62 protein-coding genes, 6 pseudogenes and 2 riboswitches (2 of these 70 running past the window's edge) are annotated in these 54,009 nt (G+C 69.8%); of the genes and pseudogenes, 39 read left to right on the top strand and 29 right to left on the bottom strand.

What is annotated here, in order from left to right; all coding sequences use genetic code 11:
* From OHO83_RS06635 to OHO83_RS06620, 4 genes are all read left to right on the top strand, one after another.
* Window positions 1-203, top strand: partial view of a fumarate reductase/succinate dehydrogenase flavoprotein subunit gene (locus OHO83_RS06635; protein ID WP_266677905.1) — the 3' portion only. The gene continues 1,747 nt to the left of window position 1, outside the view; the window shows 203 of its 1,950 coding nt (coding positions 1,748-1,950); the start codon falls outside the window, past its left edge; it ends in the stop codon at window positions 201-203.
* A complete protein-coding gene (locus OHO83_RS06630) occupies window positions 200-946 on the top strand; it encodes a succinate dehydrogenase/fumarate reductase iron-sulfur subunit (RefSeq protein ID WP_266677921.1) in 747 nt (248 codons plus the stop codon). The genes OHO83_RS06635 and OHO83_RS06630 overlap by 4 nt, the downstream gene beginning before the upstream one ends.
* Window positions 947-1,052: 106 nt before the next feature.
* Entirely contained in the window at window positions 1,053-1,886 is an 834-nt protein-coding gene (locus tag OHO83_RS06625) for a hypothetical protein (protein WP_330278868.1), read from the top strand.
* The gene (locus tag OHO83_RS06620) at window positions 1,883-3,193 is read left to right on the top strand and encodes a nucleotidyl transferase AbiEii/AbiGii toxin family protein (RefSeq protein WP_330278867.1); all 1,311 of its coding nucleotides are present in this window, start codon (window positions 1,883-1,885) and stop codon (window positions 3,191-3,193) included. The genes OHO83_RS06625 and OHO83_RS06620 overlap by 4 nt, the downstream gene beginning before the upstream one ends.
* A gap of 108 nt (window positions 3,194-3,301) precedes the next feature.
* Here the strand turns inward: OHO83_RS06620 and OHO83_RS06615 are convergent, their stop codons facing one another.
* Together OHO83_RS06615 and OHO83_RS06610 are read right to left on the bottom strand one after the other, a co-directional pair.
* Window positions 3,302-5,686 carry an excinuclease ABC subunit UvrA gene (locus OHO83_RS06615; RefSeq protein ID WP_330278866.1) on the bottom strand — a complete coding sequence of 795 codons (2,385 nt, stop codon included), beginning with the start codon at window positions 5,684-5,686 and terminating at the stop codon, window positions 3,302-3,304.
* 70 nt (window positions 5,687-5,756) lie between these two features.
* On the bottom strand, window positions 5,757-6,764 hold the full coding sequence (locus tag OHO83_RS06610; protein WP_329432490.1) for an LLM class flavin-dependent oxidoreductase: 1,008 nt from the start codon (window positions 6,762-6,764) through the stop codon (window positions 5,757-5,759).
* A 62-nt stretch (window positions 6,765-6,826) separates the two neighbouring features.
* Here OHO83_RS06610 and OHO83_RS06605 point away from each other — a divergent pair, with 62 nt between their 5' ends.
* Entirely contained in the window at window positions 6,827-7,324 is a 498-nt protein-coding gene (locus OHO83_RS06605; protein WP_329432489.1) for a phosphatase domain-containing protein, read from the top strand.
* An 88-nt stretch (window positions 7,325-7,412) separates the two neighbouring features.
* On the opposite strand, the gene OHO83_RS06600 is transcribed toward OHO83_RS06605, so the two are convergent.
* Complete coding sequence (locus OHO83_RS06600; RefSeq protein ID WP_227298938.1) at window positions 7,413-7,628, bottom strand: dodecin; 216 nt, start codon at window positions 7,626-7,628, stop codon at window positions 7,413-7,415.
* A gap of 212 nt (window positions 7,629-7,840) precedes the next feature.
* On the opposite strand from OHO83_RS06600, the gene OHO83_RS06595 reads away from it, so the two are divergent.
* Window positions 7,841-9,145, top strand: coding sequence for an extracellular solute-binding protein (locus OHO83_RS06595; RefSeq protein WP_330278865.1), 1,305 nt, complete (start codon window positions 7,841-7,843; stop codon window positions 9,143-9,145).
* Between the two features lie 36 nt (window positions 9,146-9,181).
* Here the strand turns inward: OHO83_RS06595 and egtD are convergent, their stop codons facing one another.
* The 4 genes from egtD to egtA are packed head-to-tail and all read right to left on the bottom strand — an operon-like array spanning window position 9,182 to window position 13,519.
* Complete coding sequence (egtD, locus tag OHO83_RS06590; RefSeq protein WP_330278864.1) at window positions 9,182-10,144, bottom strand: L-histidine N(alpha)-methyltransferase; 963 nt, start codon at window positions 10,142-10,144, stop codon at window positions 9,182-9,184.
* Window positions 10,141-10,896 (bottom strand): ergothioneine biosynthesis protein EgtC, encoded by a 756-nt coding sequence (gene egtC / locus OHO83_RS06585; RefSeq protein WP_330278863.1) that lies wholly within the window; start codon window positions 10,894-10,896, stop codon window positions 10,141-10,143. Before egtC ends, egtD begins: the two co-directional genes overlap by 4 nt.
* Window positions 10,896-12,230, bottom strand: coding sequence for an ergothioneine biosynthesis protein EgtB (gene egtB / locus OHO83_RS06580; protein ID WP_330278862.1), 1,335 nt, complete (start codon window positions 12,228-12,230; stop codon window positions 10,896-10,898). The genes egtC and egtB overlap by 1 nt, the downstream gene beginning before the upstream one ends.
* A complete protein-coding gene (gene egtA, locus OHO83_RS06575) occupies window positions 12,227-13,519 on the bottom strand; it encodes an ergothioneine biosynthesis glutamate--cysteine ligase EgtA (protein WP_330278861.1) in 1,293 nt (430 codons plus the stop codon). Before egtA ends, egtB begins: the two co-directional genes overlap by 4 nt.
* Window positions 13,520-13,735: 216 nt before the next feature.
* Between egtA and OHO83_RS06570 the strand changes: the two genes are divergently transcribed.
* Complete coding sequence (locus OHO83_RS06570) at window positions 13,736-14,593, top strand: TIGR02452 family protein (protein WP_330278860.1); 858 nt, start codon at window positions 13,736-13,738, stop codon at window positions 14,591-14,593.
* Here OHO83_RS06570 and OHO83_RS06565 read toward each other — a convergent pair.
* Both OHO83_RS06565 and OHO83_RS06560 read right to left on the bottom strand, forming a co-directional pair.
* Window positions 14,568-15,026, bottom strand: a complete 459-nt coding sequence (locus OHO83_RS06565) for a type II toxin-antitoxin system PemK/MazF family toxin (protein WP_266677946.1) — start codon at window positions 15,024-15,026, stop codon at window positions 14,568-14,570. The two genes, OHO83_RS06570 and OHO83_RS06565, sit on opposite strands and share 26 nt — an antisense overlap.
* Window positions 15,027-15,160: 134 nt before the next feature.
* Window positions 15,161-16,582 (bottom strand): amidase, encoded by a 1,422-nt coding sequence (locus OHO83_RS06560; protein ID WP_330278859.1) that lies wholly within the window; start codon window positions 16,580-16,582, stop codon window positions 15,161-15,163.
* A gap of 155 nt (window positions 16,583-16,737) precedes the next feature.
* On the opposite strand from OHO83_RS06560, the gene OHO83_RS06555 reads away from it, so the two are divergent.
* A complete protein-coding gene (locus tag OHO83_RS06555; RefSeq protein WP_266677950.1) occupies window positions 16,738-17,781 on the top strand; it encodes a LacI family DNA-binding transcriptional regulator in 1,044 nt (347 codons plus the stop codon).
* 113 nt (window positions 17,782-17,894) lie between these two features.
* Window positions 17,895-19,331 carry an aldehyde dehydrogenase family protein gene (locus OHO83_RS06550; RefSeq protein ID WP_266677952.1) on the top strand — a complete coding sequence of 479 codons (1,437 nt, stop codon included), beginning with the start codon at window positions 17,895-17,897 and terminating at the stop codon, window positions 19,329-19,331.
* Window positions 19,332-19,412: 81 nt separating this feature from the next.
* Here the strand turns inward: OHO83_RS06550 and trxA are convergent, their stop codons facing one another.
* Complete coding sequence (gene trxA, locus OHO83_RS06545; protein WP_266677954.1) at window positions 19,413-19,817, bottom strand: thioredoxin; 405 nt, start codon at window positions 19,815-19,817, stop codon at window positions 19,413-19,415.
* A gap of 127 nt (window positions 19,818-19,944) precedes the next feature.
* Here trxA and OHO83_RS06540 point away from each other — a divergent pair, with 127 nt between their 5' ends.
* On the top strand, window positions 19,945-21,369 hold the full coding sequence (locus OHO83_RS06540) for a dihydrolipoyl dehydrogenase family protein (RefSeq protein ID WP_266677956.1): 1,425 nt from the start codon (window positions 19,945-19,947) through the stop codon (window positions 21,367-21,369).
* Between the two features lie 71 nt (window positions 21,370-21,440).
* Here the strand turns inward: OHO83_RS06540 and OHO83_RS46900 are convergent.
* A pseudogene (locus OHO83_RS46900) lies at window positions 21,441-21,620 on the bottom strand (2-hydroxypropyl-CoM lyase); the annotation flags it as partial.
* A gap of 101 nt (window positions 21,621-21,721) precedes the next feature.
* Window positions 21,722-21,919, top strand: a riboswitch (cobalamin riboswitch).
* A 71-nt stretch (window positions 21,920-21,990) separates the two neighbouring features.
* Between OHO83_RS46900 and OHO83_RS06530 the strand changes: the two are divergent.
* From OHO83_RS06530 to OHO83_RS06505, 6 genes are all read left to right on the top strand, one after another.
* Window positions 21,991-23,058 carry an ABC transporter substrate-binding protein gene (locus tag OHO83_RS06530; protein WP_266677958.1) on the top strand — a complete coding sequence of 356 codons (1,068 nt, stop codon included), beginning with the start codon at window positions 21,991-21,993 and terminating at the stop codon, window positions 23,056-23,058.
* A gap of 149 nt (window positions 23,059-23,207) precedes the next feature.
* A complete protein-coding gene (locus tag OHO83_RS06525) occupies window positions 23,208-24,176 on the top strand; it encodes a FecCD family ABC transporter permease (RefSeq protein WP_266680168.1) in 969 nt (322 codons plus the stop codon).
* Window positions 24,173-24,985 (top strand): ABC transporter ATP-binding protein, encoded by an 813-nt coding sequence (locus tag OHO83_RS06520; protein WP_266677959.1) that lies wholly within the window; start codon window positions 24,173-24,175, stop codon window positions 24,983-24,985. The genes OHO83_RS06525 and OHO83_RS06520 overlap by 4 nt, the downstream gene beginning before the upstream one ends.
* 91 nt (window positions 24,986-25,076) lie before the next feature.
* A riboswitch (cobalamin riboswitch) is annotated at window positions 25,077-25,221 on the top strand.
* A 38-nt stretch (window positions 25,222-25,259) separates the two neighbouring features.
* Entirely contained in the window at window positions 25,260-25,481 is a 222-nt protein-coding gene (locus tag OHO83_RS06515; RefSeq protein WP_266677960.1) for a CbtB domain-containing protein, read from the top strand.
* A 20-nt stretch (window positions 25,482-25,501) separates the two neighbouring features.
* Window positions 25,502-26,260, top strand: coding sequence for a CbtA family protein (locus OHO83_RS06510; RefSeq protein WP_266677961.1), 759 nt, complete (start codon window positions 25,502-25,504; stop codon window positions 26,258-26,260).
* Window positions 26,261-26,359: 99 nt separating this feature from the next.
* Window positions 26,360-26,752 carry a hypothetical protein gene (locus tag OHO83_RS06505; protein ID WP_266677962.1) on the top strand — a complete coding sequence of 131 codons (393 nt, stop codon included), beginning with the start codon at window positions 26,360-26,362 and terminating at the stop codon, window positions 26,750-26,752.
* A gap of 22 nt (window positions 26,753-26,774) precedes the next feature.
* Here the strand turns inward: OHO83_RS06505 and OHO83_RS06500 are convergent, their stop codons facing one another.
* From OHO83_RS06500 to OHO83_RS06490, 3 genes are all read right to left on the bottom strand, one after another.
* The gene (locus OHO83_RS06500) at window positions 26,775-27,365 is read right to left on the bottom strand and encodes a histidine phosphatase family protein (protein ID WP_266677963.1); all 591 of its coding nucleotides are present in this window, start codon (window positions 27,363-27,365) and stop codon (window positions 26,775-26,777) included.
* A 76-nt stretch (window positions 27,366-27,441) separates the two neighbouring features.
* Window positions 27,442-28,626, bottom strand: a complete 1,185-nt coding sequence (locus OHO83_RS06495; RefSeq protein ID WP_266677965.1) for a methyltransferase — start codon at window positions 28,624-28,626, stop codon at window positions 27,442-27,444.
* Window positions 28,627-28,869: 243 nt separating this feature from the next.
* On the bottom strand, window positions 28,870-29,220 hold the full coding sequence (locus OHO83_RS06490) for a tetratricopeptide repeat protein (RefSeq protein WP_266677967.1): 351 nt from the start codon (window positions 29,218-29,220) through the stop codon (window positions 28,870-28,872).
* Window positions 29,221-29,344: 124 nt separating this feature from the next.
* Between OHO83_RS06490 and OHO83_RS06485 the strand changes: the two genes are divergently transcribed.
* Window positions 29,345-30,310 (top strand): pirin family protein, encoded by a 966-nt coding sequence (locus OHO83_RS06485; RefSeq protein WP_266677968.1) that lies wholly within the window; start codon window positions 29,345-29,347, stop codon window positions 30,308-30,310.
* Between the two features lie 395 nt (window positions 30,311-30,705).
* Here OHO83_RS06485 and OHO83_RS06480 read toward each other — a convergent pair whose 3' ends face one another.
* Window positions 30,706-30,879, bottom strand: coding sequence for a hypothetical protein (locus OHO83_RS06480; protein ID WP_266677969.1), 174 nt, complete (start codon window positions 30,877-30,879; stop codon window positions 30,706-30,708).
* Window positions 30,880-30,955: 76 nt separating this feature from the next.
* Between OHO83_RS06480 and OHO83_RS06475 the strand changes: the two are divergent.
* Window positions 30,956-31,776: pseudogene (locus tag OHO83_RS06475) on the top strand (IS5 family transposase).
* Window positions 31,777-32,272: 496 nt separating this feature from the next.
* Window positions 32,273-32,719, top strand: a complete 447-nt coding sequence (locus tag OHO83_RS06470; RefSeq protein ID WP_266677972.1) for a hypothetical protein — start codon at window positions 32,273-32,275, stop codon at window positions 32,717-32,719.
* Between the two features lie 242 nt (window positions 32,720-32,961).
* On the opposite strand, the gene OHO83_RS06465 is transcribed toward OHO83_RS06470, so the two are convergent.
* The 4 genes from OHO83_RS06465 to OHO83_RS06450 form a co-directional block, all read right to left on the bottom strand.
* Complete coding sequence (locus OHO83_RS06465) at window positions 32,962-33,318, bottom strand: histone-like nucleoid-structuring protein Lsr2 (protein ID WP_266677974.1); 357 nt, start codon at window positions 33,316-33,318, stop codon at window positions 32,962-32,964.
* Window positions 33,319-33,453: 135 nt separating this feature from the next.
* Window positions 33,454-33,861, bottom strand: coding sequence for a hypothetical protein (locus OHO83_RS06460; RefSeq protein ID WP_266677976.1), 408 nt, complete (start codon window positions 33,859-33,861; stop codon window positions 33,454-33,456).
* Entirely contained in the window at window positions 33,858-34,541 is a 684-nt protein-coding gene (locus tag OHO83_RS06455; RefSeq protein WP_266677978.1) for an Asp23/Gls24 family envelope stress response protein, read from the bottom strand. The genes OHO83_RS06460 and OHO83_RS06455 overlap by 4 nt, the downstream gene beginning before the upstream one ends.
* A complete protein-coding gene (locus OHO83_RS06450; protein WP_266677980.1) occupies window positions 34,532-35,164 on the bottom strand; it encodes an RNA polymerase sigma factor in 633 nt (210 codons plus the stop codon). The genes OHO83_RS06455 and OHO83_RS06450 overlap by 10 nt, the downstream gene beginning before the upstream one ends.
* A gap of 147 nt (window positions 35,165-35,311) precedes the next feature.
* On the opposite strand from OHO83_RS06450, the gene OHO83_RS06445 reads away from it, so the two are divergent.
* The 5 genes from OHO83_RS06445 (at window position 35,312) to OHO83_RS06425 (ending at window position 37,850) form a co-directional block, all read left to right on the top strand.
* Entirely contained in the window at window positions 35,312-35,800 is a 489-nt protein-coding gene (locus OHO83_RS06445; protein WP_266677982.1) for an Asp23/Gls24 family envelope stress response protein, read from the top strand.
* 62 nt (window positions 35,801-35,862) lie between these two features.
* Entirely contained in the window at window positions 35,863-36,054 is a 192-nt protein-coding gene (locus tag OHO83_RS06440; protein ID WP_266677984.1) for a hypothetical protein, read from the top strand.
* Window positions 36,051-36,458, top strand: coding sequence for a hypothetical protein (locus OHO83_RS06435; RefSeq protein WP_266677985.1), 408 nt, complete (start codon window positions 36,051-36,053; stop codon window positions 36,456-36,458). Before OHO83_RS06440 ends, OHO83_RS06435 begins: the two co-directional genes overlap by 4 nt.
* A gap of 82 nt (window positions 36,459-36,540) precedes the next feature.
* Window positions 36,541-37,221, top strand: a complete 681-nt coding sequence (locus tag OHO83_RS06430) for a DUF6286 domain-containing protein (protein ID WP_266677986.1) — start codon at window positions 36,541-36,543, stop codon at window positions 37,219-37,221.
* 20 nt (window positions 37,222-37,241) lie between these two features.
* Entirely contained in the window at window positions 37,242-37,850 is a 609-nt protein-coding gene (locus OHO83_RS06425) for an alkaline shock response membrane anchor protein AmaP (protein ID WP_266677988.1), read from the top strand.
* A 63-nt stretch (window positions 37,851-37,913) separates the two neighbouring features.
* Here the strand turns inward: OHO83_RS06425 and OHO83_RS06420 are convergent, their stop codons facing one another.
* Complete coding sequence (locus OHO83_RS06420) at window positions 37,914-38,069, bottom strand: DUF6131 family protein (RefSeq protein WP_199841846.1); 156 nt, start codon at window positions 38,067-38,069, stop codon at window positions 37,914-37,916.
* 451 nt (window positions 38,070-38,520) lie between these two features.
* Here OHO83_RS06420 and OHO83_RS06415 point away from each other — a divergent pair, with 451 nt between their 5' ends.
* Complete coding sequence (locus OHO83_RS06415) at window positions 38,521-38,907, top strand: hypothetical protein (protein ID WP_266677990.1); 387 nt, start codon at window positions 38,521-38,523, stop codon at window positions 38,905-38,907.
* A gap of 211 nt (window positions 38,908-39,118) precedes the next feature.
* On the opposite strand, the gene OHO83_RS06410 is transcribed toward OHO83_RS06415, so the two are convergent.
* Together OHO83_RS06410 and OHO83_RS06405 are read right to left on the bottom strand one after the other, a co-directional pair.
* The gene (locus OHO83_RS06410; protein WP_330278857.1) at window positions 39,119-39,901 is read right to left on the bottom strand and encodes a DUF1990 family protein; all 783 of its coding nucleotides are present in this window, start codon (window positions 39,899-39,901) and stop codon (window positions 39,119-39,121) included.
* Between the two features lie 7 nt (window positions 39,902-39,908).
* Window positions 39,909-40,085: a hypothetical protein gene (locus OHO83_RS06405; protein WP_266677994.1), complete on the bottom strand. Its 177-nt coding sequence runs from the start codon at window positions 40,083-40,085 to the stop codon at window positions 39,909-39,911.
* A 254-nt stretch (window positions 40,086-40,339) separates the two neighbouring features.
* Between OHO83_RS06405 and OHO83_RS06400 the strand changes: the two genes are divergently transcribed.
* Window positions 40,340-41,023 carry a DUF1990 family protein gene (locus OHO83_RS06400; RefSeq protein WP_266677996.1) on the top strand — a complete coding sequence of 228 codons (684 nt, stop codon included), beginning with the start codon at window positions 40,340-40,342 and terminating at the stop codon, window positions 41,021-41,023.
* Here the strand turns inward: OHO83_RS06400 and OHO83_RS06395 are convergent.
* The 6 genes and pseudogenes from OHO83_RS06395 to OHO83_RS06370 all read right to left on the bottom strand — a co-directional run.
* Window positions 41,012-41,966: pseudogene (locus OHO83_RS06395) on the bottom strand (IS630 family transposase); the annotation flags it as partial. The gene OHO83_RS06400 and the pseudogene OHO83_RS06395 sit on opposite strands and share 12 nt — an antisense overlap.
* A gap of 1,278 nt (window positions 41,967-43,244) precedes the next feature.
* The gene (locus OHO83_RS06390; RefSeq protein ID WP_266677998.1) at window positions 43,245-43,478 is read right to left on the bottom strand and encodes a hypothetical protein; all 234 of its coding nucleotides are present in this window, start codon (window positions 43,476-43,478) and stop codon (window positions 43,245-43,247) included.
* Between the two features lie 146 nt (window positions 43,479-43,624).
* On the bottom strand, window positions 43,625-43,867 hold the full coding sequence (locus tag OHO83_RS06385) for an integrase core domain-containing protein (protein ID WP_266678000.1): 243 nt from the start codon (window positions 43,865-43,867) through the stop codon (window positions 43,625-43,627).
* A 703-nt stretch (window positions 43,868-44,570) separates the two neighbouring features.
* Window positions 44,571-45,583, bottom strand: a pseudogene (locus OHO83_RS06380) (iron-containing redox enzyme family protein).
* A 14-nt stretch (window positions 45,584-45,597) separates the two neighbouring features.
* A complete protein-coding gene (locus tag OHO83_RS06375) occupies window positions 45,598-45,780 on the bottom strand; it encodes a CDGSH iron-sulfur domain-containing protein (RefSeq protein ID WP_266680170.1) in 183 nt (60 codons plus the stop codon).
* 43 nt (window positions 45,781-45,823) lie between these two features.
* A pseudogene (locus OHO83_RS06370) lies at window positions 45,824-46,465 on the bottom strand (HemK2/MTQ2 family protein methyltransferase).
* Between the two features lie 401 nt (window positions 46,466-46,866).
* Between OHO83_RS06370 and OHO83_RS06365 the strand changes: the two are divergent.
* The 12 genes from OHO83_RS06365 (at window position 46,867) to OHO83_RS06305 (ending at window position 53,086) form a co-directional block, all read left to right on the top strand.
* On the top strand, window positions 46,867-47,028 hold the full coding sequence (locus OHO83_RS06365) for a hypothetical protein (RefSeq protein ID WP_266678002.1): 162 nt from the start codon (window positions 46,867-46,869) through the stop codon (window positions 47,026-47,028).
* 24 nt (window positions 47,029-47,052) lie between these two features.
* The gene (locus OHO83_RS06360) at window positions 47,053-47,208 is read left to right on the top strand and encodes a hypothetical protein (RefSeq protein ID WP_266678004.1); all 156 of its coding nucleotides are present in this window, start codon (window positions 47,053-47,055) and stop codon (window positions 47,206-47,208) included.
* A gap of 403 nt (window positions 47,209-47,611) precedes the next feature.
* Window positions 47,612-47,932: a gas vesicle protein GvpO gene (locus OHO83_RS06355; protein ID WP_266678006.1), complete on the top strand. Its 321-nt coding sequence runs from the start codon at window positions 47,612-47,614 to the stop codon at window positions 47,930-47,932.
* Window positions 47,933-47,964: 32 nt separating this feature from the next.
* Complete coding sequence (gene gvpJ / locus OHO83_RS06350; RefSeq protein ID WP_100592665.1) at window positions 47,965-48,429, top strand: gas vesicle protein GvpJ; 465 nt, start codon at window positions 47,965-47,967, stop codon at window positions 48,427-48,429.
* Window positions 48,430-48,432: 3 nt separating this feature from the next.
* A complete protein-coding gene (locus OHO83_RS06345; protein ID WP_266678008.1) occupies window positions 48,433-49,182 on the top strand; it encodes a GvpL/GvpF family gas vesicle protein in 750 nt (249 codons plus the stop codon).
* Window position 49,183: 1 nt separating this feature from the next.
* On the top strand, window positions 49,184-49,438 hold the full coding sequence (locus OHO83_RS06340) for a gas vesicle protein GvpG (protein WP_266678009.1): 255 nt from the start codon (window positions 49,184-49,186) through the stop codon (window positions 49,436-49,438).
* Between the two features lie 7 nt (window positions 49,439-49,445).
* The gene (locus OHO83_RS06335) at window positions 49,446-50,321 is read left to right on the top strand and encodes a histone protein (protein ID WP_266678011.1); all 876 of its coding nucleotides are present in this window, start codon (window positions 49,446-49,448) and stop codon (window positions 50,319-50,321) included.
* Window positions 50,322-50,327: 6 nt separating this feature from the next.
* Window positions 50,328-51,386: an SRPBCC family protein gene (locus tag OHO83_RS06330; protein ID WP_330278856.1), complete on the top strand. Its 1,059-nt coding sequence runs from the start codon at window positions 50,328-50,330 to the stop codon at window positions 51,384-51,386.
* Window positions 51,379-51,723, top strand: coding sequence for a gas vesicle protein (locus OHO83_RS06325; protein ID WP_266678015.1), 345 nt, complete (start codon window positions 51,379-51,381; stop codon window positions 51,721-51,723). Before OHO83_RS06330 ends, OHO83_RS06325 begins: the two co-directional genes overlap by 8 nt.
* 50 nt (window positions 51,724-51,773) lie before the next feature.
* A complete protein-coding gene (locus tag OHO83_RS06320; protein WP_266678017.1) occupies window positions 51,774-52,577 on the top strand; it encodes a GvpL/GvpF family gas vesicle protein in 804 nt (267 codons plus the stop codon).
* 3 nt (window positions 52,578-52,580) lie between these two features.
* Window positions 52,581-52,811, top strand: coding sequence for a gas vesicle protein (locus OHO83_RS06310; RefSeq protein WP_266678019.1), 231 nt, complete (start codon window positions 52,581-52,583; stop codon window positions 52,809-52,811).
* Window positions 52,808-53,086 carry a gas vesicle protein K gene (locus tag OHO83_RS06305; protein ID WP_116501129.1) on the top strand — a complete coding sequence of 93 codons (279 nt, stop codon included), beginning with the start codon at window positions 52,808-52,810 and terminating at the stop codon, window positions 53,084-53,086. The genes OHO83_RS06310 and OHO83_RS06305 overlap by 4 nt, the downstream gene beginning before the upstream one ends.
* Before the next feature lie 112 nt (window positions 53,087-53,198).
* Here the strand turns inward: OHO83_RS06305 and OHO83_RS06300 are convergent.
* Window positions 53,199-53,355, bottom strand: a pseudogene (locus OHO83_RS06300) (DUF6131 family protein).
* Window positions 53,356-53,596: 241 nt separating this feature from the next.
* Here OHO83_RS06300 and OHO83_RS46895 point away from each other — a divergent pair.
* Window positions 53,597-54,009, top strand: the 5' portion of a protein-coding gene (locus OHO83_RS46895) for a cytochrome P450 (protein ID WP_353963513.1). It continues 58 nt past the right edge of the window; only the first 413 of its 471 coding nucleotides appear in the window; its start codon is at window positions 53,597-53,599; the stop codon falls past the right edge of the window.

Here is a 54,009-nt window from a genome sequence, read left to right as displayed (position 1 = left end):
TCGACGCCCTGCACCGCGCCGAGTCCTGCGGCGGCCACTTCCGCGAGGAGTCCCAGACCCCGGACGGCGAGGCCGCCCGCCGTGACGAGGAGTTCTCCTACGCGGCCGCCTGGGAGTTCACCGCCACCGGCGACGCCCCCGTCCTGCACAAGGAAGACCTCGTCTTCGAGTACGTCCACCCCACTCAGCGGAGCTACGCATGAAGCTCACCCTGCGCGTCTGGCGCCAGAAGAACGCCGACGCCGAAGGCGCCATGTCCACGTACGACGTGGACGGAATCTCGCAGGACATGTCGTTCCTGGAGATGCTCGACACGCTCAACGAGGAGCTCATCCTCAAGGGCGACGACCCCGTCGCGTTCGACCACGACTGTCGTGAGGGCATCTGCGGGGCGTGCTCGCTCGTCATCAACGGTGACGCGCACGGCCCCGAGCGGACCACGACCTGCCAGCTCCACATGCGGTCCTTCCAGGACGGCGACACGATCGACATCGAGCCGTGGCGCGCCTCCGCCTTCCCCGTGGTGAAGGACCTCGTCGTCGACCGCACCGCCTTCGACCGGATCATCCAGGCCGGCGGCTACATCAGCGCGCCGACCGGGGCCGCGCCCGAGGCGCACGCGACGCCCGTGCCCAAGCCCGACGCGGACTTCGCGTTCGAGCACGCCGAGTGCATCGGCTGCGGCGCGTGCGTGGCGGCCTGTCCGAACGGCTCGGCGATGCTGTTCACCTCGGCGAAGGTCAACCACCTCAACGTCCTGCCGCAGGGCGCGCCCGAGCGCGAGACCCGCGTCCTCGACATGGTCGGGCAGATGGACGCCGAGGGCTTCGGCGGCTGCACGCTGACCGGCGAGTGCGCGACGGCGTGCCCGAAGGGGATCCCGCTTCCGTCGATCGCCGCCATGAACAAGGAGTGGCTGCGGGCGACGCGCAGGGTCAGCCGCTGATCCACGCGATGACGTCCCGCGACAAGCGCGGGGTGGGCGGGGCCGGGAGTGGTGCTCAACCTCCGGCCCCGTCATCGCGTTGACAGCCCCTTGTACGCTTCGCGGCATGATCGTGAGCCGAAGGGGGAGGGAACGGTCTCCCCTGACCACCGACCTCGTCCTGGATCGGGTGCTCGGCACCGAGGAGACGTACCGGGGTGTGGTGCGTACGCGTCCAGCCCGTGAAGTGATGTCTGAACTCTCCTGCTTCGAAGGTGAGTTGGAGACCCACCTCACCGTCGGAGATGCCTCGCAGCCGTCGGTGGCACGTCTGTCCGACTGGGCCGCCGCCCGCGGTCTCGGCTTCACTCACATCGTGCTCGCGCGTGGACGACACCGTTCCCAGCCGATGGTGACCCTGCGCGGGAACGACCGGGCCGACGCCTGGATCGAAGGCCCGGTGGCCCAAGCGGTGGACGACCTCGCACGGGACGGTTTCCGGGTCGTGCGTGCCAAGGCCGAGGCGGCGCCCTGGGCGCAGGGCGTGCCGCAGCAGGACATCGACGCCCGGCTCGCGCCGCCGCACCTGCACTTCGAGCACCATGTGAAGCTGCGCCTGACGAGGGACGCGGACCTCGACGCCCTCGCAGATCGGGTCACCGGTCACACCGCCCACCTGTCGTGGAACGCCCGCCGTACCCGGGCCGACGGGCACCAGGAGCGCTTCGTGACGCAGCGCTGCCATGGGGTGGGCCGGGCCACCGCCGAGCGGCGGCTCCACGCGCTGGTCGCGGTCCTCGCCGCGACACCCGGCGCGCGGATCCTGGAGATCGAGCGCGAGTACGTCCTGCACGACACGCATCTCGGCCTGGACGCGGGGTGGATCACCGCCCCCTCGGCCGCCGCTCCCGCGTCCACCGCTCCCTGGTCCGCGGCCTGTTCGGAGGGAACCCCGTCATGACCGGATCCACCCGGCCACCGGACGAACCGGTCTGGAGGCGCGCCCTGTTCAAGGGGGGCCACCTGCCGCACACCTCGCCCGCCGAAGAGGTGCGATGGGGACTCGACCTGCCGCGCACGCTGCTGCCCGCGCCCGACGGCCTCGACCAGCCCGCCGTCTTCGAGCCGGCGCTGCTGCAGCATGCCTACGCCTACCGGGCCGGCGACCCCCGCTTCGCCGACGAGACGCAGGCCCGCGCCTGGTTCAGGGCCCGCCGCACCGCCCTCGACCTGGTTCTCTCCGCTGTCGCGGACAGCCCGCTCGCGGGGCGGCTCGTACTGCGGGGCAGCGCCCTCATGGCGACATGGTTCGGCGACGCCGCGCGCGAGCCGGGTGACCTCGACTTCGTCGCGCCGTACGAGTGGGACGCCGACGGACCCGAGGCGCAGGCACTGTTCCCGGAGATCGCGTCCGCGGCACAGTCCGCAGCCGGGGCGTGGCAGGACGGGTCGGTGCGGGTCGAGGCCGCGGGCGCGGTCACGGAGGAGATCTGGACGTACGACCGGGTCCCGGGCCGCCGCATGCTGCTGCCGTGGACCACCCCCGGCACCGCGGGCGGCACCGTGCAACTCGACGTCGTGTACGGCGAGCTCCTGGCGGCCCCCGCCGTCCCCACCGCGCTGCGTCCACTGGGGGACGGGCCCGCCGTGCGTCTCCCCGCGGTCACCCCTGAACTGTCCCTCGCCTGGAAGGTCATGTGGCTGATCAACGACATGCACCCCCAGGGCAAGGACCTGTACGACGCCGTGCTTCTCGCCGACCGGGGGGTGCCCGCGTACGAGGTGCTGCGCGGCGCATTCGTCCTCGCGGGTGACGAGCTGCTCAGGCCCGGCGGGCGGTGGTGGCTCGAGGAGATCGCGTCGTACGCGGATGTCGGCTGGGAGCACTTCCAGCACGAGTACCCGAACGTGACCGAGACCGCAGAAGAGTACGTCGCCCGTCTGTCCGCCGCCCTGGAGCCGGTCGTCGACCAGGCGGAACGGGACGGCGACGCGCCCTCCTACGACCGCTGGGCGCGCTGGCTCACGCCGCTCGTGGAGCAGGTCCGGGACCGCGCGCCGACGGACCCCGCGACGGCCGTCGGCCACCTGGCGACGGCCGGGCTGCACGGGATGCGGGCGGCGGTCGTGGTCGTCCGTGAGGTGCTCGGCCGGGACTCCGTGAGCCTGGCGGAGGCTCTCGGTGCCGTCGTCGCCGGGGACGAGCGCTGGAGCCACTGGCGCTCGAACCCGGAGCTGACGCCCGTGGTGCTGGAGGATCTGACCTGACGGACTCGGGCGCACAGTCCCCGCACACCCCGACGCCCCCGTCACGTTCACGCCCCGATGCCGCCCTCGGGTATCCGGGGGCGTCGTCCGGACTCGGGCAGGCTTCGGTCAGCCGTGCAGCAGCCGCGCCAGATAGAGGGCGGTGCGGCTGTCGGGGGCGGTCGCCACGGCGCTCGGCGGGCCCGCGACGACGATCTGGCCGCCCTCGTCCCCGCCCCCGGGCCCCATGTCCACGACCCAGTCGGCGCCGGCCACCACCGCCATGTCATGCTCGACGACCACGACCGTGTGGCCCGCGTCGACCAGGCCGTGCAGCTGGCGCAGCAAAACCTCCACGTCGGCCGGATGCAGGCCGGTCGTCGGCTCGTCGAGGAGATACAGGGTGTGGCCGCGGCGTACCCGCTGCAACTCACTGGCCAGCTTGATGCGTTGGGCCTCGCCGCCGGAGAGCTCGGTGGCCGGCTGGCCGAGCCGGAGGTAGCCGAGACCCACGTCGAGCAGCGTGCGCAGGCTGCGCAGCACGGGCCGGGCCGTGTCGTCGTCCGCCGCCGTGAAGAACCCGGCCGCGGCCTCCACGGTCAGGTCGAGCACCTCCGCGATGTTCCGCCCCCGGTAGGCCACTTGGAGCGTCTCGGGGTTGTAGCGCGCGCCCGCGCAGTCCGGGCACGGTGTGTACGTGCTCGGCAGGAAGAGGAGCTCGACGCTGACGAAGCCCTCGCCCTGACACGTCTCGCAGCGTCCGCCCGCCACGTTGAACGAGAACCGGCCCACCCCGTATCCGCGCGCCCGCGCCTCCTCGGTGCCCGCGAAGACCTTCCGTACGACGTCGAAGAGGCCGGTGTACGTGGCCAGGTTGGAGCGCGGCGTGCGCCCGATCGGCTTCTGGTCCACGACCACGAGCCGCCCGACCCCGTCGAGCTCCTCCGAGATCTCGCCGATCAGCGTGGACTTGCCGGACCCGGAGACGCCCGTGACGGCCGTGAACGCGCCCAGCGGGAACTCCGCGCGCACGTCCCGCAAGTTGTGCCGGGTCACCGGACCGACCTTCAGCCAGCCCTGGGGCGGCCGGATCTGACGCGCGGGCGCGGGGGAGTCGTCGAAGAGGAAGCGGGCCGTCGCCGAGTCCGCGACGCCGCGCAGAGCGTCCACCGGACCGCTGTGCAGCACCCGCCCGCCGTGCTCCCCGGCCCGAGGACCCACGTCGACCAGCCAGTCCGCGCGGCGCATCACGTCCAGGTGGTGCTCGACCACGAACACCGAGTTCCCCGCCGACTTCAGACGGTCCAGGACGGTCAGCAGCGACTCCGTGTCCGCCGGATGCAGCCCCGCCGACGGCTCGTCGAGCACGTACACGACGCCGAACAGTCCGGACCTCAACTGTGTTGCCAGGCGCAGGCGCTGCAACTCGCCCGCCGAAAGTGTCGGGGTCGGCCGGTCGAGGCCGAGATAGCCGAGGCCGAGTTCCGTGACCGTCTCGATCCGAGCCCGCAGATCGTCCGTGAGTACCCGCGCCGTCTCCGAGGTGTCCTTGCCGGGGGCGAGGATCCCGGCCAGCTCCGCCAGTGGCAGCCGGGCCAGCTCGGCGATCGTGCGGCCCCCGAACGTCACCGCCAGCGCCTCCGCCCGCAACCGCGCGCCCCCGCACGCCGGACACGGCGCGCTGTCCAGGAACTTCTCCGCCTTCGCGCGCAGCGTCTGGCTCTTCGAGTCGGCGAACGTCTTCAGTACGTAGCGGTTCGCGCTCATGTACGTGCCCTGGTAGGGGCGTTGGATGCGCTCCGCGTCCCGCACAGGGTGCACCGTGACCACGGGCTGCTCGTCCGTGAACAGGATCCAGTCCCGGTCCTTCTGCGCCAGCTCCCGCCAGGGGCGGTCCACTTCGTAGCCGAGCGCGTCGAGGATGTCGCGCAGGTTCTTGCCCTGCCAGGCACCGGGCCAGGCGGCGATCGCGCCGTCGCGGATCGACAGCGACGGGTCGGGGACGAGGAGTTCCTCGGTCGTGCGGTGCACCAGGCCCAGGCCATGGCATTCGGGACAGGCGCCCGCTGCCGTGTTCGGCGAGAACGCGTCCGAGTCGAGCCGTTCCGCGCCCGCCGGGTAGGTCCCCGCGCGCGAGAACAGCATCCGCAGCGAGTTCGACAGAGTGGTCACCGTGCCGACCGATGACCGGGAGGTGGGCGCAGAACGGCTCTGCTGCAGTGACACCGCGGGTGGCAGCCCCGTGATCCCGGAGACCTTGGGGGCGCCGATCTGGTGGATGAGGCGGCGCGCGTACGGGGCGACCGACTCGAAGTAGCGGCGCTGCGCCTCCGCGTAGATCGTGCCGAAGGCCAGCGAGGACTTACCCGAGCCGGACACCCCCGTGAACACCGCGAGGACGTCCCGGGGGATGTCCACGTCGACCCCGCGCAGATTGTGCTCGCGGGCCCCGCGCACCCGTACGAAGCCGTCGTGGCGGGGGTCGGGCGAGGCGGTGTCGGACGCGCGGGGCATCGAATGCGGCTCCAGGTCGTACGGCGGTCGGGGCCCGGACCGGGCGGCGGCCGGGGCAAACCCCACCATTCTAGGCCGCGGTCAGGTGCGCGACCCGGGCCAGCCTCCGATAGGACTCCAGCAGCCCCTCGCGGTCGTAAGTGCTGGTCGTGACCAGGACTTCCTGCGCCCCGCTGTCCTTGATCAGGGCCTCCAGCTCGCTCGCGACCTGATGCTCCGTGCCCGCGATGTGGCCTCGCAGCCCGGACTCGTACTCCTCGCGCTCCTTGGCCGTCATCTCCAGTGTCGCGACGCGCTCGGCGGGCGGCAGCGGCGGGAACGTGCCGTGGGTGCGCGCGTACGCCATGGACCAGGCCTCGGGCACGAGCAGCCGACGGGCCTCCGGCTCGCTGCCGGCCACGGCGACGGTCCCGGAGATCACCACGTACGGCTCATCGGCCCAGGCCGACGGGCGGAAATCGGCGCGGTAACGGTCGATGCCGCGCAGCATCTTCTCCCGGCTCCGGAAGTCGCCGATCACCAGGGGCAGTCCCGCGCGGCCGGCGATCGAGGCGCCCTCGCCCATCGCGAGTACGAACGGCGGCACGGTGAGGCCCTCCGCCGGACGGGCATGGACGCGCGTGGCCGACGTACCGGTGAAGAACGCGAGGAGCTCGTCGAGCTGGCCCGCGAAGTCGCCCGCATCGTCCTTGTCCCGGCCCAGCGCCCTGCGGACACCGTCGGTGAAGCCGACGGAACGGCCCAGGCCCATGTCGATGCGGCCCGGGAACAGCGACTCCAGGACCCCGAACTGCTCGGCCACGACGAGGGGTTGGTGGTTGGGCAGCATCACGCCACCGGTGCCCACGCGGATCGTGCGCGTCGCCGCCGCGACCGCCGCCGCGAGGACGGTGGGCGCGGAGCCCGCGACGCCGGGCACACCGTGGTGCTCGGAGACCCAGATCCGGTGGTAGCCCAGGCGCTCCAGGTCCTGGGCGAGCGCGACGGTGTCGCGCAGCGCGTCCGGGCCGGTGTGGCCCTCGCGCGTGCGCGAGCGGTCCAGGACGGAGAAGCGGGTCGGTTCGGTCACGGTACTCACGCCTTCGTCAACGTCGTGGCGCCGTGAGGATTCCCGCCCGGCCCGGCCGGGCCGTCCTTAGGGTGAGACCCATGGCTCAGGACACACCACCTCTCGCAGTGTTCGACCTCGACAACACCCTCGCCGACACGGCCCACCGTCAGCGATTCCTGGAGCGCACCCCGCGCGACTGGTCGGCCTTCTTCGCGGCCGCGCCCGACGATCCGCCCCTCGCGCGCGGCGTCGAGCTGGCGCTGGAGAGCGCCCGCGAGTGCGAGGTCGTCTACCTCACGGGCAGGCCCGAGCGGTGCCGCGCCGACACTGTGGCCTGGCTCGCCGGACAGGGCCTGCCCGAAGGACGCGTCTGGATGCGCCGCAACGACGACCGCAGGCCCGCGCGCCGCACCAAACTGGAGACGCTGCGCAGGCTCTCCCGCGGCCGCGAGGTCCGCATGCTGGTCGACGACGACGAGCTGGTGTGCGACGAGGCCGAACGGGCGGGCTTCACCGTCGTACGCGCCCGGTGGGCGAGCGGGTCCGAGGCGCTGAAGGACGCCCAGGAGCGAGAGGGCCGGACCTGAGCGGACCCGGGACGCGGGTTCCGGGCCGTTCCCGAGCGGATCCGGCCGCGGGTTCAGGGCCGGGCCCGAGCGGATCGGGCGCGCACGCTCAGGCCTCGTCCTCCAGCCGGAAGCCGACCTTGAGGCCGACCTGGTAGTGCTCGATCTGCCCGTTCTCGATGTGGCCGCGTACCTGGCACACCTCGAACCAGTCCAGGCCGCGCAGTGTCTGCGAGGCGCGGGCGATGCCGTTGCGGATGGCCTGGTCGACTCCCTCCTGGGAGGTGCCGACGATCTCTGTGACCCGGTACGTGTGATCGGACATGAAGGCCTCCTCGGCCCGTGCGGTGGACGTCCTTCCACGGTGCCTCAGGTCGCCGCGGACCGCGAGCGAGAGGGCAGACGTTCGACTTACCTGCCGTCACCCCCTTGACCGTTCGATTGGTCCATACCAAAATCCAGCACACCCGTGCGAGCGTCACGCTCATCCCCCACGTCGGGCCGCCCCTCCCTGTCCGCAGGCAGAAAGTGACCCACGTGAAGTACCGCCGCACCGCCGCGTCCCTCATCCCCCTCGCCCTCGTGTCCGCCTCGCTGCTCACGGGCTGCGCCTATCTGCCGGGCGGGGGCGACGAACAGCGCACGGTGACCGTCTGGCTGATGAAGGACAGCGCGTCGGACGCGTTCCTGAAGCGCTTCACGAAGAGCTTCGAGGCCAAGAACCCCGGCCTGCGCCTGGACATCCGTATCCAGGAGTGGACCGGCATCGGCGAGAAGGTGAGCGCGGCCCTGGGCCAGGCGAAGGGTGACCCGGCGAGCGAGGACGCGGCGGACGGACCGGCCCCCGACGTGATCGAGGTCGGCAACACGCAGGTCCCCCAGTATGTCGACGAGGGCGGACTGCTCGACCTCAGTCTGGAGTCCGCGCGCGACTTCGGCATGGACGACTGGCTGCCCGGACTCGCCGAGCCCGGCATGTTCCACTCACGCCAGTACGGCATCCCCTGGTACGCGGCCAACCGGGTGGTGATCTACAACAAGGACCTGTTCGCGAAGGCGGGCATCAAGCGGGCACCCCGCACCCGCGCCGAGTGGCTCGACGTCACGCGGCGCCTGAACACCCAGGGTGACCAGGGCATCTACCTCGCCGGCCAGGACTGGTACACGCTCGCCGGATTCATCTGGGACGAGGGCGGCGACCTCGCCACGGAGGACGGCGGGATCTGGGAGGGCAGCCTCCAGTCACCGGCGGCGCTGCGCGGCATGGAGTTCTACCGGCAGCTCCAGGCGCTCGGCCGGGGCCCCAAGGACGCCGACGAGGAACACCCGCCGCAGTCGGGCGAGTTCGCGAAGGGCGACGTCGGCCAGATCGTCGCCGTGCCGGGTGTCGCCCAGGCCGTCGAGCAGCAGAACCCCGAACTCAAGGGAAAGCTGGGCTACTTCCCGATCCCGGGCAAGACGTCGGCCAAGCCGGGGTCCGTCTTCACCGGCGGCTCCGACCTGGTCGTGCCCGAGAACACCGACGACCGCGACGGAGCCGTCGCGGTCGTCAAGGCCCTGGCCGGCGAGAAGTGGCAGAAGGACCTCGCCAGGACCATGAACTACGTGCCCAACAAGACGACGCTGAGCGACGCCGTCGCCGACGAGCCGGGCGTGGCCGCGATGGCGGCGGGCGCCGCGCGCGGCCGGGCCACGCCCGTTTCCCCGCTGTGGGCGAAGGTCGAGGCCGACAACCCGATCAAGGCGTACATGTCGAAGGTGCTCGCCGGGGCCGCCCCGGCCGAGGAGGCCCGGGCGGCTTCCCGCCGGATCACCAAGGAGCTGGACGCCAGCGGGCCGTGACCCTGCAGCCGGCGGCCGCCCCGGCCGCCCCGGCCGTCAGTCGACGCGGCTGAGGGACAGCGCGAAGCGGTTCTGCGCGTCCGTCCACCAGTGCGTCATGCGCAGCCCAGCGCCCGCGAGTTCGACCCGCACGCCCGCCTCGCGGAACTTCGCCGAGATCTCCGTGCGGATCTCCTCCCCGTCCTCGAAGTCGACCGCGAGGCCGAGCGCCGGGATCTTGACGGTCTGTGCGGCCGTGGAGCGCAGCCGCATCTCGATCCACTCGTTGTCCGCGTCCCACAGGGCGACGTGCTCGAAGGCGCCCGGGTCGAAGTCGGCGCCCAGGTCACGGTTGATGACGCCGAGCACGTTCTTGTTGAAGGCGGCCGTCACGCCCGCCGCGTCGTCGTACGCCGCGACGAGGACCGACTCGTCCTTCACCAGGTCCGTGCCGAGCAGCAGCATGTCCCCGGGCCGCAGCAGGGCGCGTACGGCGGTCAGGAACGCGGCGCGCTCGGCCGGCAGGAGGTTTCCGATGGTCCCGCCGAGGAACGCGGCCAGGCGCGGTCCCGGGGCGTCCGGCAGGGTGAGCCCCAGGGTGAAGTCGGCGATCAGCGCATGGATGCGCAGCCCGGGGCGTTCGGCGCCGAGCGCCTCGGCGGCGCCCCGCAGCGCGCTCTCGCTGACGTCCACGGGGATGTATGTCTCCAGGTCCGGCAGGTCGTCGAGCAGGTGGCGGGTCTTGTCCGACGAGCCGGAGCCCAGCTCGACGAGGGTGCGGGCGCCGGTGGCGTCGGCGATCTCCTGCGAGCGGGCCAGCAGGATCTCCCGCTCGGCGCGCGTCGGGTAGTACTCGGGCAGGGTCGTGATCTCGTCGAACAGCTCGCTGCCGCGCGCGTCGTAGAACCACTTGGGCGGCAGCGTCTTCGGCGTGCCGGTGAGGCCGCTGAGGACATCGGAGCGCAGGGCGGCGCCGGTGGCGTCCTCGGGCAGGGTGCGGGTCAGCTGGTACGGGCTCACGCGGAGGGCTCCTTGAGCGGGGTCAGCAGGACGTCGGTGCGGCTCGCGGCGAGCAGGGTGCGGTCGGGCACCTCGCGCCAGTTCGGGTCGTCGTCGTAGGGCTCGGAGGCGACGACGGTGCGGCGGCCGGGTTCGGTGAGATACCAGAGGCTGTCGCCCCAGGCGGTGGCGGTGATCGTCTCGCCGTCGGTCAGCAGGAGGTTGAGGCGGGATCCCGGTGCGGCCTCGGCGATCTCCAGGACGGTGTCGGCGAGGGCCTGCCCCTGGTCGTCGCCCGAGCGCAGCCGGTACAGCAGCAGCGCCCACACGAACGCCGAGTCGCAGCGGGCCTCCAGGGACAGCAGGTCGACGGGCGGCACCGCGGTGGCCAGCGGGGCGAGCGAGCGCGGCCAGCCGGTCACCGCGCCGTTGTGGGAGAAGAGCCACGGGCCGCAGGCGAACGGTGCCGCCGCGGCCTCACCGTCCGCGCCGCCGAGCGTGGCGTCGCGGACCGCGGCGAGCACGGCCCCCGAGCGCACGACCCGCGCGAGGTCGGCGAACGACTGGTCGCCCCAGATCGGCCCGGCCCTGCGGTAGCGCGCGGGCACCGGGTCCCCGTCCGCGTACCAGCCCACGCCGAAGCCGTCGGCGTTCACGGTCCCGTGCCGCTGACGGCGCGGCTCCCAGGACTGGCGCAGCAGGCTGTGGGGCGGCGTCACGAGTACGTCGCCGAGTGGCGCCGAGGGGCCCAGGTAGGCCAGTTGCCGGCACATCAGGCACCCTCCCCGTCGCGCGCGGTGCGGAAGCCGGCGAAGATCTGCCGGCGCACCGGGTAGTCCCAGTTGCGGAACGTGCCGCGGCACGCCACCGCGTCCACGGCGAACGAGCCGCCGCGCAGCACCTTGTGGTCCGGGCCGAAGAACACCTCCGAGTACTCCCGGTACGGGAACGCCGCGAACCCCGGGTACGGCAGGAAGTCGCTCGACGTCCACTCCCACACGTCGCCGATCAACTGCCGTACACCCAGTGGGGATTCCCCCGCCGGGTAGCTGCCCGCCGGGGCCGGGCGCAGGTGGCGCTGGCCGAGGTTGGCGCGCTCCGGCGTCGGGTCCGTGTCGCCCCACGGGTAGCGCATCGACCGCCCGGACGCGGGATCGAAGCGTGCCGCCTTCTCCCACTCGGCCTCGCTGGGCAGGCGCCGGCCCGCCCAGCGCGCGTACGCGTCGGCCTCGTACCAGCTGACGTGCACGACGGGCTCGTCCGGCGGAACCACCTCGGTCACCCCGAAGCGACGCCGCAGCCACTGACCGGCCTCACGCCGCCAGAACAGCGGCGACCGCAGCCCGTTGTCCCGCACCAGGGCCCAGCCCTCGGGCGTCCACCAGCGGGAGTTGTCGTAGCCGCCGTCGTCCATGAAGGCCAGATACGCGCCGTTCGTGACCGGCGCGGTGTCGATGTGGAACGGCGGGACGAGGCGCGCGTGCGCGGGGCGCTCGTTGTCCAGCGACCACGGTTCGGTGGTCGTCCCCATCGTGAACGGGCCGCCGGGCACCAGGACTTCGGACGGTCCGCGGAACGTCGGCGAGACGGGGTCGGGATCCGGAGCCGTCAGGGCCGGAGCGCCCGCCCGGAGCTGATGGGTGATCAGCATTGTCTCGTCGTGCTGCTGTTCGTGCTGGGCGATCATCCCGAACGCGAACCCCGCCTCGGTGAGCCGGGTACCGTGGAACGGCGTGCTCTCCAGGACATCGAGCGCCCGCCCCCGCACCTCGGCCGCGTAACCGCGGGCCTCCTTGGGCGCGAGCAGCGGCAGCTTCGGCCGCTCGGAGCGCGGGTGCTCGAAGGCGTCGTACAGCGGGTCGATCTCCGGGCGCATCGCCTCACGGCCCGCGACCGCGCGCAGGAGCCACTGCTCCTCCTGGTTGCCGATGTGCGCCAGGTCCCACACCAGCGGCGACATCAACGGCGAGTGCTGCGCGGTCAGTTCCGGCCCCTCGACGCAGCTCGTGAGCAGCGTCGTGCGGTCCCGCGCGGTGAGCAGCGCGGTCCTCGCGCGCTCCCGCAGTGCCTCGGGGTCCGGGGCGGTGTCTTCGCTCTGTGCGGTCATGAGGTGACGGTCCTCCCGGGGGCGGGGGCATCGATGTGGTCGAGCACGTCGTCGGCGGGGCAGCGGCCGCGCACGACATAGCGGTCCATGAAGGCCGAGACGACGGCGAGCACCCCGGGGGATGCGCCGAGCCTCGGCAGCGCGTCGAGCGCCGCCGCGAAACAGGTCACGGCCGCCTCGGCGAGTTCGGGGTCCGAAGGGCCGAGCCGCGCCGCGTCGCGCCACAGCTGATTGTGCGGCGCGGGCAGCGGGCCCGCCCGTTCGGACAGCGGCTTCACGGTGCGGTACGCGGTCTCGGCGGCCTGCGGGTCGTCGAACAGCGCGGTCGTCACGGCGAACGGCACGATCCAGCCGTCGTCGCCGGGCTGGGCGTCGATCATGCGCAGTTCGAGGTGGCCGCGCGGGCGCACCGGCGGGAAGAGGGTGGAGATGTGGTAGTCGACGTCACCGCGCGTGGCGGGCCGCGGCCCACCGGTACGCAGCCACGTCCGCAGGGACATGCCGTCCGGCACGTCCCACGGGCCGCTGTCCTTGCGGACACACATCACCGGCGCGTCCAGGACGTGCCGGACCCAGGCCTCGCGCGGCTCCGCGTCGAGGGGTGGTGCCCCGGACCGGCCGGGGTCGATCTCCTCCCATACGGCCTGACGGGTGGAGCGCCACCCCGTGGGACGCCCGCACAGCATCGGTGAGTTGGCGAACGCGGAGACCAGGACGGCGCCCAGCAGGTGCGAGAGCCGCCAGCGCCTGCCGTGGCCGAGCGGCCCCGGCTCCTCGTATCCGGCGTCGAGACAGACCTGCACGGACGCCGACGAGCACATCATGGCGCGGCCCGCGGACCCCGCCCGGTCGAGCCAGGCCTCCAGGGCGTCGTAGCGCGGCTCGTGCAGCAGCCGCCGCGGCGGGCGCCAGGGATCGGTGCCGAGGCCCGTCAGCGCGAGGCCACGGGCGGCGAGTGCGGTGCGGACCGCTGTCAGGTCGGCCGAGACGGCCGAGACGCAGTCCATGAGAGAGGCGGCTGGCAGGGAGCTGAGCTCCAGCTGGCCGCCGGGTTCGACGGTGAGCGCCGAGCTGAGGGGCAGGGCGCCCAGTGCGGCGTACGCCGCGTCGAGCCGTTCGGGTGGAAGGGGGAGTCGCGGCCTGCGCGGCTCGTGGACGAGCCATTCCACTTCGACACCCACAGTGCGAGGCGGTCCGGTCTTGAAGCAGATCCCGCGGACCAGCGCCTCCACCTCGGGCTCGGTGACCAGGGCCGCCGTGCCGAGCTCCGTACAGTCTCCTTCGGGCATGTTCAGGATCCTCCTGATCCGTACGCCTTCATAGTCCCTGGTGGGGGCCAAGCCGTCGACTCGACGGGGATGGGCCGGGCCGGGGCAGTGCTCGTACCACCCAAAACCCTCACGGCGAATCGCACAAGAGTGCCCCTCCGAGAGGGAAAATCTGTTGCTCGCGGTGTCGCCCGGCGCACATCATGCGTTCATGAGAACGACCACGGGGGAGCGGGCGTGAGCGCCCGGCTGCGGGGGATCGCGCAGCAGACGGAGGAGATCGTCGCGGCGGGGCGGTACACGGCGCCCGGTGGCGCGATCGTGCCGATCGCTGCGGCGGTGGCGGCCGCGCGGGACGCGACACGGACGTACGGACCGGCTCCGGTCGAGGTGCCCGAGCCGGGCCGGCCCGCGAAGACGGCCGTCGAAGTCACCGGCGAGTCCAGCCTGGAGGCCGCGCACCGTCTGGTCACCGCCGGGCAGGACCTCGTCGCCGTCCTGAACTTCGCCTCGGCCCGCAACCCCGGCGGCGGCTATCTCAACGGCGCGCAGGCCCAGGAGGAAGCCGTGTGCCGGGCGTCGGCCCTGTACACGTGCCTGCTGCGGGCCCGCGACTTCTACGACCACCACCGCGAGAACCGCGACGCCTTCTACACGGACCAGGTCATCCACTCGCCGGGCGTCCCCGTCTTCCGCGACGATCGCGGACGGCTGCTCGACGAGCCGTACACCGCGGGCTTCCTCACCTCACCCGCGCCGAACGCGGGCGTCATCCGCCGCCGCACCCCGGAGCGGGCGGACGAGATCGCGGGTGCCCTCGCGTCAAGGGCGGAGCGGGTCCTGGAGACGGCCGTGGCCCACGGCTACCGGCGCCTCGTGCTCGGCGCCTGGGGCTGCGGGGTCTTCCAGAACGACCCGGCTCAGGTCGCCGCCGCGTTCCGGGCGCTCCTCGGCGAGGGCGGCCGGTTCGCGGGCCGCTTCGACCACATCGTGTTCGGCGTCCTGGACCGCACGCCGAACGCGCGGACCAGGACGGCCTTCGAACGGGCCTTCGCGGTGCTGCCGGCGGTCAGCGCCAGCCGTACCGCTCCCTGAGGCGCAGCACCACGAGGTTGAACCGCATTCGGTCCAGGGCGCAGGCCTCGCGCCGCATGCCCCGCTCATGGACCCGCAGGACCCGGTCGATCGCCACCCACGAGTCGCGGCCCGCGGCGTCCCACGGCCCGCTGCCGATCGGCACCCACTCCCTGTCGTGGTCGTGCCGCTTGCTCGACAGCTGTACGGCGAGCAGCGTGCCGGCGTCCTCCCGGGCGACGACGAGCACAGGGCGGTCCTTGCCGCGGCCGTCGTTCTCCTCGAACGGCACCCACGTCCAGACGATCTCACCAGGATCGGGGTCGCCGTCATGGGCGGGCGCGTACTCGGTGCGCACCCGGCCCACCTCGCGCGGCGCGGCCTCGACCGTGGCGGTGGCGCCGGCGCGGCCGGGGTGCTCGTGGGCATGCGGGTCATCGATGAAGGCAGTCACCCGGGTCACGTTATTGCCTGACTGGCCCAACCCGTCGAGCGGGCCCGGCCGGTGGGACACAGGCTCGGCGCATGAAGACCCATATATCCGCCCGAGCCGTACGACGCATACGTAGTCTGTGCCCGCGCGCCGCTCTACGGGCCGCTGCGCGGCGCCTGGTGGTTCTCGGGCCACTTCTCGAACCACCGCTGATCCGCTTCGAGTTGGGCCGCCAGCGAGATGAGCTGCGGCTCGCTGTTCGCCGGGCCGAGCAGTTGCGCGCCGACGGGGAGCCCGTCGCCGGTGAAGCCCGCGGGTACGTTCACGCCGGGCCAGCCGAGGACGTTCCACGGCCACGCGTACGGACACGCCGCGATCATCGCCCGGTCGGTGCGCCAGCCGTTGAGTGACGCCATCGCGCCGATACGGGGAGGGGGAGTGGCCGTCGTCGGCGCGAGGACCACGTCGTACGTGTCGAAGACCGCGCCGACCCGGCGCTGGAGCGAGGCCTCGGCGCGCCGCGCGAGCCGCAGCGGAGCACCGCCGAGGACCCGCCCCATGCGGGCGGACTCCCGGGTCCGCGCGTCGAGCAGCGCGGGGTCGGGAACGTCGCGCAACAGGTCCGCGACGCCTGCCGTGGCGCGCGGCACGAACGCGAGGCCGATCTGCCCGTAGCGCGGGTCGGCCTCCTCCACGTCGTGCCCCAGAGAGGCGAGGCGCTCCGCGAGCGCGACGACCCGGGCCCGCACAACAGGGTCCAGGCGCTTGGGAGTCGCGGTGAACGGCATGCGCAAGGAGAGCGCGACGCGCAGCTTGCCGGGCTCGTCGCGTGCCGCCTGCGCCGCCGCGATCCGCGGCGGACGGTGCAGGTCGCCGTCGTGCGAACCGCTCGCCGCGTCCAGGAGCAGCGCCGCGTCCCCGACGGTCCTGCCGAGCGTGCCGTTCACGGTGATCCCGTGGAAGGACTCCGCCCAGGGCCATGTGGAGATCCTGCCGCGCTGCGGCTTGATGCCGACGAGGTGCGTCCACGCGGCGGGTATCCGGACACTGCCCGCTCCGTCCGAGCCGAGCGCGGCCGGCACGATCCCCGCGGCGACGGCCGCCGCCGAGCCGCCCGACGAGCCGCCGGGCGTGTGCCCGCGATTCCACGGGTTGCGGGTGTCGCCGAACGCGGGCCCCTCGGTGAACGGCCACTGCCCCAGCTCGCACGTGTTCGTCTTGCCGATGACGATCGCGCCCGCCGCGCGCAGCCGGCGTACGGCCTCAGCGTCCTCGGTCTTCGGCGGGAAGTCGCCGGGGCAGCCGAACGCGGTCGGCTCGCCCGCCACATCCATGTCGTCCTTCACGGCCAGTGGCACCCCGAGCAGCGGCCGGTGTCCGCCCGCCGCGCGTTCGCGGTCCGCGGCGTCCGCCTCGGCGAGGGCGGCCTCCCCGCGGACCGTGCGGAACGCGTTCAGGACAGGCTGCGTCGCCTCGATGCGCTCCAGGGCCTTCTCGACGAGGACGCGCGAGGACACGTCCCCGTCGGTGAGCGCGCGGGCGGTCGCGGCGAGCCCGGCGGCACGGTCGGACGCCATGCGGACACCTCCTTGTACGGGACTTCGGAACTCAGGAACTTCGCAACTTCAAGAATTCGAACGGCTTGAGTGCACGCACGCTAGCGGCCGCAAGCCCCAACCGGTATGCCCGGCCGGGAACACGGCCGTACCCGTCTGGAAGGATGCGGTGCGTCATGGTGCAGATACCGAAGCCGCAGTCCGCCCGCACATCACGGGAGCCCGCCGCGCCGAGCCCGGCGCCGACGAGCGCCGACGTCGCCCGCCTCGCCGGGGTCTCGCGCGCCACCGTCAGCTACGTCCTGAACAACACCAGCGCCGTCAGAATCAGCGAACCCACACGGCGCCGCGTCCACGAGGCCGCGAAGGAGCTCGGCTATGTGCCGCACGCGGCGGCCCGCAGCCTGCGCGCCGGACACACCCGCATCGTCCTGATGCCCTCCCCGAGCGTCCCCGCCGGACCGCTCTACAACGCGTTCTTCAACGACCTCCAGTGGGCACTGAGCCGCCTCGACTACACGGTCGTGCAGTACGGCAGCGTCAGCCTGCGCGGCGACGACGCGGCGCGCGCCTGGGCCGAGCTGCGCCCGGTCGCCGTCCTCACACCCCCTGATCTGGGCACCGAGGGCATCGAGGTGCTCCGCCGCTCCGGCGCCAGGGCCGTCATCACGCTCGGCCCGGAGCGCGCCGAGGGCGCCCACGCGCTGCTCATGGACCACTGTGAGGTCGGCCGGAGCGCGGGCACCCACCTCGTCGAACGCGGCCGACGCCGCATCGGCGTCGTCCTGCCGACGGAGCAGGGCCTCGACCACTTCGCGCGCCCGCGCCTCGACGGCGTGCGGAACGCGGTCCTGGGCACCGGCGCGGAGGTCTTCGAGCTGCCTCTCGCGTACGACGAGGAGTCGGCCGTCCAACTGGTGCCGGAAATCCGCGAGTTGGGGCTCGACGCCGTGTTCGCGTACAACGACGAGTACGCGATGCTCCTGATGCGGGCGCTCCAGGACGCGGGCGTCGGCATCCCGGAGGAGACCGCTGTCATCGGGGCCGACGACCTGATGCTCGGGCGGCTGCTGCGGCCCCGGCTGAGCACGGTCCGTATCGAGTTGCCGTCCGGGCAGGAGCTCGCCGCACTCGTCGACCGTCTGGTACGCGACCCGGGCGCAGGCACCGAGTCGCACGACACGCTCCGGGCCCGCGTCGTGGCCCGGCAGTCGACGTGACGGCCGGGGCCGCGAGCGGCCTACGCGACTAGGATGTTGCGTGCTCAACAACATGGGTCGGCGCACCGCCCCGCGCGCCGCCCCGGAGATCAGTGACCGATCGGAGATCCGGCATGTCCCTGCTCGACCCGAAGACCTGGCAGGCCCGCCCGCTGTCGGGCGATGAGCACGCGGTCACGGAGCCCGCCACGGGCGAGCGCCTCGCCACCGTCACCCTCGCCTCCCCGGACGACGTCCGCGCCGCGGCGCGGGCCGGAGCGGCGGCCCAGGGCGACTGGGCCCGGCAGCCCCACTTCGCGCGCGCCGCCGTCCTGCGCCGCGCGGGCGACCTGTTCACCGAGCACGCCGACGAGCTGCGCACCTGGCTCGTGCGAGAGTCGGGATCCATCCCGGGCAAGGCCGACTTCGAGCTGCACGTCGCCGCCCAGGAGTGCTACGAGGCCGCCGCCCTCGCGTCCCGGCCCACCGGCCAGGTCCTGCCCAGCGAGGCGCCCCGCCTTTCGTACACACGCCGCGTCCCGGCCGGTGTCGTCGGCGTCATCGCGCCGTTCAACGCCCCGCTCATCCTCTCCATCCGCTCCGTCGCCCCGGCCCTCGCACTCGGCAACGCCGTCGTCCTCAAGCCGGACCCCCGCACGGCGGTCTGCGGCGGGCTCGCCCTCGCGGCCGTCCTCTCCGCCGCGGGTCTGCCACAGGACGTCCTCCACGTGCTGCCCGGCGGGACCGACGCCGGCCAGGCGCTCGTCGCCGACCCGGACGTCCCCGTCATCTCCTTCACCGGCTCCACCGGCGCGGGCCGGGCCGTCGGCGAGGCCGCGGGGCGCCACCTCAAGCGGGCACACCTGGAACTCGGCGGCAACTCCGCCCTGATCGTCCTGGCGGACGCCGACCTCGACGCCGTCATCTCCACCGCGGCCTGGGGCTCCTTCTTCCACCAGGGCCAGATCTGCATGACGACCGGCCGCCACCTCGTCCACGCCTCGCTCTACGAGGAGTACGTCGAACGCCTCGCCGCGAAAGCCGATTCCCTCGCCGTCGGCGACCCGCACCGCGACCAGGTCCACCTGGGCCCCGTCATCGACGCGGCACAACTGGCCAAGATCCACGGCCTGGTGGAGGCCAGCACCGCCGCGGGGGCCAAGCTCGCCGCGGGCGGCACGCACCGCGACCTCTTCTACCGGCCGACGGTCCTCGCGGGCGTCGACGACAGCACCCCCGCGTACGCCGAGGAGGTCTTCGGCCCCGTCGCACCCGTCCGGTCCTTCACCGACACCGACGAGGCGGCGGCGCTGGCCGCCGCGAGCCCGTACGGCCTCTCCCTCGGCATCGTCACCCGCGACCCCGCGCGCGGCCTCGACCTCGCCGAGCGCATCCCCACCGGCATCGTCCACATCAACGACCAGACGGTGAACGACGAGGCGGTCGCCCCGTTCGGCGGCGTCGCGGCGTCCGGCACGGGCGCCCGCTTCGGCGGCGAGGCGAACATCGAGGCCTTCACCGAGACCCGGTGGACCACGGTGCGCGGCGACGTGGCGGGCTATCCGTTCTGACCCCGCGCACATGATCGTGAAACGGCCGCCGGGCCCGTACGGAGAGTTCGGGCCCGGCGGCCGTCGACAAAGGGGGTGGCGTCAGGCCTGCTCGGCGCCCGCGCCGTCCTCGCCCGCCTTGGCCTGCTGCTCGGCGATCGACTTGCGCACCTCGTCCATGTCCAGCTTCCTGGCCTGGCCGATCACGTCGTCCAGGGCCTCCTGCGGCAGCGCCCCGGGCTGGGCGAACACGGCGACCTGGTCACGGACGATCATCAGCGTCGGGATCGACTGGATGCCGAACGCCGACGCGAGCTCGGGCTGGGCCTCCGTGTCGATCTTCCCGAATACCAGGTCCGGGTTGGCTTCCGCAGCCTTCTCGTAGACGGGCGCGAACTGCTTGCACGGCCCGCACCACGACGCCCAGAAATCGATCAGCACGAACCCGTTGTCCGTGACCGTCTGGTCGAAGTTCTCCTTGGTGAGCTCCACGGTGGTGCTGCTCATGATGTGCCCTCTTCCTGCTTCCTGGTTGCGGTGCTGAAGCCGCTTTTCACAACGGTCCCGGTAATGGACGTATTCCGCGCGCGTACCCGTGTGGCCCCGACGCACACCTGCGACCACACTGGGGCCCATGACGGATGAGAACACATACGACGTGGTGGTTCTGGGCGCCGGGCCGGTCGGGGAGAACGTCGCGGACCGGGCCCGCGCGGCGGGCCTCAGTGCCGCGGTGGTGGAGAGCGAACTGGTCGGGGGCGAGTGCTCCTACTGGGCGTGCATGCCGAGCAAGGCCCTGCTGCGCCCGGTCATCGCCCAGGCCGACGCGAGGCGCCTGCCGGGCCTGCGGGAGTCCGTGCAGGGTCCTCTGGACGCGCCCGCCGTCCTCGCTCGCCGTGATGAGTACACCTCGCACTGGAAGGACGACGGCCAGGTGAGCTGGCTGGAGTCCATCGGCGCCGACCTCTACCGGGGCAAGGGGCGTATCACGGGCATCCGCCGGGTCACCGTCATCGGGCCCGACGGCACCGAGCACGTCCTCACGGCCCGCCACGCCGTCGCGGTCTGCACGGGCACACGCGCCGCGCTCCCCGACCTCCCCGGCCTGGCCGACGTCGAGCCGTGGACGAGCCGCGAGGCCACCAGCGCGCAGAAGGTGCCGGGCCGCCTCGTCGTCGTGGGCGGCGGAGTCGTCGCCGCGGAGATGGCCACGGCCTGGCAGGCCCTCGGCTCGCAGGTCACGATGCTCGTACGCGGGTCGGGGCTGCTGTCCCGGATGGAGCCCTTCGCCGGTGAGCTGGTCATGCAGGCCCTCGCCGAGGCGGGCGCGGACGTGCGGACCGGCGTCTCCGTCAAGGAAGTCACCCGGGAGGGCGGCACCGTCGTCACCACCCTGGACGACGGATCGACCCTGGAGTCCGACGAGATCCTCTTCGCCACGGGCCGCGCGCCCCGCACGGAGGACATCGGCCTGGAGACCGTCGGCCTCGAACCCGGCTCATGGCTCCCCGTCGACGACAGTCTCCGCGTCGAGGGCAGCACCTGGCTGTACGCGGTCGGGGACGTGAACCGTCGCGCGCTCCTCACCCACCAGGGCAAGTACCAGGCACGGATCGCGGGCGCGGCCATCGCCGCCCGCGCCCAGGGCGTCCCGCTCCTGGAGACGGACCGCTGGGGCGCCCACGCGGCGACCGCCGACCACTCCGCCGTCCCGCAGGTCGTCTTCACCGACCCCGAGGCGGGCTCGGCGGGGCTCACCCTCGCGGAGGCCGAGGCGGCGGGCCACCGCGTCCGCGCCGTCGACTACGACATCGCCTCGGTGGCGGGCGCCGGCCTGTACGGCGACGACTACCGGGGCCGCGCCCGCATGATCGTCGACCTCGACCGCGAGGTCCTCCTGGGCGTCACCTTCGTCGGTCCGGGCGTCGGCGAACTCGTCCACTCGGCGACGGTCGCCGTCGCGGGCGAGGTCCCGATCGACCGTCTGTGGCACGTGGTCCCGTCGTATCCGACGGTGAGCGAGGTGTGGCTGAGGCTGCTGGAGACGTATCGTGGCTGAGGGATGTCCCTCTGCGCGTGGCTGTCCGGGCGAGACACGATGCCCCCCGCCCGGACAGTCTCACCCCGGGGTCAGGACGCGGAGAGTTCGCGGCGGACCGTACGGGCCGCCGCGACCAGGTTCTCCAGGGAGGCGCGGGTCTCGGGCCGGCCGCGGGTCTTCAGCCCGCAGTCGGGGTTGACCCAGAGCCGCTCGGCGGGGATCGCCTCAAGTCCCTTGCGCAGCAGGGCCGCTGCCTCACCGGCGCCGGGCAGCGCGCGGCTGTCCGGCGCGAGCCCGTCCCGCACCGCGGGCACCGTGCGAGAAGGGGCCGCCGTCTGCATTCGGGGGCCGTGGTAGCTTTCCAAGGCCAGTCGAACTCATGCCCGTCTGCCCCGCATTGCGGGAGCTCGGACAGGTATGTGTCAGGGAATCCGGTGCGAATCCGGAGCTGACGCGCAGCGGTGAGGGTGACGGGCGGGGCATCGGCCACTGGACCGCACGCGGTCCGGGAAGGCGCACCGTCCGCGGGATCCCGAGTCCGAAGACCTGCTGGCAGCCTTCGCGGGCTCCGGTCGGGGCGGCGGGGGAGACCGTGCGACCGGGCTCCGCGCATGAGCCCTCGACATCGAGGAAGTCCCCGTGCCCTTCGCGCACCCCGCCACGTGCAGTGGCTCCGTTCGCCTCATACCCCGTGCCGCGCTCTGTCTCGCCGCGACGCTCGTCCTGGCCGCCTGCGGAGGTGGTGGATCCGCCCGCACACCCGCGACCCAGGGGAGCGCCGCCGGCTATCCGGTCGTCCTCGACAACTGCGGTACGCGGGTCGAGGTGAAGGCGGCGCCCAGGCGCGCCGTCTCCCTCGACCAGGGCTCGACCGAGATCATGCTCGCCCTCGGCCTCGGTGACCGCATGGCCGGCACGGGGACCTGGACGGACCCCGTGATGAAGGGGCTGGAGAAGGAGAACGCGAAGGTCGAGCGGCTCGCCGACCGCTATCCGTCCTTCGAGAAGGTCCTGGACGCCGAACCCGACTTCGTCGCCGCCTCGTTCGGCGCGACTCTGAGCAAGGGCGGAGTGGCGCCACGGGATCAGTTCGCGAAGCTGGGCGTACCGGCGTACCTCTCGCCCTCCGACTGCGCCGGCAAGGACAACAGTGGTGGCGGCGACGGTGCCCGTACCAAGACCCTCGGCATGGAGACCGTCTACGGCGAAGTCCGCGACCTCGCCGCCGTCTTCGATGTGCGTGAACGGGGTGAGCGGCTCGTCTCCGCACTCAAGGCCCGCGTGAGGAAGGCGACCGGCGGCATCGACGCCTCCCGGACGACCCTGCTGTACTGGTTCGCCAACTCCGACTCCCCTTATATGGCGGGCTGTTGCGGCGCGCCCGGCGTCATCACCCGTGAGGTGGGGGCGAAGAACGTCTTCGACGACACCCGCGACGAATGGCCCCAGATCAACTGGGAGACGGTCGCGGACCGGGACCCGGACGTCCTCGTCATCGGCGATCTCACGCGCCGCTCACAGACCGCCGAATCCGCCGCCAAGAAGATCGAGTTCCTCGAGTCCGACCCTGTGACCAAGAACATGACCGCCGTGAGGAAGAAGCGGTACGTGCTGCTCAGCGGGCAGGCCATGAACCCGACCATCCGTACCGTGGAAGGCGTGGAGCAAGTCGCCGCGAAACTGCGGGCGTTCGGCCTCGCCGGATGAGCGTGGAAGCGTCGCCCCCACCCTCTCAGGCGTCGTCCCCTGAGACGGCGCCCGAGGCGTCCCCTGAGGCGGCGCCTTCACCCGCCACCCCGAAGCGGCTTCTCACGGTGCGCGGCGTGCTCGCCTGGCCGACCGGTTTCGCGGTGCTCATGGCGTCCGTGGCGCTGGCCATCACCATCGGCCCGGCCGACATCGGGATGACCGATGTCTGGTCGGCCGTTGCCGCCCATCTAGGCGTGGGCGAACCGGAGTTGACTCCCATTCGCGACGGCATCGTGTGGAACCTGCGGCTGCCGCGCACCCTGCTGGCCGCCGTGTGCGGCGCGGGGCTCGCGGTGTGCGGCGCCGTGATGCAGTCGCTGCTGCGCAACCCGCTCGCCGACCCCTTCGTCCTCGGTGTCTCCTCAGGCGCCTCGACCGGCGCGGTCCTTGTCGTCGTACTCGGCGTCGGCGGCGGCGCCCTGTCGGTCTCGGCCGGCGCCTTCCTCGGCGCGGTCGTCTCCTTCGCGCTGGTGCTGGCGCTCAGCCAGGTCCTCGGCGGCTCCACCGACCGTGTGGTGCTGTCCGGGGTGGCCGCCATGCAGCTGTTCTCTTCGCTCACGTCCGTCGTCGTGCTGACCGCGGCGGATGCCGAGACGACGCGCGGTGTCCTGTTCTGGCTGCTCGGCTCGCTCAGTGGGGCGGGCTGGACCGATGTGCGGATGTGCCTGGCACTGCTCGTGGCGGCGCTCGTCATCTGCGTCGCGCACGCCCGTACGCTCGACGCCTTCGCGTTCGGACAGGACGCCGCCGCGTCGCTCGGCGTGAACGTGGCCCGCACCCGCCTGGTCCTGCTGTGCACGACCGCCCTGCTCACGGCGGCACTGGTCAGCTCGGCCGGCGCGATCGGCTTCGTCGGCCTGGTGCTGCCGCATGCGGCGCGGGCCCTAGCCGGTCCGCTTCACGCTCGGCTGCTGCCGGTGACCGCGCTGGCCGGCGCGGTCTTCCTCGTGTGGGTCGACACGCTCGCCCGTACCGTCCTCGACCCGCAGGAGGTGCCGGTCGGTGTGGTGACCTCGCTGATCGGCGTACCGGCCTTCGTCCTCGTCCTGTACCGCACCCGGAGCCTGCGCCGATGACCGTCCCGACGATGCGCACCACCACCGCCGACGGGCTGCGGGCCGACCGGGTCCGCCGCGAAACCGGCGGACACCTCATCCTGGACGGCGTGAGCGTGCACCCGGCGCCCGGAGGCATCACGGGCCTCATCGGACCCAACGGCTCGGGCAAGACCACGCTCCTGCGCCTGCTCGCGGGCATCCTCACCCCCCAGGCCGGAGTGGTGACCCTGGACGGCTCACCGCTGAGCGCCGTCCGCCGCAGGGACTTCGCGCGCCGCGTCGCCGTGGTCGAGCAACAGGCCGACACGCAGGTCGAGTTGACCGTCGAGGACGTCGTGCGTCTGGGGCGCGTCCCCCATCGCAAGGCATGGATGCCACCGTCGGCACAGGACGAGGAGGCCGTACGTTCCGCGCTCGCCCGCACCGATCTCACCGACCGGGCCCACCGGCACTGGCACACCCTCTCCGGCGGTGAGCGCCAGCGCGTCCAGATCGCCCGTGCCCTCGCGCAACGACCACGCGAACTCCTTCTGGACGAGCCGACCAACCACCTGGACATCCAGCACCAGTTGGACCTCCTCGACCTGCTCGCGGAACTCCGGCTCACCAGCGTCATCGCCCTGCACGACCTCAACCTGGCCGCGATGTACTGCGACCAGCTCGTCGTCCTCCGGCAGGGGCGGGTGATCGCTGCCGGCGCGCCCTGTGACGTACTCACCGAAGAGCTCATAGCGCGGGTCTACGGAGTGCGCGCGACCGTTTTCCCGGCCACCACCGAGCAGGGGGAGGCCCCGTACATCCGGTTCCTGAGAACGCCCGCTCCCTGAGGCGGCACTGCCGTACCGCACGCAAGGCTTCGTGGGCAGCGACCATGACCAAGATCACGGCGGGCGGCCCGGTCTTGGCCGTGCGCCCCTTACGCGGTACGGTCTGACCGATATTGACGATGGCAACGCGGAAGCCGGTGGGAATCCGGCACGGTCGCGCCACTGTGAGACGAGCCACTCGCCCGGACGGGCGGGGACCTCGCGAGTCAGACCCGCAGCTGTCGTACTTGTGCACCACCGAGATGGGACGCGAACTCCCAGAGGAGGTCCTGCCATGGCGCAGACCGTCGCTCAGCCGACAGCCACCACCCCCGTTCTTCCCGCAGCGCTGCCCCTGAAGGCGATTGCCCCTTGGGCAGCCTTCTTCGGCATCCTGATGCTGGTCCTGCTCTACTTCGTCGGCGCCGAACAGGGCGCCACCGCCGTCGTCTCCGGCGAGAGCGTTCATGAATGGGTGCACGACGCCCGCCACCTGCTCGGCTTCCCCTGCCACTGACGAGGGACGCCACAAAGCTCATGAACTCCGCAACAGTGAGAAACCTCCTCGTACGGGGCATGCTCGCCGGCCTGGGTGCCGGTCTGCTCGCCCTCGTCGTCGCCTACCTCCTCGGCGAACCCAGCGTCGACAGCGCCATCGGCTACGAGGAGGCCCACGCACCCGCGCACCACCACGAGGTCGAACTCGTCAGCCGCAGCCTGCAGTCCACCGCGGGCCTCGCCACCGGCATCCTGCTCTACGGCGTCGCCTTCGGCGGCATGGCCGCCCTCGCGTACTGCTTCGCGCTCGGCCGCGTCGGCCGCTTCACCCCACGGGCCACGGCCCTCCTGCTCTCCGGCACGGCCCTGCTCGCCGTGTATGTCGTGCCGTTCCTGAAGTACCCCGCCAACCCGCCGTCCGTCGGCGATCCCGGCACCATCAGCAAACGCACGACGCTGTACTTCCTGATGATGCTGCTCAGCGTGCTCCTCGCCGTCGCCGCGGTGATCATCGGCAAACGGCTCGTTCCCCGCCTGGGCACCTGGTACGCCACTGTGGCGGCGGTCGGGTTCTTCGTCCTCGCGATCGGGCTCGCGTACGCCTTCCTGCCGGTCGTCAACGAGGTGCCGAAGGACTTCCCCGCAGCGCTGCTGTGGCGGTTCCGCACCTCGGCCCTCGCCATCCAGCTCACTCTGTGGACCGGATTCGGCCTGATCTTCGGCGAGTTGGCGCAGCGTCAGCTCGCTCCGCGCGCCGGGGCCGTCCCATCCGGCGCCGCAACTCCCGTACCCCACTGAGAGAACCGCGCCACAGGACCCAGGCAGGCGATCAAGCGCAGAGGGCCGCCGGAACCTTCCGGTCGGCCCTCTCGCTTTCTTCCGAGGGCGGAGACCCGCGTGGCCAGACACCCCCAACCGCGCCACATCACACTCGGCGGCCGCGAGGCGGTCGCGCTGACCCTGGAGGAGTACGAGCAACTGATCGCCAGCAGACGGCAGATCGGCGGCCAGAGTGCTCGTGTACGCGTCCTGGCGCAGCGCGTGAAGGAGAGTGAGGAGCTGCTGCGGGAGATCGAGGCGCTGGTCGGCTGCCCGTCGCACGGCTGCCACGGCCCGCGCGACCGAAGGGGGAGTGCGGGCCGTGGCGGCGAGGCACGCGAACCTGCGGGAGCGACGGACACCGACTGTCTGCGGTGTGCGCTCGCGGCACTGCTCCTGCGCCATCGGGAGTCAACAGGCCTTCCACCGGGGGCAGTTGGCGAGGAATGCTGTTCACCGTCGAACCAGTAGAGGGTGAGGCGCCCAGTACGGGTCAGCCCCCGGCGCCGTCCTCCGACGGGCCCAGCGCCCGCCCGAGCCGAAGGTTCCAGCGCCCGGAGCGACCGCTGACGTCGGTCGCCGTCAGGGGCGGTACGTCGAGCCGCCAGAACGCCGGGCCGGGCACGTCGAGGATCTTGACGGCCACAGCCCGCACGACCTCCGGCTCCACCACGGCGAGCGTCCGTCCGTCGAACTCCGCCGACGACTCCAGCCAGCGCGCGACCCGTTCGCACAGGCCACGTATGGACTCCCCGCCGTGCGGCGCGGCGCCGAGGTCGGAGAGCCAGAGCGCGATGCCGGCCGGGTCCTCGGCGCTCACCTCGGCGAGGGTCAGGCCCCGCCAACGGCCCACGTCGAGCCCGGCCAGCTCCGGTGTCTCGAGGGCATCGAGGCCGAGGGCCTCCGCTGTCTCCCGGCAGCGCACGGTGGGGGACACCGACAGCCGGTCGGCCGCGAGAAGGCCGCCGGCCGCCGCCCGCGCACGCGCCGCGGCGCTCGGGTCGAGCGAGCACCCGTCGTCGAACCGGGCCTCCCGCAGAGCCCGGCTCATCGCGGCAGAGATCAAGGTGACGCGGCTGGTCACGGGTTGAGCCCTCTCCTTGATGTACGGGGCGACGCGCCAGGCCCGCGCGTCCACCCCCTCGTCGCGCTCGGCGCGCCTACGGACGCGTATCGCGTTCCTTCTTGACGGCGCGCAGGACGACGAACTTCGGGTCGCTGGCGATGAGTTCACTGTTGCCGAACAGGCGCCGCAGCTTCACGTGGTAGCCGAGGTGGCGGTTGCCGATGACCCACAGCTCACCGCCCGGACGCAGCGCGTCCCGCGCGTCGGAGAACATGCGCATGGCCGTGGCGGCTGTCGTCGCCTGGTGGGAGTGGAACGGCGGATTGTTGAGGACGAGGTCCGCACTGCCCGCGGGAAGTTCCGCGAGACCGTCGCCCACGAGGAACTCCGCCCTCGCCTCGGGGTGTTCAGAGGGGTCGATGTTCGCCCGGTAGGTCGCCTCGGCCGACGCGACCGCCTGGAACGACTCGTCCGTGAACACGATCTCCGCGCGCGGGTTCTCCAGCGCCATGGCCGTACCGACGACGCCGTTGCCGCAGCCCAGGTCCACGACGCGCTCGGCGCCCTCGCTGCGGGGCAGGTGCTGGAGCAGGAAACGGGTGCCGATGTCGAGGCGCTCCGCGCAGAACACACCGGCGTGGTTGGTGACGGTCCGGCCCGACACGGGGCCGACCCCGTCCGGCAGAGCGTAGGTGTGCGGCCACGGGTTCCGCGGCCGGGCGAGCGCCGGGTACGGCGTCGTGAAGATGAGCCGCGCCTTCTTCTCGGCGAGGGACGTCCGGGTCGGGCCGACGATCCGTTCGAACAGCTTCAGCGTCGAGGTGTGGATCTCCTTGACCATGCCGGTCCCGACCACCACGGTCTCGCCGTGGAGGGCGGGCGCTATGCGGTGCAGCTGGTCCTCCAGGAGCGCCAGGCTCTTGGGGACGCGTACGAGCAGCACGTCCACGCGCTCCGGCGGGGTGTCCTGGGTGGTCAGCAGCCGTACCGCGTTCTCGTCGAAGCCGGCCCGGTCGAGGTTGGCGCGGGTCGCGCGCTGCCCCAGGTACGAGTCGGAGATCGCGGTCGGCCGTTCGCAGTGCCCGGCCAGGGCCGTGGCGAGGGCGCCCCACCGGTCGCCGATCACGACCACCGACCCCGACAGATCGGCGGCGCTGTCGGCGAGATGCCGCAGCAGGTACTCGTCCGCGGCATCCCATGCGCGCAGCGTGTCGCGGGGATCCTCGGGGAAGCGGGCGAGGTCGAACTCGCCCCATGACGTCTCGAAACGGTTGCTCATCGTCCCGCAAGGCTAGCGGAGGCGCAGATCACCAGGGCCGCGGGCGGGGCCGTAGCGCGGCCGGACCGGGGCCGACCGGCCCAGCGGCCGGCCCCGGCCGTACGGCTCCGGCATTCCGGGCGGTACGGCTCAGGCGTCTCCGGCCGTACGGTCAGGCGTTCCCGCGCGGCTCACGGGTCCCCGCCTGTGTACAGCTCACGCGTCCCCCCGTGTATCGCTCCCGCGTCCCCGCCCCTGTACCGCTCAGGCGTCGCCGAAGTCGCCCGCGAACGCGGCCGCCATCCGCAGATGCGGTCCCGCTTCCTCGTGACGGCCCTGGCGCTCCAGGGTGCGGCCCAGCATCAGACGGGCGTAGTGCTCGACCGGATCACGCTCGACGACCATGCGCAGCTCCGCCTCGGCGCGGCCCAGCTGAGCCGAGTGATAGTACGCGCGGGCCAGCAGCAGCCGCGCGGCCACCTGCTCGGGGATCTCGGCGACCAGATCGTCGAGGATCTGCGCCGCGAGCGTGTACTCCTTGGCGTCGAAGAACTTCCGCGCGCGCTCCCAGCGCTCCGCCGGGGTGCCCTGCGTGTAGTAGTTGGTCGTTTTCACCACTGGTGCCTCCTCGACCGCTCTCAACGGCACGGACCCGGCGCATATTCCGTCCTGCCGAGCGCGCGGGTCCACCCGTACGCGTGCCTGACGGGACGGCCTGGACGGGTCTAGGTTGTGAGCCATGAGCAATCTTGATCGCGAGGCGGAGCCGACCATGTGCGGCGGCCGGGGTTTCGTCGTGGCGGAGCCCGTACGTGAACTCCTCTCCCCCCGGCGCGTGAAGCTCGGCGAGTCCACCGAGGTCCGCAGGCTGCTTCCGAACCTCGGCCGCCGCATGGTCGGCGCCTGGGCCTTCGTCGATCACTACGGGCCCGACGACATCGCCGACGAACCCGGTATGCAGGTGCCGCCCCACCCCCACATGGGTCTGCAGACGGTGAGCTGGCTGCACGAGGGGGAGGTCCTGCACCGCGACTCCACAGGCAGCCTCCAGACGATCAGACCCCGCGAGCTGGGACTCATGACGTCCGGGCGTGCCATCAGCCACTCGGAGGAGAGCCCGCGCCCGCACGCCCGCCTTCTGCACGGCGCGCAGCTGTGGGTCGCCCTGCCGGACAGTCACCGCCACACGGAGCCCCGCTTCGAGCACCACGCGGACCTGCCCGAGGTCACGGCCCCCGGCCTGAGCGCGACCCTGATCCTCGGCGAGCTCGACGGCGCCGCGTCGCCCGGCGCGACGTACACGCCCATCGTCGGAGCGGACATCAGTCTCACGCGCGGCGCTGATCTCAGCGTCCCGCTCGAGCCGGACTTCGAGTACGCGGTCCTGTCCATGTCGGGCGAGGCTCACGTCGACGGCGTCCCGGTCCTGCCCGGCTCCATGCTCTACCTGGGCTGCGGCCGCACCGAACTCCCCCTGCGCGCCGAGTCGGACGCGTCCCTGATGCTCCTCGGCGGCGAGCCGTTCGACGAGGAGCTGATCATGTGGTGGAACTTCATCGGCAGATCGCAGGACGATATCAGTCAGGCCCGGGAGGACTGGATGGGTGGGTCGAGATTTGGGGAAGTGAAGGGGTACGACGGGGGTCCGTTGGCTGCGCCCGAGCTGCCGCCTGTGCCGCTTAAACCCCGGGGCCGGGTGCGTTGAATTGCCTCTTTGCAGCGTGACCTATGTGGGGTCGGGCTCACGGGGAAGTCGACCCGCCCGGCTTCCCTTCACCGCGATCGCAAACGCTGTTCGGGGACTGTGACTCCACGTTCGCGAGTCACAGGTTTCGTCACCCGTGGGCAGCTGTCATCAGACTTATGCTGACCCAATGCTGACTTTCCTGGCGCCGCATCAGGTTCCTGTCGGCACAGAGAACCGGGTCGACGCCCGACCATCTGAGCTCCCGTTTCAGGGCCCTGGCCGGGTGTCCCAACGCAGGGCGCAGGCGCTCATCCCCATGAAGCGCGATTCCTTGCGGAGCCTTGCCGACTTAATGGGGTGTTTGTGCGGTTCCCACAGATCGCTGCATCTCCATTCCGTTCCGTCGGCACTCTTCACGAATGGCACTTGTACCAGGTGAGGTCTTCCCAGGCGGCGATGATGTCGGTCTCGTACTGAGCGATGATCTGTTGCGGGGCGCGGCCGGTGTGACGGGCGAAGTAATTGACGCTGATGGTCGCCCAACTCGCCACCATGTGGAACTCCGAGTAATTCCCTACCAACAGCACCGCCTTTCCCGCTTACTGGCTCTAACAAAAGCTGTTGATCATGTGACTGTTGGCTTGTCGGGTCGTTGGTCTGTTCATGGGGAAACGTCAGCCGCGGCCGTGGATCGTGTCGGACGAACTGTGGTCGCTCATCGCACCGCTACTACCCAAGCCGGGCCCGAAGCTAGTCGAGGGCCGACCGCGGGTACCGGATCGGCAAGCGTTCTGCGGGATCCTGTTCGTCCTGCACACTGGCATCCAATGGGAGTACCTGCCGCAGGAGTTGGGCTTCGGATCAGGCATGACCTGCTGGCGGCGCCTGGCTGCCTGGAACGAGGCCGGCGTGTGGGACCAGCTCCACGCGGTGCTGCTGAAGGAACTGCGGTCGAAGAACCAGCTGGACTGGTCTCGGGCGGTGATCGACTCTTCCCACGTCCGGGCGGCCCGGCGGGGCCCAAAAGCGGTCCCAGTCCGGTCGACCGCGCACGACCGGGCAGCAAGCACCATGTCATCACAGACGGGCAGGGCATCCCGCTCGCGGTGTCGCTGACCGGTGGAAACCGCAACGACGTCACGCAGTTGCTGCCCCTGCTCGACAAGATCCCTGCCATCGGCGGCGGCGTCGTCGGCCGGCCACGGCATCGGCCCGACCTGCTCTTCGCTGACCGCGGCTACGACCACGACAAATACCGGCGTCTCGTGCGGGCGCGTGGCATCCGCCCTGTGATCGCCGAGCGCGGTCAGCCGCACGGCACCGGTCTGGGAGTCTTCCGTTGGGTCGTCGAGCGGACGATCTCCTGGCTCCACGGCTTCCGCCGCCTGCGCATCCGCTGGGAAAGACGCGACGACATCCATGAAGCCTTCCTCGGCATCGCCACCTGCCTCATCACCCACCGCCACGTTCAACGCCTTTGTTAGGGCCTCTTAACCGCTGAACCAGATGCACGGACCAAGTTGGACGGTTGAGTCCGGGGGGCGCTGGCTATACGGCCCCCGACTGATACCTCCAGACGCCATGCTCCAGCCCACCCTATTTCCCTGGAAGTACGGCGGCTTTCTCGCACTCAGCTCGTAGTTGCTCGTAGCGGAGGCTCGGGATGCCGGCATCCACGGTTGGTCGCCCCGGCAGGCTATTTCGACGAGACCGAGCGGTAGGGGATGCCGGTAGCGCCCACCGCGGCCGCTCTGGTCGTCGTGGTGGCTGCGTCGCCGAGTCAGTGGCTGACGCCTGTCTGCGTTTACCCCTGCTCGACCTCGGCCACTCCCGCCTCCGCAGTGTGGCGAAGGGGGGCGAGGGCTCCGTGAGATCGTCCGACTCCGTGGTGGGTGCACTCGCAAGTAGTCGATCATGGTCGGGGTTTCCCGGGGTACCTGTCTCTCCACGACGTTCACTGACGGACGAGGAGATTCAGTGGTGACACGCGAGCCCGACAGCGTGAACAGGTGCGCGTCCCAGGACCAGTTGCGCACCCCCGCCCGTGGCGGGGGCGATCGCCTGAGCGTGCTGGTGGTCGCCCTCGCGCTGATCGGGGCTGTGTTCTGCGCCGGCCTGCTGCTCTTCGTGCGCTTCGCCCACTGGGCCGGGGCGCATCCGTTCGCGGGAACCCTCCTGATCGTGCTTGCTGTTCCGGTGCTCTACGTGGCGCTGCGGGCGATGCCCCGGACACGCGAGCTGCGCCGGGCCGCCCGCGCCGGCATGGCCGAGGCCGACCGTGAGTTGGGGGTGTGTCCAGCCGGTGCGTCGGGCGCGGTGCGAGCGGTCGAGCCAGACGACGCGTCCACACCCAGCCTGCGGGCCTCGGATGTGGTGCACGACGGGCTGACAGTCGAACTCCAGCATCGTCGCGCCGATTTCGGGTAGCAGGACCGTCGGCTTCGAGGGGGCGTCGCGGCTGCCGGTGGCGCCGTGTTGCCCCGAAGCCCCGCCGGACGGCGACGAGGCGATCGGCGTACAAGCAGCCTGACGTAGCGCAGGGTGAAATAGCTGGGGATCTTCCTGATGAAGGCTGCATTCGCGCGACGTTGGGAGTCCTTGGCCTGGGTAAGCCAGATGTTGAGGTGGGACTGCGTGATGCCGGGGAGCTCGATCGTCAATATCAGAGATTAATCATTGGCCTTTTCGTATGCTTCCTTAACGGAAGCAGGAACTCGACCCCGGTCATTCACCGCAAGGCCGTTTTCCTTGGCCCAAGCCCGGATCTGGGCCGTGTCCGAGTGGGCGGAGGGTCCTACGGCTCGACGCTTACCCTTCGTGCCGGCAGTGGTGACGCTGCCACGTACTCGACGGGCCCCTTCGGCACTCAAGTAGGGGTGCAGAACTTCCAACAGGCGATCGTGGTTCTCCGTGGAGAGGTCAATTTCGACCCCAGCCCCGTCGATGAGGATGGTGTGGGTACCGATCTCTTCGGCTTCTTCACCTGTGAGGTCGTCCGTATAAGTGATTACTTCTCGTTGAGCCATGCGCTGATTGTAGGGCTAGGGTCTGCGCCGCCCCTCTTCACTCCGAACAGGGGCGGCCCTCGGGCTCAGCTTCGGCAGAATGGAGGTATCAAGCCATGGTTCACACTTTCATGGCTACCCTGACCGAATCACCGCTCACTTCTTTGATTTCAGCGGCCGCCGGGCGACCTTTGGTTTTGTCCGTGTGATGCGGATGATCGTGACGGTAACAGTGACGGTGTCCGCCGTGCCGTGCGTCGTGACCAGGGGGGTGAGGGACGCGCGGGTCCGGTCGTGGACGGTGCGGGCGACGTCTATGGCTCGGTGTCCCTCGGCCAGGACGCAGCGCACCTCCACTTGCCAGCCGGAGCCGTCTGGGTCATGGACGACACGGATGCCCGACAGCGGCGAGGCGAACCTGCTGGCTGCCGCGCCTGCAGTTGCGCGTGAGGCGGCTCGGGCGAGACGGCTCGCGAGGGTGGGCTGCAGGGCGAGGACCCCACTGACCGCGAGGGCGGCCTCAGCGGCGGTCTGGCGAATGTCGGCAGGGTGACACGCGGTCATGGGGTGCCGCCCGGTCCACTACGGGTGGTGTCTGCGCGGTTCGGCGATACGGGTGCATGGTGCACGTCGATGACCGTGACGTCCACTGCTGTCACTCCCAGGCCCAGGGCGTGGTCGGCGGCATCTAGCACCGAGCGGCGCACCAGGTCGGCCGTCTCGGGCAGGGGGCGTTCCAGGCCGACAGCCAGGGTGATGCTCACACTTACGCCGGTGCCCTGGTCGGCTCGGGTGAGGCAGCAGCTGGCGGCGATGACGCCGGGTATCGCGTCTGCTGCGCGCCGTAGCACGGTGGCCGCGGTGTGTTCGGCGATCTGCAAGGTGCGCGTGGGGTCGTTCAGAGGCAGCATCGACCCCAGTCGTACCTCGTCCCGGACGCTGTCCATGACGCGGGCGATGAGGTTCTGGGTGCTGGGCTTCTTCTGTTCCCGCAGGGCCTGCGTAGCTGTGTCCAGCGCGGCCAGTCCTTCGACGGCGTCGCGACAGTAGGGGCAGTCGGCGAGGTGAGGGTCGGCGGGCGGACCGGCGTCCCGGGCCTGTTCCCAGGCGTGACTAAGGGTGCGCCCGCAGGTGAGCACTTCGTCTCCGGTATGACGGCGGACCTCGTCGAGAGGTGAGCCGTCTGGCGAGCGGGGTTGGCGTCCGAGCTCCGGAGGCCCGGTGGGATGGTCGTCTAGCGCCATGGGCCCAGTGCCTCCTTCAGGGATCGGCGTGCTCGGTACAGTCTCCCGCGGACCGTCTGCTCGGAGGTGCCGGTCACGTGGGCGATCTGTTCGTAGGGCAGGCCGTGCAGTTCCCGCAGGATCCAGCAGACCCGCTGCTGCGGTTCCAGCGCGCCGAGCGCGTTGACCAGGGCTTCGGTGAGGGCGTCCTGTTCGGCTGCCCGCGCGGGCGAGCCACGCGTACCGGGGGCGGCGGGTTCGGCCACCGAGTCCAACGGTACCGGTGCCGGCCGGCGGCGCAGGGAGTTCAGGCAGCGGTTGACGGTGATGCGGTACATCCAAGTGCTGAACGCCGAGGCGTGGCGGAATTCGGGAAGGCTCCTCCAGGCGCTGATGAACGCGTCCTGCACGGCGTCCTCGGCGTCTTGAACGTTGCCCAGCGTGTGGGAGGCCAGGGCGAGCAGGGGACGGCTGTGGCGCCGCACCAGGATGGCGAAGGCTTCCTCGTCGCCTTCACCGGCGCGTGTCGCCAGCAGGTCGTCCGGCGCGGTGAGCAGTCCGTCGGCCGTGCCCGGGTCAGGGGGGTCCGGGGGTGGGCCGGGGCAGGCCGCTCGGCGCGGGGAAGGGCCGGCGCTGTGCGTCATGACCGCACCTCCTCCCTGCGGTGTTGTGCCCGGCCTGAGGGATGTGATGCCGGTTCGTGGAAATGTGTGACGATTTGCCTGTCGGGTGTGTCCCATCCTTGACGGGCATCGTGCCGGTGCCCGCAGCGACTGATCGAGGCGACTGCCATGACGGACACCACCGACCGTCCCTCCACCGGACAGGACGGCTCTCCCGGGACGGCGACCATGCTGAAGGGGCCGACTGGCGCGGGCACATCCCCCGAAACGCGGGGCAAGACCACCATCGCCGACGGCGTCGTGACCAAGATCGCGGGGACGGCTGCCCGCGAGGTACCCGGTGTCCACAACCTCGGCGCGGGCATGACCCGTGCGTTCGGAGCCGTGCGCGAACGCGTCCCCGGCGCAGACGCCGGTGGCGTCGGCCGCGGCGTGAAAGTCGAGGTGGGCGAACGCCAGGCCGCACTCGACATCGATGTCGTCGTCGAGTACGGCTACCCCATCGTCGATGTGGCAGCAGAGGTCCGCGTCAACGTCATCTCCGCCGTGGAACGCATGACCGGCCTGGAGGTCATCGAGGTGAACCTCGTCATCGACGACGTAAACCTGCCCGACGACGAAGACGACACCGAACCGGCCGAAGGCCGCGTCCAATGACTTCCGGCAGCGGGCGGAGTTCCTCTTCGATCGAACACCGGCGTGAGACAGGTGCGTGAGTGATGAATACAGCAACAGTGGGTCTGGCAGCCGGAATGGCACTGGGATTCGCCGGCTACTTCGGCGGTTTCTGGGCCTTCCTCCTGGTAGCGGTCCTGGGCGCGGTGGGCTTGGTCGTCGGTCTCGTCCTGCAGGGCGACGCCGACGTGTTCACCCGGCGGCAGCGAGACCTGTCCACCCGGCGGCAACAGTGAGCACCACCACCCGCAGCGACGGATCAGCTGAGAGCCCCCACGGCGGGTACGACGCCGAGAATCCTCTGCCGCCTGCCGAGCGCGGCGCGACAGTGATACCCGACCGGGTCGTGGCCCGCATCGCCGCACGGGTGGCGAGCACAGCCCTGCACCGGCTCACCCACCCGTCACATGCGCATGCGGCGCTGACTGCATCCGGCGTTCGCACGACCACGTACGACGGGACGGCACAGCTGGCGCTGACGGTGGACCTTCCCTACCCCACTGACATCGCCGCCACCTGCGGGCAACTGCAGCGTGAGGTCGCCGAACGGGTGGCCCAACTGACCGGCCTGGACATCAGCGAGGTGATGCTGACCGTGCGGCGTCTGGTCGTCGCGGGCCGGTCGGCTCGCGTCCGCTGATCTCGCTCACCGCCGCAGCGCTGCCCTACAGGCCGACCATCAGCCCTGCCGATCCTCACACCAACGACGAAGGACGGCCACCATGACCCTCCCATCCGGGCCCGCCCCGCCTGCTCACGATGAGCAGACGCCCTCGGCCAAGGAGGCTGCTGAGACAGGCCAGCCTGACATCCGCGCTCCCGCGACGAGCCACCCGCTGCCGTATGACGGCTGGGGGGCGAGGTCGCCCCGACTGTGGTCCGCACGCCGCATCCCGGCCGCCCTGGTCGCCCTGGTGACGCTCTGTGCCGCCGGGGTGCTGCTGTACGACGTGATCGCAGTGCGCGCCGGACATCGGGCCGGGGCATGGCGCATCCGCCTCGCCCACGAGCTGGCCACGCGCCCGGTCGACGACCCTTGGCTGCTGGTCGCGGGCGCCGTCGCCGTCATCCTCGGCCTGTGGCTGCTCATCCTCGGCCTCACCCCCGGCCTGCGCCGGCTGCTGCCGCTTCGGGCACCCGATGGCTGTTCCGACATGGGGGCCTGGCTGGACCGCAGGGGTGCCGCCCTGGTGTTGCGCGACGCCGCGATGCGCGTCCCCGGCATCAGCGGTGCCCGGGTCCGGGTCGGACGCCGCCGCGTCACGACCCGCGCGGACGTCCGCTTCCGCGACCCCGCCACCGTCCGCGACGACCTCATCCAGGCCTTGCAGGACCAGTGCCGTCAGCTCGCTGTGGCGCACACCCCGCGGCTGGCGATCCGCCTACGACACCGCACTCGTTGACCTCACCCCGGGAGCGCGCCATGAACGGCCGATCCACACTCAACCGTCTCCTCATGGCCCTCAGTGGCCTGGTGCTGCTGGGCGGCGGTCTGCTGATCCTCACCGCAGGCCTCGACCTCTACCGCCAGCTTCACCTGGCCGCGCCCGCCGGCTGGCCCCTGACCACGCCTCACGACGTCCTACTCAGCAACGCCGACCGCATCGGGTGGAGCGACCAGGGCTGGTGGTGGTGGCCCGCCGTCATCGCCGGCCTGGTTCTGGCCGCCGTTTTCGCCCTGCTCTGGCTGCTCGCGCAGCTGCGCCGCCGTCGCCCCGCTTCAGTGCACCTGGGCGGCACGCCTCCACCAGAAAGCGTCGAACTGCGGGGCCGCGCCCTCAGTAATGTGGTCACCGCCGAAGCGCGTGCCCTGCCCGGCGTCGAGCAGGCGAGCGCCCATGTCACCGGACGGGCGGCGCGCCCCTGCCTCCACGTGGCCCTCACGCTGACGGATCACGGCACGCCCGCCCCCGTCCTACAGGCGCTGTGCCACGGCCCCGTGGCACGTGTACGCGACTGCACCGGGTTGACCCACCTGCCCACCCGGGCACGGCTGGACGTGGGAAGGCACAAGGCGCGCCGCGCCGAGTAAGGCGCGATCATCGGGTGCAGCGAAGGCCCGCGGATGGGTGGCTCTCCCATCCACGGGCCCCGGCTACCAATAGTGGCGTCGTCCTGCGACGGCGTGGCCCATGGCGCCCAGGATCCACAGAATGGCGCCGATGACGAGCACGATGATGCCGATGGTCCACAGGATCGAGAGGCCGGTCAAGAACCCGACAACCAGCAGAATCACTCCGAGAATGATCATGGCGTCCTCCAATGAGGCATGGTGCTATCTCAACTGTGAACCTTCCAGGCCAGGAGGGAAAGCGGGGCTGGCAGAGCCGGCTGAAGGCCCGCCGCGTTGCTGCTTCACTTCGTGGTGGCGCCTTCGGGTGAGCTGCCCGCCCAAGGCCTGACGGGCGCACTCCACAGGCCGGGTCCAGGGCCGTCCGCGCTGCAGTTGTCATGGGAGCCGGTGAATGCGCGGCGGCGATCGGAGCCCATTTGGCTGGCAGCAGCGGTCTGCTCACTGTGAATACCTCCGGAAGCAGGCAGAGCGGCTGCCGCCACCGTCGGTCAGCGAGACGGTCTCTCCCTTGGGCACCTCTCAGCGTCATCTGTGTGCCCGATATGACCGCTCCAGCCGTGGATGGGAGAATTGGACACCACCCGCAAGGCGTGTGCAGGCACCCGCACAGGACAGGCAGGTAGAGGTCATGCCCAAGCAGCCGAAGCCGTCCGAGCCCTCACACGGAGAGGGGCCGAGTCGACACAAGGGCACTCAGCACGGCTGGTCGCCGGATGTGGACGAGACTCGTCAACAAGAGAATCCGAGCGCCCACCGTTCCTTCCACCCGAAGGAACACGCCCCCGAGAAGGGGCCTGGCAGGAAAGTCTCCAAGGAAGAATCGAAAAGCGTCCCAGGCAACACCGCCAAGAGCACCGGCCGCCGCGGCGAACAGCAGAGCAAGGGCTCAGGCGAAAAGGGTATGCACGACACCGGTCGCAGAGGCCGCTCGCAGCGTCCCAGCGGAACCAGGGACGCCTCCGCGTCGAGTGGGGTGGACCCCCAGGACCCACCCGGCACACGCAGGGAAAGCTAGGAAGCTCGACGAACTGGTCGTGATCTTCGTAGGAGCGCGGAGCGCATGACGTGCCGCACACAGCGTTTGTGGTGGCGTGGCAGCCGTCTCGGACGATTTGATGAAGAAGCAGCAGGCGACTGACAAGGCGCACGCTCGCGGGCGTTGCAGGAACGGTTCGGCTCGCCCATGAGCAGGGCGTGCACGTTCTGCTGCAGTGTATGATGCACGGTCAGATCACCGATGAGTTCGGCACGCCGCAGCCCAAGAGAGCGTGTTGGTCCGCTGCTTCAGCGGAGGATGTGTTCGCCCACGTGTTAGGGGCGATGATGACGCTGTCGTAGCCCGGGAGGGTTTTGGGTGCCAGCGGGGCGGCGCCTTGGAGCTCCGCGTGCGTCAGGTGCTGCAGCTGTCGTGCGCTCGCGCGGTAGAAGCGTTGCTGGGTGGGGCGTCCGAAGGCCGCGAATCCGGCGTGGATCAGGGGGTTGGCCAGCGGCGCTCGCCGCGAGTAGCCGCAAATACAGAACTCCACCGCGCCGGTCCGCAGTCGCTTGACGACTTCGTAGGTGAGTTCCCCCTGTTCCAGGTGGCCTTGCAGCGTCTGATAAGACCAGCCCCACACGCGCGATTCCGACCCGCCACAGCCGCGCGTCTCATCGATCACGAAGGTCACTCGTACGCCCATGTCGAAGCGGAGCCCGGCGAACCGGCCTTCCAGGAGCATGTCGCGGCCCAGCAGTGTGTCGTCGGCGCTGTAGATGGCGCGCAGAATGGCCGGATCAGCGAACTGGTAGTCGCGGACCAGGCGGCAGGCGATCTCCCAGGCCCCGCCCTGTTGCGGGTCGCCGGCGGGTTCGCAGGCGATCGGGTGGCGCAGGGAGTCGAGGCTCCAGCACGACTCCCGGGTGGGGAGGCTGCGACTCTCGGGCAGAGGCTCGTAGTTGACCTGACGGTCGGCCAATTCACGCAGGTGGGCCACGGCCTTCGCTCGGTGGAGCCGTCGCTCGCGCAGCATGTGTGCCTCACCGAGGCGGGGTGTGTACGGCCTGGTCGAGGTCGCGCAGTGACTGCGCCATGAACCAGAGTGTGGGTGCCCACAGGCCGACGAAGAGGGCACGTCGCTCGGCGTTGCCGCGTCCGTCCTGGTCGAAGCTCGCGGCGCGCATCCAGAAGACGGTGCACAGGCCCACTGAGCCCATTGCGGCAAGGTGCAGTTGCGCACTGCGCAACCCCCATCGGTGCATCACCTGTGCGACGTCCGCCATTCAGCCCTCCTGAATCCGAATCAGCATCGAGGACGCGCGGGCGGCGCCTCGAAGCGGCGCCCACCTCGTGCTGTCATGGAGAAATGTCGGGACAAAACGACAGTAGCGGTGGCGCCACTCGCGATGGCCAACCTCAGCTCCGCAAACCGTCGCCGAGGCGGCGGCTGGGCACGTTGCTGCGCTTCCCCATGGGGGTATTGCTGGTTTCTTGGGAGTACATGTGGCGGGTTACCGCGCTGCACCGCACCGAGTGGAGTGGCGACGCCGGCGATCTGCCCCCTTCGCTGCCGGCGGCACACGTCGATGAATTCACCAAGCCGCTGGCCGATGGAGTGGGCCCGATGTTCCATCGGCGCTTCAGCGTCCGAATCGAAAGCGCGGAGATGGGTCCCGAGGAACTGATCGACGCAGTGGCGGCGGATCTGAACGGGCCGGCGCCGTCGACCGTCGCGGTCTTCCACAGGACGCGAGGCAAGCAGGGCAGCCCCGCACGTCCCGGCGACGAGTACCGCGTGCAGATGCCAGGCCCCTGGGACGGTCCTGTCCGCGTGCTCGACCGCGACGCGCTCTCGATCAGGTTGGGCACGCTTCGTGGGCACTTGGAGGCGGGGCAGATCCAGTTCTGGGCCGGGGCCGACGACGACGTGCTGGAGTTCGGCGTCGAGGCATGGTCGAGGGCGGGGGACCGCTGGGCCGACGTCCTCTACAGCCGGCTGCGGGTGGCCAAGGAGATCCAGTTCAACATGTGGGTGCATTTCTGCCTCGGCGCCGCCGGGATGGCCGGCGGACGCCCGCGGGGCGGCGTCACCGTCGACACGCGCCGTGATTCGCAGGATCTCTTGGAGACAGCCCGTGTGTCGCTAATGACCTGAGTCAGAGATTCGGTGGCAGTAGGCGGCGACTTTGTCGAGGAACTCGTCAACCCTTCGTCCAGACGAAGGGTTTGGGGTGGTTGTTCCAGTCGGCTAGCCAGGCGCGGACGTCGCGTTCGAGTGCCTGGACGGAGCGGTGAACACCACGCTTGAGTTTCTTCCGGGTGAGTTCGCCAAACCACCGCTCCACCAGGTTCAGCCATGAGGCGCTGGTGGGTGTGAAGTGCAGGTGGAACCGCGGGTGGGCCAGTAGCCACTTCTTCACACTGGGTGTCTTGTGGGTCGCGTAGTTGTCGAGGACCAGGTGCACCTCGAGTGTGGCCGGCACTGTCTTGTCGACCTTAGCCAGGAATTTCTTGAACTCGGTGGCCCGGTGCCGTCGGTGCAGGGAGCCGATGACTTTCCCGGTGGCCACCTCCAGTGCGGCGAACAGGGTTGTGGTGCCGGATCGGACGTAGTGGTGACTGCGGCGTTCGGGCACCCCCGGCAGTACCGGCTGGGACCGGTCCCGTTGCCTGGATCTGTGATTTCTCGTCCACACACAGCACCACAGCCTTCTCCGGCGGATCCAGGTAGAGGCCGACGCCGTCACGGACCTTGTCGATGAAGTGCGGATCCGTGGACAGCTTGAAGGTCTGCGACCGGTGGGGGGCCAGGGCGAACGCCTGCCAGATCCGCGAGACGGCCGACTGGGACATCCCGGTTGCCGCCGCTCTGACCGGGTTGACCAGTGCGTTGCGTTCTTCGGTGTCTCCTGCAGTGTCTTGACGATGACCCGCTCGACATCCGCGTCGCTGATCTTCCGCGAGACACCCGGACGTGGCTCGTCGCACAAGCCGTCCAGGCCGCGCTCGAGGAAGCGTCGGCGCCAGGTACGAACGCTGTCCGGTGCGACTTTCAGTAGCCGTGACACCTCCATGATGGAGTGGCCGTGCGGGCTCGCAGGGCTTGGCCCGTGTCATACGTGAGGAGCGTGACCGGTCGGCCAGACACGCCCTGCACGGCGAGCGCTCGATCGATGATCTCGTCATCGACGTCCGGTAGACGGGGATGTCCGGGAGGATCGAAGACCGCCTCAACTGTTGGCCCCCTTCCCCTCTGCTCGCCCGCATGGAGCCTGCCCCGCCCTCGGTTGTCCAGGACAGACAGTGTCCAGGACGGCCAGGGTGTAGCCAGATCGCCAGCGTGCCCGCTGCTTGCCCGACTCCTTGAGCTGGTCGAGTTCGTCGATCACAGCGATGAGGACCAGAAGATGAAGCCCGAACCGCGGGTCGGTGCCGAGGAGAGCGTAGAGGTCGGTGTCCTCGAGCTTGGTGGGGTGCTGGATGTAGAAGCTGCTGTCCGCGACGACCAGTTGCTCGACACCGCCCCAGCGTTTGGCGTAGGTGGTGAAGGCGGTGATGGCGGCGTCGAAATCCTCGATTCGTTGGTCAAATTCGAGGTTGATCAGCGGAGAACATCAACTTGGCCTGACCTTCCCCACCCGAGCCCATCATCGCGGAGTTGGTGCCGCAGCGGCGGAGCTGCCGTCAGTCACTGTGAGCCCTTGCCGGGGATGCCGTGTGCGTCCCCGCCTTCTTGCGAGGCTCGGGTGGGGGCTGCTTTGCGGAATGTGCGCCAGGGAACCCCGCGAGACAGCCTGCGGCTCCGCGCCGGAGGCGACTGGGAACGTCAGCCACCAGCAAAGGCCGTTGCCCAGGCCGCAGCGATGATCGCGCCGGCGGACACCGCCAGTATCAGGACCCGCACGGCCCATCGCCCGCGGGCGGCGGAAGGGCGCGGACATTCCCTGCCGTCGCCTGCGGAAAGTGCTGTCCCCGCTGTCCACGGCGCATCGATTGTCCGCACTGGCCGGCGTTGCTGGTCCGCTCGAGCGGGGGAGTCGGCCATCATCCAGTACGCATCTAGCAGGGCGGCAGGAACGGTAGTTCCCAGAATGCCGCCCGCGTCTTCGTCCGGTTCCATGCTCGAGGCAACGAAGGCAGCGCGATGAGGAAACGGTCCATGTCCACCCCTTGCCCCCGCCTCCTCCGGAGGTGTGAAGGGGCTTGACGGGGCCTGCGGGCCCGTGACCGGCCGTCCAGATGAGGGGAACAACATCCCGCGGCTGCGCTGCCGAACCGCAGGACTCACAGCCTGCGACATACCCCAAACTGTGCGGCTCCGGCTTCCCTCGCACCCAAATTCTGGGGGCCACCATATAGTCCCTCAGGACCGGTCTTCAGCTGTTCTGAAAGCGCGAGATGGGTCTCACTGCCTGATGAGCGGATGTGTCGTCAGGGCGTCTGGGCACGGCGCGGGCCAGGGGTTCGAGGTCGCCGTAGAGGGCGGTGTGCGGGGCTGCCGCCAGTCCGCGGGCCCTGGGCTTGCTGTCCACGTCGTGCAGCACCAAGTAGACGAGCCCGGCGGAGGAATCGGGGCGGGCCTTGGCGCTCGACTGAGATGAACATGACACGCTGCTCTTTGGCAGCCCTGAACGCGGCGTTGAACGGCCCGTTGCGTCCGGGATCCGGGCGGCTGGGCAGTGGCTGCATGAGGAGCGTCCTGTGCCATGCGGAAACTCATCCTATCTTGTGGGGCTCGGAAAGTCGTCGCTGCAGGTCAAGCGGCATAGTGGTACTCGTTGATGACGCTGCCAAGGACGCGGGTGCGCAGGAGTCTGCGGCCTTCGAGTGCGTGCACGGCGATGGGCTGTTGGTCCGCGCCTGGCGGTAGTTGGTTGCGGGTCCGGTGGGGGCGGTGCTTGTTGTAGTGCTGTTCGTAGGCGGCCAGGACCTGTCGGGCGTGGGCTTTGTTTGTGGTGAGGACATGGTCGAGGACCTCGCGCCGGATGCTGCCGATCACCCGCTCCTAGTGGGCGAGGGGTCTGGGGCGCGCTCTTGAGGATCTCCATCCCCTCGGCCTGGAAGACGGCGTTGGAGGTCTGCCCGTACTTGCCGTCGCGGTCACGCAGCAGGAAGCGCAGGAACTCCATGCGTGTGCCCAGGTCGGGGGCAACGTTCCGGGCCTGCTGCACCGCCCATTCGCGGGCGGAGTGTGCGGTGACGCCGGTGATGTGCAGGCGCCTGGTGCGGTGTTCGAGGAACGCCGTCGGGTACTGCCTGTGTCCGACGGCGGTGTCGAGATGGAAGATGTCGACGGCGTTGATGCCCTGGGCCTGGTTGGTGAGGGACTCTCTCCAGGTCGGGCCGGTATGGCGCGGGGCGGGTCGATGCCCGCATCGTGCAGGATCTCCCAGACCGTGGACGCGGCGATTGGGTGCCCGAGTGGGGTCAGCTCGCCGTGGACCCGCCTGTGCCCCACTGTGCGTTCTTTTGAGCGAGCTGCAGGATCGGCTTCTTGAGCGCCGCCCTGGTATGGGCGGCGGGCGTCCTGTGCGGTGCGCCGGGCGCTGTGGTCCCACTCCGCCGCGATGAACCTGCGATGCCGGGCCAGCAGCGTGCCAGGCGTGACGGGGAAGATCTCGCGCCGGCGGCGACGGGATTTCAGGCCGGAGAGGGCGGCCAGCCAGAACCGGTCCTATCTTCGGCAGGCGCAGGGTCAGCTGCTACAACGGCGCGCGTAGCGCGCTGCGCTGGTCGCGCCAGGCTCCCAAGAGCTGTCGTCCGAGGTGTTCTTCCAGGAGCACGGTGGCTTGGACACCGAAGGCGATGTCTGGCTCGAGCGTGGGTTCGCTTGCTCGCAGCCCGCCGATGACATCGCGACGCACTACCTGTTCGTGGACCGCGTCGGCCTCCACGTGCTCGTCGTAGAAGCGGGCCGCGGCCGGTCCCGCGCCGGTACGCCGCAGGGCCGAGGCCAGTCGCCGCGATCTCGGGGGCGACGTTACTTCGACAGCGGCGAAGTGCCCCACCAGGGCTCCGCGCAGAGCACGGTGGAGGCCGAACAGAGACATGACGTTGACGGTGGCCAGGGCTTCCGCTGGAGCCGTTTCGACATAGTGCCCGTAGGCGGTGTGCAGGCCGAGGTCCGCCATGAGGTCGGCGAAGAGCTGGGCGTGGATGCCCTCCGGGTGTCCCGCGCCGAACTCGTCGAACTCAACGGCCACCATGGCGGCTTTGGCGCGACCGTACAGACGGGGGAGGACCCAGGCGTGGGGGTCGGCTTCCTTGAGGTGATAGAGGGAGCGCACGGCCGCGTACTTCCTGAGCTGCTCCAACGTGCCGTCCCTCTGCAGGTAGTGGCTGACGCTCGACTCGTCGTGACGGACGGGCTCCACCAGAAGCGGGGCAAGGGCCTCGTCGGCATCGGTCCGTGGCGGCACGTCCGTGCGCAGCGCGTCGAGGAAGCGCTGTTCGAGCAGACCGCGCAGGGCGAGCAGCTCCGGATTCCACTCGTTTCGTCGCTGACGCCGTCGAAGCCCTGGTAGTGCAGCTCGTAGAGAACGTATAGAGCGAGCTGGAGATCGTCTCCGTATGGGTCGACAGTGCGCGGCAATGCGAGCGGCAGTGGCGCCGTGGCGGCGCCGCCGAGCGCTTTGAGGACTGTGGTCGACAATTCGCCCCGGGGCTGGGGGAGTGGGGGGCTGCGACCGCGTGGCTCCTGGCCGTCCGGATGCATGAGGGGGTCCTTCCTCAGGCCTCGGAGTCCGATGCGGGCGGGGGTGCGTGGTCGGTCTGGGGTTTCGTGCGGCGCCGGTGGCTGGTGTCGCACCACGGGTAGTTACGGCTTCGCCGGCACGTGCAGATTGCGACGGTGAAGCGTTGCGAGACGAATACGGCGCCGTCGTCAACTACTACTTCTACGGGGCCCTCCACCGGCAAGGGGCCGTCAGGGTCGACGGTGATGTGGCGTGCGCGTTCAGAACTTTTCGGCACGGATGACCACCAGCTCTTCCCAGCTCTCCTCGCCCACGAGTCCTCGGCGGCGCAGCCACGCCGTCCGGGAGCGCAGGACCGGGCCGAAGGGGATGCGGGCTCGGTCGACGACGGCGGGGTGGAGTCCTGTGCCGGCGAGCCGCTCGAGCGTGGCCTCGGTGCCGGACAGTGCCGACTGCACCAGCAGCAGGACTCCGCTCGGCCGCAAGGCTGCGGGGGCGGCGTCACAGATACGGTCCACCAAGGCGCGTCCGTCGGGTCCCGCGTCCCACGAGCGTGCCTTGCCACGACGCGGCAGGCTGACCGAAGGGCAGGGCACGTACGGCGGATTACTGACGATGATGTCGTATGAGCGACCTTGGAGCCCGCTGGTCAGGTCTCCGCGGCGGACGGTGACGTGATGCCGTGACAGGCGCGCGTTGAGACGCGCGGCCCACACAGCACGCCACGAGATGTCGATAGCGGTCACACAGTCTCCCATGCGCGCGGCCTGGACGGCGAGCGCTCCGCTGCCGGTCCCCAGATCCAGCACACCGGTGGTGGGACCTATGTTCTACCCGCACAGCGCCCGGACGAGTATCTGCGTTTCGCTCTGCGGTGCGTACACGCCGGGCGGCGTGAGCAAGCGGGGCGGGTGTGACGGGGCCGGTGCTGACTGGCCTCTGCGGTCATCGGATTCCACTCCGTGTGGACATCGTGCGTGACTACTGTGGCACCGGGTGCCCTGTGGGGTGAGATCCACACGTGCGGCCTCTTGTGGTGGATGTTGTGCTGCCGAAGCGGCGCTGGGTTGCGGCGGCACCTCAAGCAGAGGGTGCTCGCGGTACACCTCTGGACGACGACCGGCGGTTGCTGCGTAGACTCGCCGGCTTGGTCGCAGACCATGATCGTCACCAAGGATGCCTACACCGACCCGGTCTTCCAGGCACGACGGAGCGCGCCGTCGAAGACCCGGCACTGGACAAAGCGACGAAGACTCTGCGGGAACGGGAACCTCCCAGCACGCAGTGCCTCATCGCCCGCGTCATGACCAAAATCATCCATGATCAGGTGTGGCCGGGATCGACACTGCCCTTCGGCGGCCCCACGCGCGCCCTGCGGATAGCCGAGCGCGCCGCGTCCGCCGTGCTGCGGCGCGCAGCGGACGAGGTGCCCGGCGTCACTACCGTCAGTTGTCGCCTTGCCTGATCTGACCTCTTCACGGGTGTGCGCGTGAGCATGCCCCTGACCGCCGAAATGAACCGCCCTTTGCCTGAGACGGTCGGACTGGTGCGCCGCTCGGTAGCAGACACCTGCGGCCATATCCTGGGCATGGTGGTGACCGCCGTCGACATCACGGTGGTCGAGGTCCACCACGCATCCGTGTAGCCGTACCCAACTGCAGCAGACCAAGCCGCGTCCGGTGCGCGCTGTCGCCCTTCGTCAAACCGCCGCAGCGGCGCCGCCAGCGATTCCGCGCTGCTGCTTCCGCGCAGACCAGAGGTTGATTGCCGCCGCGACCGTGGGGTGGCCGCGGCCCGGCAAGCCGCGTGAGCGTCCTGCAGTCTCAGATGGGAACCACGACCGGATCCTCTGGAAGCGTGAGAAGCCCAGCAGGTATTACGTCAACAGCCCCCGGGGACGCTGACGTGGCCAATAGCTTGCCGAGCGCACACCAAATGCCCGGATCAGCAGGTGACGGGCCTTGAGGCGCGAGCAACCCGATCCGACGCGTGCGCTCGTCTGCTCCGCTCGAAGTGCGCTAAGCCCGACATTGGTCAGACTTGTATTCATGGCAGAAGAACGTCGGCCGCGCGCCGGGAAGTCCTCGACGACAGCCGCTCGCCGCTCACCGCCCATGCGGGGAGCAGGCCAAGCCGCGCGGGCTGCCTGCCGGAGCCTGGAGGGGCTCATCAGCCATCCCACGGAGGGCGTATCGGCCGTGAAGCGCCTCGATGACGGTTGGTGCGTCGTCGTGGACGTCCTTGAGCTGCCCCGGATTCCGGACACTACGAGCCTTCTCGCCTCGTACGAGGTGCAGCTCGACCAGGACGGTGAACTCATGGAGTACTGCAGGGTCCGCCGCTACCGGCGCGGATCCGCCGATGAGTGACCCTGGTTTGTCGACAATCGGAAGGACACCCCATGCCTGCGACCACCTACTCCGATGAGGTAGTGGCGTGCCCACCACGCGCCGGCACGTTGTACGACGTGCTCGAACTCATCCTCGATCGGGGCATGGTGATCGACGTGTTCGTTCGGGTCTCCCTGGTCGGCATCGAGATCCTCAAGATTGACGCGCGCATCGTTGTCGCGAGTGTGGACACCTACCTGCGGTTCGCCGAGGCCTGCAACCGGCTGGACCTGGAACGGGACTCGGGCAGCACCACCGTTCCTGAGCTGCTGAGCGGCAGTGCCGCCAAGTCCATCGGCAAACGGAAGGTCCGCAAGGCCGCGGAGACCGTGGGTGACACCGTGCGCAAGGCAGTCGGGGGCCACGACGACGACTCCGACGAGCAGGACGACGACGAAGCAGAGCAGCAGGAACGGCCACGGAAGCGGCGTGCTCCAGCCCGTGGCAGTTCGCGTCGACGACCGGTGGAGGCCTGAGTCGTGACAACCGATGGGGTATACGTATACGCGATCATTCGGGCGGGAAGACCGCTGCCGGCTGACTCATGCGGGGTAGGCAGCCCTGCCGCCCATCTGCGAGTGATTCGGCAGGGCCGGGTCGCCGCTGTCGTCAGCGAGGCGCCCGCGAACCTCCGCGCTAGACGACGCGACCTCTTGGCTCATCAGGAGCTTTTGCTGCGCCTCACGGGCCGAGGCCCTGTTCTTCCCATGCGATTTGGGATGGTGGCACCGGACGAGGCGGCGGTACGCGATCAGTTGGCAGCCTGCGAGGCGGACCACGTGGCCGTACTCGAGCATCTCGCGGACGGGGTCGAGGTCAACGTCAAGGCATTTCCGGCACAGAATGCGCTGAGAAGCCTCCTTGAGGAGGACAAGAACGTCCGCCGACTGCGAGATGAGGCGCGCCACAGGCCCGGCTACGAAGCCAACGTCCGATTGGGCGAAGCCGTCGCGAGTGCTCTGGAAAGCAGGGCGGCCGCAGCCGGTCGGCAAGTGCTGCGCGAGCTCACGTCCAAGGCGCGTGCCGTGGCCTCGGGACCGGAGGTCCACGGATGCGTGCTCAACGTGTCGTTCCTGGTAAGCCGTGGCGACAGCGACGGCTTCCGAAGCACAGCAGAGCAATTCGCCGAGGCGCACCGTGAACGCGTCGAGTTGCGTCTTGCCGGCCCGCTGCCCTGCTACAGCTTTGTCTCCACTGAAGGCACTTCTGTTCGGACCGTCGGAGTCTGACATGGGTCTGATCACCGGAATTCTCACACTCCCCATTGCGCCGGTCCGCGGTGTGATCTGGGTGGCAGAAAAGCTCAGCGACGCAGCTGAGCGAGAGCTGCACGACCCGGGAGTGCTCCGCGCCCAGCTGGCTCTGCTGAACCGCGAACTTGAAGACGGGGACATCAGCTTGGAGGAGTTCGAACGAGAAGAGGAACGACTGCTCGATCGACTGTATTCCACACGGGTTGGTCCCGCTCCGAACGATCGAAGGTGACAGGCTCATGAATGAAAAGGAAAAGGTGGCGCTTGCTGCTGCTGTAGTGGGCGGCTATGTACTGGGTCGAACGAAGAAGGGTCGCATGGCTCTGTCCATTGCGACCTATCTGGCAGGCCGGAGGTTCGGTCTTGACCCTCGCCAGCTTGCAGCCGAGGGGATGCGCAGGTTGGGAGATATTCCCCAGTTTGCTGATCTGCAGGAGCAGTTGCGAGGGGAAGTCCTCCAAGCGGGGCGTCAGGCAGTGGCTGCCGCTGCCGACCGCGGGATGAGCACGCTTGCCGGCGCCATCAGCGATCGCACGGCCCGGCTCGGCGAGATCGCGGACGAGGACGAGGAAGAGGACGAGGAGGAGTACGCGCCGGAAGAGGAAGACGCGGAGTACGAGGAAGAGGACGAGCCGGAGGCCGAGTACGAAGAGGACCAGGCCGAGGAAGAGGACGAGGAAGAGGAAGAGCCGGAGGCCGAGTACGAGGAGGAGGAGGAAGAGGAGGAAGAGGAGGAAGAGCCTGAAGAGGAGGCGCGGCCGCAGCGGCGCCGCAGGGCATCCGCAGCAGCAACATCCAAGAAGGCCGCACCCGCCCGCGCGAAGAAGAGTCGGGCAGCCAAAGCCGCGCCGCAGAAGTCTGCGGCCAAGAAGACGGCGGCGAAGAAGTCCGCACCCGCCAAGAAGTCTGCGGCCAAGAAGACGGCGGCGAAGAAGTCCGCACCCGCCAAGAAGTCTGCGGCCAAGAAGACAGCGGCGAAGAAGTCCGCACCCGCCAAGAAGAGCGCGGCCAAGAAGACAGCGGCGAAGAAGTCCGCACCCGCCAAGAAGAGCGCGGCCAGGAAAACGACGTCATCGAAGCGATCAGCATCCAAGCGCGCCGATCGTCGGAGGTAGTCAGCCATGACCAAGACGGAGAAAGACCAACCCACTGAGGAAACTTCGGGTATGGACCAGCTCCGCGAAGAGCTGTCCAAGTTCCTCTCCGCGCAAGTGGAAAATCTCGCCGAGAAGGCGGGAGAGAAACTGACCGACGTGACCGAGAAGCTCACCGACGCGTCCGAGTCCGGTTCGCTTCCGGCGATAGGATCCCGCATCCTGCAGGGCGACTCCCCGGTGAAGGCATTCATTTCAGAAAAGGCAAAAGGCGTCAAGGACAACGTCGTGGGGAAGGTGAAGGACGCCTTTGGCGGGGGGAAGGGGAAACGCAAGTCCAGCGGCGGCAAGGTCATGAACATCATCGAGGTTCTCGATGTAGGGGTGCCCCTGCGCGACGCTTACGACTATTGGACGCAGTACGACCAATTCAGCAGCTTCGCGAAGGGTGTTCGCGACGTCTCCAAGAGTGACGAGGTCGGGAGCGATTGGAAGGTTAAAGTCGGTCCATCCTCGCGAAGCTTCAAAGCGACTGTTCAGGAGCAGATTCCCGACGACCGTATTGTCTGGACCTCCGAAGGAGCCAAGGGCACCACTCGCGGCGCGGTCAGCTTCCATGAACTGGCACCCACCCTGACCCGAATCGTCCTCGTCGTGGAGTACTACCCATCAGGGTTCTTCGAGAAGACCGGCAACCTATGGCGGGCCCAAGGGCGCCGTATGCGACTGGACTTCAAGAACTTCCAGCGGTACGTCAGCCTCACCAATGAAGAACCCGAAGGCTGGCGCGGCGAAATCCGTGACGGTGAAGTCGTCGTGTCGCACGAGGACGCCATGGAAGAAGAGGACGCCGAGCAGGAAGAGCAGGAAGGCGCCGACTCCGGTTACGAGGACGAAGCCGAAGGTGCCTACGAGGACGAGGACGAGGACGAGGACGAGGGCGAGGGCGAGGACGAGGGAGCGGAGGACGAAGAATCCGACGCCGACGGCGAATACGAGGACGAAGACGAGATGGAGGAGGACGAGGAGGACGAGGACGAGTCTGCTTCCAAGAAGCGAGGAGGAAAGAGGCGGCGTCGTGACTGACGTCGACTTGCGGCAGACGTCCTATACCGCATCCGGCCCGCAGACCGCCAATCTCGCCGACATCCTCGAACGTGTTCTCGATAAAGGGATCGTGATCGCCGGGGATATCAAGATCGAACTCCTCGACATCGAGCTGCTCACCATCCGGATCCGACTGTTCGTGGCCTCCGTAGATACCGCGAAGAAGGCCGGAATCGACTGGTGGGAAACCGATCCGGCACTCAGCTCGCGCGCTTCCCGCAGCGCCCTGCAGGACGAGAATCGCGCGTTGCGAGAACGTCTGGAGGTGCTCGAATCCAAAACGAAGGACGAATCGCCCGAGCAGCGACCCAAGTGACCCCGCAGCGAAATTCCCCGTCCAGCAAGGATCAAGGAGAACCGAGGCACATGACGGAGCGCGGCCCTGAGCATTCGGACGCCCACGCCACCTACGTGTTCGCGGTTTGCCGGAACCCGGACCCGGCGGCCTTCGTCGGGCTGCCAGGAGTCGCCGACGAGGCGCTCGTGAGCATTCTGCCGATGGAGACACTGACTGCGATCGTCCAGAAGGTCCGAGCTCGCGACTTCACCGACGAGGCCTGGCAGGCACGCCTGTCCGACCAGCGGGAGCTGGAACGTTACGCACGCGCCCACCATGACGTCGTTACTGCGGCTGCCGCCTGCTGCCCTACAGTGCCCTTGCCGCTGGCGACGCTGTACCACGATGAACAGCGGGCGAGGGACGCCCTTACCAACGAGGCGGACCGCTTTCATGCAGCACTAAGGCGCATCGCGCACCATGCCGAATGGGGCGTAAAGGTGTACGCGCCACCCTGCCCACCGGACGATTCGAGCCGTAGGGCCGCGCCGGCCGACCGGTCCCGACCGGCACCCGGCGCCGGCCTTGCTTACCTGGAGCGCAAGCGAGGTGTGCAGGAACGTCGCGACCAGAGCCAGGACGAGGCGCTGCAGGCTGCCGAAACGGTAGATTCCGAAGTCCGTCTCCTCGCCACGGCGTCCCGCAGATTGCGACCGCATGCCCCCCAGCTCTCCGTGGAACGGCGGATCCAGGTCCTCAATGCAACCTATCTGGTAGCCGAACAGCGCGCCGACGAACTCGCCCTGCTGACACGGTCGTTGCGAGCACGGACCGGGGTGGAGATCGAGCTGTCGGGGCCGTGGGTGCCCTACTCGTTTATTGGTGAGGTGTAGACCGTGACCTACGACGACGTGGCGCCTTGGGACAGCCCCGGGCCACTAAACGGCCCCATCGGGGTGCCTCTCGTCGATCTGTTGGACCGACTCCTGGCCACCGGGGTGGTCATCAGCGGCGACCTGGTCATCGCTATCGCCGACGTTCCCCTGGTGCGCCTGTCGCTTCATGCTCTGTTGTCGTCCGTCAACGAACGCGTTCCGGCGCCCTGGGCGGACGGAGGCCCGTTGTGACCGGATCTCGACTTGATCTTGACTCCGACAAGGTGGGACGTGACCTCGTCGCCTTCGTGCTCACCGTGGTCGAGCTCCTCCGGCAATTGATGGAGCGGCAGGCAATTCGACGTGTCGATCAAGGCGATCTCAGCGATGCGCAGGCTGACGAGATCGGAACCACCCTGATGCTGCTCGACCAGCGGATGGCAGAACTCTGCGAGCAGCACGGAGTCCGGCCGGAGGATCTCAACCTCGACCTCGGGCCACTCGGAACCTTGCTGCCGCGGAGCTGATGTTGCAGCCTGCGGCCTACGAGCGACTCGAGTACCGGGCATCACGTGGAACCTGCACCATCGATCTCGTGGCGTAGACCGCACATGCGGCAGAAGTTGATCTCGAGATGGATCACCAGTAGGGCCGTCGGCCGCCGACTGCGTGGCCGACGCTCCCCAGAATCCACAGCACAACTCCGATGATCACCAGGATGCCTCCGATGGTCCAGAGAAATGCTGATGCCTGCCAGAAGCCCGATGATGAGCAGAATAACTCCGAGGATGATCATCTTGTCCTCCGCTCAACTCCCTGGTCGCCGGATGCCCATGAGTTCAGACGCCGAAATGGAGTTTTGAGCAGGGGCGCGCCCCTCGCGCGAGCTGTGCTCTTGCGCCTTCGCGGAAGCACCTGGCGTCCAATGTCATGATTGCGTCAGCGGTTGAAGGAGCCCTTGGAGTGCTCCTTGCTTGGACATCGGGGCAGGGGCGAATGCCGGCTGCTCCCAGCGCGTCTGTTCGCCCCGGCACCTCATGGACGAGGCCAGGCAGCAGCGCCTCGTCATCGCGTACGAGACTCTGCGTCTTCGGATCTTGCGCCAGGCAGAGGATTCCATTCGTCAGCGATACGCGAGCCCGATTGCGCGAGGTATCTATCGGATGACGAAGGAACCCTCCGTGATAGGCGGGTACTCAGTTCCAGCAGGTACTTTGCTCATCATTGGTGTGGACGTTTGCGACAGGGGCACGTCAGCATTTCCGGATGCTCACAGATTTGACCCCACTCGCGGTCGGGATTTCGAACATCTTACGTTCGGCCGCGGGCGGCACTCATGCCTGGGTATTCCAGTCACACGCCTGATTGCGGCGCAGGCCCTGCGCGCGTTTCCCTCGGGAACAACGAGTTTCGGCCTGGTCGTGGAGCCGTCAGCGCTGCGTTTCCACGA

The sequence above is a fragment of the Streptomyces sp. NBC_00569 genome (assembly GCF_036345255.1).
In the GTDB taxonomy this organism is placed as follows: domain Bacteria; phylum Actinomycetota; class Actinomycetes; order Streptomycetales; family Streptomycetaceae; genus Streptomyces.
This window is presented reverse-complemented; position numbering and strand designations above follow the sequence as displayed.

Bases quoted from the DNA above. Each gene is read 5' to 3' on its own strand.
- OHO83_RS06465 (WP_266677974.1), bottom strand. From the start codon at position 33,318: ATGGCTCAACGAGAAGTAATCACTTATACGGACGACCTCACAGGTGAA.
- OHO83_RS06460 (WP_266677976.1), bottom strand. From the start codon at position 33,861: ATGACCGCGTGTCACCCTGCCGACATTCGCCAGACCGCCGCTGAGGCC.
- OHO83_RS06485 (WP_266677968.1), top strand. From the start codon at position 29,345: ATGAGCAATCTTGATCGCGAGGCGGAGCCGACCATGTGCGGCGGCCGG.
- OHO83_RS06365 (WP_266678002.1), top strand. From the start codon at position 46,867: ATGACCAAAATCATCCATGATCAGGTGTGGCCGGGATCGACACTGCCC.
- OHO83_RS06425 (WP_266677988.1), top strand. From the start codon at position 37,242: ATGAACGGCCGATCCACACTCAACCGTCTCCTCATGGCCCTCAGTGGC.
- OHO83_RS06515 (WP_266677960.1), top strand. From the start codon at position 25,260: ATGGCGCAGACCGTCGCTCAGCCGACAGCCACCACCCCCGTTCTTCCC.
- OHO83_RS06355 (WP_266678006.1), top strand. From the start codon at position 47,612: ATGGCAGAAGAACGTCGGCCGCGCGCCGGGAAGTCCTCGACGACAGCC.
- OHO83_RS06540 (WP_266677956.1), top strand. From the start codon at position 19,945: ATGACGGATGAGAACACATACGACGTGGTGGTTCTGGGCGCCGGGCCG.
- OHO83_RS06620 (WP_330278867.1), top strand. From the start codon at position 1,883: ATGACCGGATCCACCCGGCCACCGGACGAACCGGTCTGGAGGCGCGCC.
- trxA (WP_266677954.1), bottom strand. From the start codon at position 19,817: ATGAGCAGCACCACCGTGGAGCTCACCAAGGAGAACTTCGACCAGACG.
- OHO83_RS06330 (WP_330278856.1), top strand. From the start codon at position 50,328: ATGACCAAGACGGAGAAAGACCAACCCACTGAGGAAACTTCGGGTATG.
- OHO83_RS06400 (WP_266677996.1), top strand. From the start codon at position 40,340: ATGGGGGTATTGCTGGTTTCTTGGGAGTACATGTGGCGGGTTACCGCG.
- OHO83_RS06510 (WP_266677961.1), top strand. From the start codon at position 25,502: ATGAACTCCGCAACAGTGAGAAACCTCCTCGTACGGGGCATGCTCGCC.
- OHO83_RS06410 (WP_330278857.1), bottom strand. From the start codon at position 39,901: ATGCTGCGCGAGCGACGGCTCCACCGAGCGAAGGCCGTGGCCCACCTG.
- gvpJ (WP_100592665.1), top strand. From the start codon at position 47,965: ATGCCTGCGACCACCTACTCCGATGAGGTAGTGGCGTGCCCACCACGC.
- OHO83_RS06335 (WP_266678011.1), top strand. From the start codon at position 49,446: ATGAATGAAAAGGAAAAGGTGGCGCTTGCTGCTGCTGTAGTGGGCGGC.
- OHO83_RS06420 (WP_199841846.1), bottom strand. From the start codon at position 38,069: ATGATCATTCTCGGAGTGATTCTGCTGGTTGTCGGGTTCTTGACCGGC.
- egtC (WP_330278863.1), bottom strand. From the start codon at position 10,896: ATGTGCCGGCAACTGGCCTACCTGGGCCCCTCGGCGCCACTCGGCGAC.
- OHO83_RS06450 (WP_266677980.1), bottom strand. From the start codon at position 35,164: ATGACGCACAGCGCCGGCCCTTCCCCGCGCCGAGCGGCCTGCCCCGGC.
- OHO83_RS06440 (WP_266677984.1), top strand. From the start codon at position 35,863: ATGAATACAGCAACAGTGGGTCTGGCAGCCGGAATGGCACTGGGATTC.
- OHO83_RS06625 (WP_330278868.1), top strand. From the start codon at position 1,053: ATGATCGTGAGCCGAAGGGGGAGGGAACGGTCTCCCCTGACCACCGAC.
- OHO83_RS06340 (WP_266678009.1), top strand. From the start codon at position 49,184: ATGGGTCTGATCACCGGAATTCTCACACTCCCCATTGCGCCGGTCCGC.
- OHO83_RS06430 (WP_266677986.1), top strand. From the start codon at position 36,541: ATGACCCTCCCATCCGGGCCCGCCCCGCCTGCTCACGATGAGCAGACG.
- OHO83_RS06495 (WP_266677965.1), bottom strand. From the start codon at position 28,626: ATGAGCAACCGTTTCGAGACGTCATGGGGCGAGTTCGACCTCGCCCGC.
- OHO83_RS06445 (WP_266677982.1), top strand. From the start codon at position 35,312: ATGACGGACACCACCGACCGTCCCTCCACCGGACAGGACGGCTCTCCC.
- OHO83_RS06525 (WP_266680168.1), top strand. From the start codon at position 23,208: ATGGCGTCCGTGGCGCTGGCCATCACCATCGGCCCGGCCGACATCGGG.
- egtB (WP_330278862.1), bottom strand. From the start codon at position 12,230: ATGACCGCACAGAGCGAAGACACCGCCCCGGACCCCGAGGCACTGCGG.
- OHO83_RS06600 (WP_227298938.1), bottom strand. From the start codon at position 7,628: ATGTCCGATCACACGTACCGGGTCACAGAGATCGTCGGCACCTCCCAG.
- OHO83_RS06320 (WP_266678017.1), top strand. From the start codon at position 51,774: ATGACGGAGCGCGGCCCTGAGCATTCGGACGCCCACGCCACCTACGTG.
- OHO83_RS06550 (WP_266677952.1), top strand. From the start codon at position 17,895: ATGTCCCTGCTCGACCCGAAGACCTGGCAGGCCCGCCCGCTGTCGGGC.
- OHO83_RS06455 (WP_266677978.1), bottom strand. From the start codon at position 34,541: ATGGCGCTAGACGACCATCCCACCGGGCCTCCGGAGCTCGGACGCCAA.
- OHO83_RS06520 (WP_266677959.1), top strand. From the start codon at position 24,173: ATGACCGTCCCGACGATGCGCACCACCACCGCCGACGGGCTGCGGGCC.
- OHO83_RS06555 (WP_266677950.1), top strand. From the start codon at position 16,738: ATGGTGCAGATACCGAAGCCGCAGTCCGCCCGCACATCACGGGAGCCC.
- OHO83_RS06560 (WP_330278859.1), bottom strand. From the start codon at position 16,582: ATGGCGTCCGACCGTGCCGCCGGGCTCGCCGCGACCGCCCGCGCGCTC.
- OHO83_RS06630 (WP_266677921.1), top strand. From the start codon at position 200: ATGAAGCTCACCCTGCGCGTCTGGCGCCAGAAGAACGCCGACGCCGAA.
- OHO83_RS06405 (WP_266677994.1), bottom strand. From the start codon at position 40,085: ATGGGCTCAGTGGGCCTGTGCACCGTCTTCTGGATGCGCGCCGCGAGC.
- OHO83_RS06415 (WP_266677990.1), top strand. From the start codon at position 38,521: ATGCCCAAGCAGCCGAAGCCGTCCGAGCCCTCACACGGAGAGGGGCCG.
- egtA (WP_330278861.1), bottom strand. From the start codon at position 13,519: ATGCCCGAAGGAGACTGTACGGAGCTCGGCACGGCGGCCCTGGTCACC.
- OHO83_RS06615 (WP_330278866.1), bottom strand. From the start codon at position 5,686: ATGCCCCGCGCGTCCGACACCGCCTCGCCCGACCCCCGCCACGACGGC.